This is a genomic window from Tardiphaga sp., from assembly GCF_044336785.1.
Classification (GTDB): Bacteria; Pseudomonadota; Alphaproteobacteria; order Rhizobiales; family Xanthobacteraceae; genus Tardiphaga.
This window is the reverse complement of the sequence record NZ_JBIIOT010000035.1, coordinates 1-48,478: the sequence shown is the minus strand read 5'-3', so window position 1 is coordinate 48,478 and position 48,478 is coordinate 1. Positions and strand designations below refer to the sequence as shown.

Annotated in this window: 47 protein-coding genes; 26 read left to right on the top strand and 21 right to left on the bottom strand. The window is 62.4% G+C overall.

Going from position 1 to position 48,478, the window contains the following annotated elements; all coding sequences use genetic code 11:
* The first annotated feature begins 95 nt into the window (after positions 1–95).
* From serA to ACIQ2A_RS12480, 3 genes are all read left to right on the top strand, one after another.
* A complete protein-coding gene (gene serA, locus ACIQ2A_RS12490) occupies positions 96–1,685 on the top strand; it encodes a phosphoglycerate dehydrogenase (RefSeq protein WP_398479469.1) in 1,590 nt (529 codons plus the stop codon).
* A 198-nt stretch (positions 1,686–1,883) separates the two neighbouring features.
* Positions 1,884–3,563: a methyl-accepting chemotaxis protein gene (locus ACIQ2A_RS12485; protein ID WP_398479467.1), complete on the top strand. Its 1,680-nt coding sequence runs from the start codon at positions 1,884–1,886 to the stop codon at positions 3,561–3,563.
* A 277-nt stretch (positions 3,564–3,840) separates the two neighbouring features.
* Positions 3,841–5,529 (top strand): cache domain-containing protein, encoded by a 1,689-nt coding sequence (locus tag ACIQ2A_RS12480; RefSeq protein WP_398479465.1) that lies wholly within the window; start codon positions 3,841–3,843, stop codon positions 5,527–5,529.
* Positions 5,530–5,636: 107 nt separating this feature from the next.
* Here the strand turns inward: ACIQ2A_RS12480 and ACIQ2A_RS12475 are convergent, their stop codons facing one another.
* The 5 genes from ACIQ2A_RS12475 to ACIQ2A_RS12455 all read right to left on the bottom strand — a co-directional run bounded on the left by ACIQ2A_RS12475 (position 5,637) and on the right by ACIQ2A_RS12455 (position 11,333).
* Entirely contained in the window at positions 5,637–6,992 is a 1,356-nt protein-coding gene (locus ACIQ2A_RS12475) for an esterase-like activity of phytase family protein (protein ID WP_398479463.1), read from the bottom strand.
* Positions 6,993–7,281: 289 nt separating this feature from the next.
* Positions 7,282–7,572 carry a GIY-YIG nuclease family protein gene (locus ACIQ2A_RS12470; RefSeq protein ID WP_398479475.1) on the bottom strand — a complete coding sequence of 97 codons (291 nt, stop codon included), beginning with the start codon at positions 7,570–7,572 and terminating at the stop codon, positions 7,282–7,284.
* Between the two features lie 139 nt (positions 7,573–7,711).
* Positions 7,712–8,683: a Bug family tripartite tricarboxylate transporter substrate binding protein gene (locus ACIQ2A_RS12465; RefSeq protein ID WP_398479473.1), complete on the bottom strand. Its 972-nt coding sequence runs from the start codon at positions 8,681–8,683 to the stop codon at positions 7,712–7,714.
* Between the two features lie 147 nt (positions 8,684–8,830).
* Positions 8,831–10,330: a sensor histidine kinase gene (locus tag ACIQ2A_RS12460; protein ID WP_398479461.1), complete on the bottom strand. Its 1,500-nt coding sequence runs from the start codon at positions 10,328–10,330 to the stop codon at positions 8,831–8,833.
* A gap of 94 nt (positions 10,331–10,424) precedes the next feature.
* Positions 10,425–11,333, bottom strand: a complete 909-nt coding sequence (locus ACIQ2A_RS12455; RefSeq protein WP_398479471.1) for a DMT family transporter — start codon at positions 11,331–11,333, stop codon at positions 10,425–10,427.
* Between the two features lie 366 nt (positions 11,334–11,699).
* Here ACIQ2A_RS12455 and ACIQ2A_RS12450 point away from each other — a divergent pair, with 366 nt between their 5' ends.
* From ACIQ2A_RS12450 to ACIQ2A_RS12435, 4 genes are all read left to right on the top strand, one after another.
* Entirely contained in the window at positions 11,700–13,406 is a 1,707-nt protein-coding gene (locus ACIQ2A_RS12450) for a methyl-accepting chemotaxis protein (RefSeq protein ID WP_398479459.1), read from the top strand.
* A 235-nt stretch (positions 13,407–13,641) separates the two neighbouring features.
* A complete protein-coding gene (locus ACIQ2A_RS12445) occupies positions 13,642–15,891 on the top strand; it encodes a TonB-dependent siderophore receptor (RefSeq protein ID WP_398479457.1) in 2,250 nt (749 codons plus the stop codon).
* A gap of 137 nt (positions 15,892–16,028) precedes the next feature.
* Positions 16,029–17,174 (top strand): PepSY-associated TM helix domain-containing protein, encoded by a 1,146-nt coding sequence (locus ACIQ2A_RS12440; RefSeq protein ID WP_398479455.1) that lies wholly within the window; start codon positions 16,029–16,031, stop codon positions 17,172–17,174.
* A complete protein-coding gene (locus ACIQ2A_RS12435; protein WP_398479453.1) occupies positions 17,171–17,362 on the top strand; it encodes a hypothetical protein in 192 nt (63 codons plus the stop codon). Before ACIQ2A_RS12440 ends, ACIQ2A_RS12435 begins: the two co-directional genes overlap by 4 nt.
* A gap of 10 nt (positions 17,363–17,372) precedes the next feature.
* Here ACIQ2A_RS12435 and ACIQ2A_RS12430 read toward each other — a convergent pair whose 3' ends face one another.
* From ACIQ2A_RS12430 to ACIQ2A_RS12415, 4 genes are all read right to left on the bottom strand, one after another.
* Positions 17,373–17,678, bottom strand: a complete 306-nt coding sequence (locus tag ACIQ2A_RS12430) for a DUF3551 domain-containing protein (protein WP_398479451.1) — start codon at positions 17,676–17,678, stop codon at positions 17,373–17,375.
* Between the two features lie 104 nt (positions 17,679–17,782).
* Entirely contained in the window at positions 17,783–18,256 is a 474-nt protein-coding gene (gene ybaK / locus ACIQ2A_RS12425) for a Cys-tRNA(Pro) deacylase (RefSeq protein WP_398479449.1), read from the bottom strand.
* 18 nt (positions 18,257–18,274) lie between these two features.
* Positions 18,275–18,799: a carboxymuconolactone decarboxylase family protein gene (locus tag ACIQ2A_RS12420; RefSeq protein ID WP_398479447.1), complete on the bottom strand. Its 525-nt coding sequence runs from the start codon at positions 18,797–18,799 to the stop codon at positions 18,275–18,277.
* A gap of 43 nt (positions 18,800–18,842) precedes the next feature.
* Entirely contained in the window at positions 18,843–19,505 is a 663-nt protein-coding gene (locus ACIQ2A_RS12415; protein ID WP_398479445.1) for a glutathione S-transferase family protein, read from the bottom strand.
* 96 nt (positions 19,506–19,601) lie between these two features.
* Here ACIQ2A_RS12415 and ACIQ2A_RS12410 point away from each other — a divergent pair, with 96 nt between their 5' ends.
* Positions 19,602–20,519 carry a PhzF family phenazine biosynthesis protein gene (locus tag ACIQ2A_RS12410; protein ID WP_398479443.1) on the top strand — a complete coding sequence of 306 codons (918 nt, stop codon included), beginning with the start codon at positions 19,602–19,604 and terminating at the stop codon, positions 20,517–20,519.
* A gap of 25 nt (positions 20,520–20,544) precedes the next feature.
* Here ACIQ2A_RS12410 and ACIQ2A_RS12405 read toward each other — a convergent pair whose 3' ends face one another.
* Positions 20,545–22,197 carry a CHASE2 domain-containing protein gene (locus ACIQ2A_RS12405; RefSeq protein WP_398479441.1) on the bottom strand — a complete coding sequence of 551 codons (1,653 nt, stop codon included), beginning with the start codon at positions 22,195–22,197 and terminating at the stop codon, positions 20,545–20,547.
* A 13-nt stretch (positions 22,198–22,210) separates the two neighbouring features.
* Here ACIQ2A_RS12405 and ACIQ2A_RS12400 point away from each other — a divergent pair, with 13 nt between their 5' ends.
* A complete protein-coding gene (locus tag ACIQ2A_RS12400) occupies positions 22,211–22,408 on the top strand; it encodes a hypothetical protein (RefSeq protein ID WP_398479438.1) in 198 nt (65 codons plus the stop codon).
* 23 nt (positions 22,409–22,431) lie between these two features.
* Here the strand turns inward: ACIQ2A_RS12400 and ACIQ2A_RS12395 are convergent, their stop codons facing one another.
* Complete coding sequence (locus ACIQ2A_RS12395; RefSeq protein WP_398479436.1) at positions 22,432–22,956, bottom strand: FecR domain-containing protein; 525 nt, start codon at positions 22,954–22,956, stop codon at positions 22,432–22,434.
* 428 nt (positions 22,957–23,384) lie between these two features.
* On the opposite strand from ACIQ2A_RS12395, the gene ACIQ2A_RS12390 reads away from it, so the two are divergent.
* The 3 genes from ACIQ2A_RS12390 (at position 23,385) to ACIQ2A_RS12380 (ending at position 27,355) form a co-directional block, all read left to right on the top strand.
* Positions 23,385–24,677 (top strand): adenylosuccinate synthase, encoded by a 1,293-nt coding sequence (locus ACIQ2A_RS12390; RefSeq protein ID WP_398479434.1) that lies wholly within the window; start codon positions 23,385–23,387, stop codon positions 24,675–24,677.
* Positions 24,678–24,731: 54 nt separating this feature from the next.
* Positions 24,732–26,258 (top strand): hypothetical protein, encoded by a 1,527-nt coding sequence (locus ACIQ2A_RS12385; protein ID WP_398479432.1) that lies wholly within the window; start codon positions 24,732–24,734, stop codon positions 26,256–26,258.
* Positions 26,259–26,389: 131 nt separating this feature from the next.
* Entirely contained in the window at positions 26,390–27,355 is a 966-nt protein-coding gene (locus ACIQ2A_RS12380; RefSeq protein WP_398479430.1) for a VOC family protein, read from the top strand.
* Positions 27,356–27,380: 25 nt separating this feature from the next.
* Here ACIQ2A_RS12380 and ACIQ2A_RS12375 read toward each other — a convergent pair whose 3' ends face one another.
* Complete coding sequence (locus tag ACIQ2A_RS12375; RefSeq protein WP_398479428.1) at positions 27,381–27,605, bottom strand: hypothetical protein; 225 nt, start codon at positions 27,603–27,605, stop codon at positions 27,381–27,383.
* 167 nt (positions 27,606–27,772) lie between these two features.
* Positions 27,773–28,006, bottom strand: a complete 234-nt coding sequence (locus ACIQ2A_RS12370) for a hypothetical protein (RefSeq protein WP_398479426.1) — start codon at positions 28,004–28,006, stop codon at positions 27,773–27,775.
* Positions 28,007–28,409: 403 nt separating this feature from the next.
* On the opposite strand from ACIQ2A_RS12370, the gene ACIQ2A_RS12365 reads away from it, so the two are divergent.
* Positions 28,410–29,612 (top strand): methyltransferase, encoded by a 1,203-nt coding sequence (locus ACIQ2A_RS12365; protein ID WP_398479423.1) that lies wholly within the window; start codon positions 28,410–28,412, stop codon positions 29,610–29,612.
* On the opposite strand, the gene ACIQ2A_RS12360 is transcribed toward ACIQ2A_RS12365, so the two are convergent.
* From ACIQ2A_RS12360 to ACIQ2A_RS12350, 3 genes are all read right to left on the bottom strand, one after another.
* Positions 29,609–30,310, bottom strand: coding sequence for a DUF1045 domain-containing protein (locus tag ACIQ2A_RS12360; protein WP_398479421.1), 702 nt, complete (start codon positions 30,308–30,310; stop codon positions 29,609–29,611). The genes ACIQ2A_RS12365 and ACIQ2A_RS12360 overlap by 4 nt on opposite strands.
* 78 nt (positions 30,311–30,388) lie before the next feature.
* Positions 30,389–31,573 carry an alpha-D-ribose 1-methylphosphonate 5-triphosphate diphosphatase gene (locus tag ACIQ2A_RS12355; protein WP_398479419.1) on the bottom strand — a complete coding sequence of 395 codons (1,185 nt, stop codon included), beginning with the start codon at positions 31,571–31,573 and terminating at the stop codon, positions 30,389–30,391.
* Between the two features lie 2 nt (positions 31,574–31,575).
* Complete coding sequence (locus ACIQ2A_RS12350; RefSeq protein WP_398479417.1) at positions 31,576–32,220, bottom strand: chloramphenicol acetyltransferase; 645 nt, start codon at positions 32,218–32,220, stop codon at positions 31,576–31,578.
* A 186-nt stretch (positions 32,221–32,406) separates the two neighbouring features.
* Here ACIQ2A_RS12350 and phnC point away from each other — a divergent pair, with 186 nt between their 5' ends.
* From phnC to phnE (ACIQ2A_RS12330), 4 genes are all read left to right on the top strand, one after another.
* Positions 32,407–33,222: a phosphonate ABC transporter ATP-binding protein gene (gene phnC / locus ACIQ2A_RS12345; RefSeq protein WP_398479415.1), complete on the top strand. Its 816-nt coding sequence runs from the start codon at positions 32,407–32,409 to the stop codon at positions 33,220–33,222.
* A 117-nt stretch (positions 33,223–33,339) separates the two neighbouring features.
* Positions 33,340–34,278: a phosphonate ABC transporter substrate-binding protein gene (gene phnD / locus ACIQ2A_RS12340; protein ID WP_398479413.1), complete on the top strand. Its 939-nt coding sequence runs from the start codon at positions 33,340–33,342 to the stop codon at positions 34,276–34,278.
* Positions 34,279–34,484: 206 nt separating this feature from the next.
* Positions 34,485–35,369: a phosphonate ABC transporter, permease protein PhnE gene (gene phnE, locus ACIQ2A_RS12335; protein ID WP_398479411.1), complete on the top strand. Its 885-nt coding sequence runs from the start codon at positions 34,485–34,487 to the stop codon at positions 35,367–35,369.
* Positions 35,366–36,214: a phosphonate ABC transporter, permease protein PhnE gene (gene phnE, locus ACIQ2A_RS12330; RefSeq protein ID WP_398479409.1), complete on the top strand. Its 849-nt coding sequence runs from the start codon at positions 35,366–35,368 to the stop codon at positions 36,212–36,214. The genes phnE (ACIQ2A_RS12335) and phnE (ACIQ2A_RS12330) overlap by 4 nt, the downstream gene beginning before the upstream one ends.
* A gap of 108 nt (positions 36,215–36,322) precedes the next feature.
* On the opposite strand, the gene ACIQ2A_RS12325 is transcribed toward phnE (ACIQ2A_RS12330), so the two are convergent.
* A complete protein-coding gene (locus ACIQ2A_RS12325; protein WP_398479407.1) occupies positions 36,323–36,967 on the bottom strand; it encodes a glutathione S-transferase N-terminal domain-containing protein in 645 nt (214 codons plus the stop codon).
* Between the two features lie 96 nt (positions 36,968–37,063).
* Between ACIQ2A_RS12325 and ACIQ2A_RS12320 the strand changes: the two genes are divergently transcribed.
* The 7 genes from ACIQ2A_RS12320 to ACIQ2A_RS12290 all read left to right on the top strand — a co-directional run bounded on the left by ACIQ2A_RS12320 (position 37,064) and on the right by ACIQ2A_RS12290 (position 42,178).
* Positions 37,064–37,714: a TetR/AcrR family transcriptional regulator gene (locus tag ACIQ2A_RS12320; protein WP_398479405.1), complete on the top strand. Its 651-nt coding sequence runs from the start codon at positions 37,064–37,066 to the stop codon at positions 37,712–37,714.
* Positions 37,715–37,806: 92 nt separating this feature from the next.
* A complete protein-coding gene (locus ACIQ2A_RS12315) occupies positions 37,807–38,172 on the top strand; it encodes a YciI family protein (protein ID WP_398479403.1) in 366 nt (121 codons plus the stop codon).
* Positions 38,169–39,437: an RNA polymerase sigma factor gene (locus ACIQ2A_RS12310; protein ID WP_398479401.1), complete on the top strand. Its 1,269-nt coding sequence runs from the start codon at positions 38,169–38,171 to the stop codon at positions 39,435–39,437. Before ACIQ2A_RS12315 ends, ACIQ2A_RS12310 begins: the two co-directional genes overlap by 4 nt.
* 112 nt (positions 39,438–39,549) lie before the next feature.
* Positions 39,550–39,942, top strand: a complete 393-nt coding sequence (locus ACIQ2A_RS12305; RefSeq protein WP_398479399.1) for a DoxX family protein — start codon at positions 39,550–39,552, stop codon at positions 39,940–39,942.
* Positions 39,943–39,966: 24 nt separating this feature from the next.
* The gene (locus ACIQ2A_RS12300; protein ID WP_398479397.1) at positions 39,967–40,386 is read left to right on the top strand and encodes a VOC family protein; all 420 of its coding nucleotides are present in this window, start codon (positions 39,967–39,969) and stop codon (positions 40,384–40,386) included.
* Between the two features lie 73 nt (positions 40,387–40,459).
* A complete protein-coding gene (locus ACIQ2A_RS12295; protein WP_398479395.1) occupies positions 40,460–41,659 on the top strand; it encodes a multidrug effflux MFS transporter in 1,200 nt (399 codons plus the stop codon).
* A 45-nt stretch (positions 41,660–41,704) separates the two neighbouring features.
* Positions 41,705–42,178 (top strand): DUF1772 domain-containing protein, encoded by a 474-nt coding sequence (locus ACIQ2A_RS12290; RefSeq protein WP_398479393.1) that lies wholly within the window; start codon positions 41,705–41,707, stop codon positions 42,176–42,178.
* On the opposite strand, the gene ACIQ2A_RS12285 is transcribed toward ACIQ2A_RS12290, so the two are convergent.
* Complete coding sequence (locus ACIQ2A_RS12285; RefSeq protein WP_398479391.1) at positions 42,175–42,978, bottom strand: SDR family NAD(P)-dependent oxidoreductase; 804 nt, start codon at positions 42,976–42,978, stop codon at positions 42,175–42,177. The two genes, ACIQ2A_RS12290 and ACIQ2A_RS12285, sit on opposite strands and share 4 nt — an antisense overlap.
* Before the next feature lie 157 nt (positions 42,979–43,135).
* Here ACIQ2A_RS12285 and ACIQ2A_RS12280 point away from each other — a divergent pair, with 157 nt between their 5' ends.
* Both ACIQ2A_RS12280 and ACIQ2A_RS12275 read left to right on the top strand, forming a co-directional pair.
* The gene (locus ACIQ2A_RS12280; RefSeq protein ID WP_398479389.1) at positions 43,136–43,783 is read left to right on the top strand and encodes a glutathione S-transferase family protein; all 648 of its coding nucleotides are present in this window, start codon (positions 43,136–43,138) and stop codon (positions 43,781–43,783) included.
* Positions 43,784–43,877: 94 nt separating this feature from the next.
* Entirely contained in the window at positions 43,878–44,291 is a 414-nt protein-coding gene (locus tag ACIQ2A_RS12275; RefSeq protein ID WP_398479387.1) for a YciI family protein, read from the top strand.
* Positions 44,292–44,297: 6 nt separating this feature from the next.
* On the opposite strand, the gene glgA is transcribed toward ACIQ2A_RS12275, so the two are convergent.
* The 3 genes from glgA to ACIQ2A_RS12260 form a co-directional block, all read right to left on the bottom strand.
* Complete coding sequence (gene glgA / locus ACIQ2A_RS12270) at positions 44,298–45,716, bottom strand: glycogen synthase GlgA (protein WP_398479385.1); 1,419 nt, start codon at positions 45,714–45,716, stop codon at positions 44,298–44,300.
* Positions 45,717–45,915: 199 nt separating this feature from the next.
* Positions 45,916–47,307, bottom strand: a complete 1,392-nt coding sequence (locus ACIQ2A_RS12265; RefSeq protein WP_398479383.1) for an MFS transporter — start codon at positions 47,305–47,307, stop codon at positions 45,916–45,918.
* A gap of 201 nt (positions 47,308–47,508) precedes the next feature.
* Positions 47,509–48,478, bottom strand: a 970-nt coding sequence (locus ACIQ2A_RS12260; protein WP_398479381.1) for an MATE family efflux transporter, incomplete at its 5' end; no start/stop codon positions are given.

Sequence of the window (48,478 nt, the reverse complement as noted above, 5' to 3'; positions counted from 1 at the left end):
CTCTCTCCCCAACCCTCTCCCCGTCAGAACGGGGAGAGGGAGCCTAGCTGCGTTTGCCGCACTTACATTGGCTCCCATTTTCAGGATCACATCCCATGACCGCCCCCAAAGTTCTCATCTCCGACGCTCTCTCCCCCGCTGCCGTGCAGATCTTCAAGGATCGCGGAATCGATGTCGATTTCCAGCCGAACCTCGGCAAGGACAAGGACAAGCTCGCCGAGATCATCGGCAACTATGATGGCCTCGCTATCCGCTCCGCGACCAAGGCCACGGCAAAGATCATCGAGAAGGCGACGCGCCTGAAGGTGATCGGCCGCGCCGGCATCGGCGTGGATAATGTCGAGATCCCCGCGGCCACGGCCAAGGGCATCATCGTGATGAACACGCCGTTCGGCAATTCGATCACCACTGCCGAACACGCAATTACGCTAATGCTCTCGCTCGCCCGCGAAATCCCGCAGGCCGATGCCTCCACGCAAGCCGGCAAGTGGGAGAAGAACCGCTTCATGGGCGTCGAGATCACCGGCAAGACGCTGGGCGTGATCGGCTGCGGCAACATCGGCGCCATCGCCGCCGATCGCGCGCTCGGCCTGCGCATGAAGGTCATCGCCTTCGATCCGTTCCTGTCGCCGGAGCGCGCCAAGGATATCGGCGTCGAGAAGGTCGAGCTCGACGACCTGTTCAAGCGCGCCGACTTCATCACACTGCACACGCCGCTGACCGAGAAGACCAAGAACATCATCGACGCAACGGCGATCGCGAAGATGAAGAAGGGCGTGCGCATCATCAATTGCGCGCGTGGCGGTCTCGTTGATGAGCAGGCGCTGGCTGACGCACTGAACAGCGGCCAGGTCGCCGGTGCCGCCTTCGACGTGTTCGTCGAGGAGCCCGCCACCAAGAACGTGCTGTTCGGCCATCCCAATGTGATCTGCACGCCGCATCTGGGCGCATCCACCAATGAAGCGCAGGAGAATGTCGCGCTGCAGGTGGCCGAGCAGATGTCGGACTATCTGCTGTCCGGCGCGATCTCCAATGCGATCAACTTCCCGTCGATCACTGCTGAAGAAGCGCCGAAGCTGAAGCCCTTCATCGAGCTCGCCGAGAAGCTTGGCTCGTTCGCCGGCCAGCTCACCGACAGCGACATCGCCAAGGTGACCATCACCTATGAAGGCGCGGTTGCCGAGATGAAGATCAAGGCGCTGACCTCGGCGGCGCTGTCGGGCCTGCTGCGCCCCATGCTGGGTGATATCAATGTCGTCTCGGCGCCGAGCGTGGCGAGCGCACGTGGCATGGTGGTGGACGAAGTCGTCCGTGCGGCGCAGAGCGACTATGAAAGCCTGATCAGCATCGCTGTCACCACCGACAGGCAGGAGCGCGCGGTGTCCGGCACGGTCTATGCCGATGGCAAGCCGCGTCTGGTCGATATCAAGGGCATCCGCGTGGATGCCGAGTTCGGCAAGTCGATGGTCTACATCACCAATGAAGACAAGCCGGGCTTCATCGGTGCTTTCGCCTCGCTGCTCGGCGATGCCAAGATCAATATCGCGACCTTCCATCTCGGTCGTCAGAGCCAGGGCGGCGACGCCATCGCGCTGGTCGAGGTGGATGGCGCCGTGCCGGCCGAGGTGCTGGCCAAGGTGCAGGCCTTGCCGCAGGTGAAACAGGCCAAAACCCTGGCTTTCTAAGCGCCCCAGACAAAGGCTGACGCTCAGCAAAATCCCCGCCCGAAAGGCGGGGATTTTTCGTTTCACGGAAAAATTTCCCGTTTAGATCGGTGTCGGCCTTTCGTCTCGTCCGGCGGGTGTAACGATTTGGGAACACTACCCCGGTACGTTTGACCGAGGAATCAGCGACTGAAGTCGCGCGCCTGGGGGAATGAAACCGTGAAGCTCGCCAATATCCGTATCACCTACAAGCTGGTCGTCCTGGTGGCTGTCACCATGATCGGCCTGTGCGCCTCCGGGATCTTCGCGGCCCAGATGATGAAGAGCGAGATGCTCGATGCGCGCATGTTGCAGCTGAAATCGATCGTCGAGATCGGGACGAATGTTGCCGCCAACATTCAGAAGGATGTTGCGGCCGGCAAGCTGACCAAGGAAGCGGCCGCGGCAGAGCTGGTGCGTCGCATCGAGCCGATGACCTATGACAACGGCAACTATCTCTTCATCTACACCATGGATGGCGATGTGGTTCATCTGCCTGGTTTCAAACCGGGATCGAACCGGCTGAACACGCTGGTCAATGGCGTGGCCATCACCAAGGAATTCCGCGATGGCGTCGCGGCCAAGGGCTCGCATGTCCTGACTTACGAATTCCAGAAGCCGAATGAAACGGTGCCGTCGCGCAAGATGGGCTATGCAGCCGCACTTCCAGGCTGGAACATGTTCATCGCCACCGGCGCCTATCTCGATGATCTCGACGCGCATCTGAAGCCGATCATCTGGGCGCTCGGGCTTGCGATGTTGGCCATTGCCGCAGTAGCCGGTGCCATCGCCTGGCTGATCGGCCGCAGCATCACCGCGCCGCTCGGCGAACTCGGCGCACGCATGGAGACGCTCGCGAAGGGAGAGTTGGACGCCGACATTCCGGGCGTCAGCCGCGGCGACGAAGTCGGTGCGATGGCGAAGTCGGTTCAGGTGTTCAAGGACAACGCGCTACGCATCCGCTCGCTCGAGCAGGTCGAGGCGGATGCGCAGGGACGTATCGCAGCCGAGCGTCGTGCCGCTATGGAAACACTCGCAACCGACTTCGAACGCAGCGTGACCGGCATTGTTCGTTCCGTGTCCACGGCGGCTGCCGGCATGCAGAGCACCGCGCAATCGATGACGGCGACGGCCGGCGATGCCAGCGCACGCGCCGCCACGGTCAGTGCCGCGTCCAACCGCTCGTCCGACAATGTCAGCACGGTCGCATCAGCCGCTGAAGAGCTGTCGGCCTCGGTGAGCGAAGTGCTGCGTCAGGTCGCGGCCTCCAGCGAGATTGCCAGCAAGGCCGTCAGCGATGCCGAACGCACCAATGCGACGGTGCAGATCCTCTCCAGTGGCGCCGAGAAGATCGGCGAAGTGGTGCAGCTCATTCACAGCATCGCGTCGCAGACAAATCTGCTGGCGCTCAATGCGACGATCGAAGCCGCGCGTGCCGGCGAGTCCGGCCGCGGCTTTGCAGTCGTTGCCTCCGAAGTGAAGGCGCTGGCGAGCCAGACCGCCAAGGCGACCGAGGAAATCTCGGCACAGGTCGCGGCCATGCAGGCTTCCACCAGCGAGGCCGTCGCGTCGATCGGCGCCATCACCGGCACCATCGCCCAGATGAGCCAGATCACCACCACGATCTCGGAAGCGGTGGAGCAGCAGGGCGCTGCGACCCAGGAGATCGCCCGCAACATCCAGTCGGTCTCGACAGGTGCTAGCGAGATCAGCAATCACATCGGGGGTGTCAGCAGTGCTGCCGAGGCGACCGGCTCGGCGGCATCGCAGGTGCTGTCGAATGCCAAGGAACTGGAAGGGCAATCCGGCCTGCTGCGCGCAGCGGTCGATGATTTCCTTGCCAAGGTGCGCGCCGCTTAGGAGAGGTAGCGAATCAAAGGCCCTCGGACGAGGAGGGCTTTTAAGCGTTCGCAGGCATTTCACTTTTCCCGGACAGGCTTGGCCGTGCGTCCTATCGTAGCATCGGCCGGCCATAGACGAATGGCTTACTATCAAATCGGTCGCTAAATACCTTTTTGTATATTTTAGTTGAGCAGCTGGTATCGCGCCACGGTTCGGCGGCCGCTCACTTCATGAACTAGAAACCACCCGCTGCAATGGTGACTACATATTTCAGCATCATTGCACGGGTGACTTCATGCCGCCTATCCGGCTTTCCATCGGCCTTCGTCTTTACAGCATCATCGGTCTGAGTTTCTGCGGGCTCGCAGGCCTCGCCTGGATGCAGCTCAGCACGCTCAGTGAATCGCTCAAGCAGCAGCGCCAGGGTGAACTGACCCATCTCACCGAACTCGCGCTCGGTATCGCGCAGGAAGAACATGCGTCGGTGCAGCGGGGCGGCGTCTCCGACGAAGCTGCGCGCAAAACGGCTGCAGCCCGTATCGGAAAGCTGCGCTACGGCAATGGCGATTATTTCTGGATCAATGACATGCATCCGAAAATGGTGATGCACGCCATCAAGCCGGAGTTGAATGGCTCGGACCTGTCGGCCAACAAGGATCCGAACGGCAAGCGCCTGTTCGTCGAATTCACCGATGTGGTGAGGAAGCAGAAGGCCGGCTTTGTCGATTATCTCTGGCCCAAGCCCGGCAAGGACGCGCCGCAGCCAAAGCTCTCTTATGTTGTCGGCTTCGAGCCATGGGGCTGGGTGATCGGCACCGGCGTCTATATCGACGACCTGCAGGCGCAGGTGTGGGAGAGCACGCGATCGGTGGTGATCGCAGCGCTGGCCGTGATTGCCGTGCTCGGTGTGCTGGCCTGGATGATCGGCCGCAGCATCACGCTGCCGCTCGGTCGTTTGGGAGCGCGGATGCGCGGCCTCGCCGACGGCGCACTCGATGAAGCCGTTCCGGAAATCGGGCGCCACGACGAGATCGGCGCGATGGCCGCGACGGTTCAGGTGTTCAAGGACAATGCATTGCGTATGCGCGCACTCGAAAAGGTCGAGGCCGAAGCGCAGGCGCGATCTGTGGCCGAGCGTCGTGCGGCGATGGATAGTCTCGCCGACGATTTCGAACGCAGTGTCAATGGCATCGTGCGCTCGGTTTCTGCGGCCGCCGCCGGCATGCAGGGCACGGCGCAATCCATGACCGCAAGCGCCAGCGATGCAAGTTCGCGCGCATCGACAGTGGGCGCGGCATCGGCGCGTTCGTCTGATAATGTCGGCACCGTGGCAGCTGCCGCGGAAGAGTTGTCGGCGTCGGTCAGCGAGGTTTTGCGTCAGGTCGCAGCATCGAGCGAAATCGCCAGCCGCGCTGTCGGCGATGCCGAGCGCACCAATGCCACGGTGCAGCAGCTCGCCAGCGGCGCCGAAAAGATCGGTGAGGTGGTGCAGCTCATTCACAGCATCGCGTCGCAGACCAATCTGCTCGCCCTCAATGCGACGATCGAAGCCGCGCGTGCCGGTGAATCCGGTCGCGGCTTTGCGGTCGTCGCATCGGAAGTGAAGGCATTGGCGAGCCAGACCGCCAAGGCGACGGAAGAGATCTCGGCCCAGGTTGCGGCGATGCAGGCATCGACCAGCGATGCCGTCAGCTCCATCAATGCCATCACCGGCACCATCGCGCAGATGAGCCAGATCACGACCACGATCTCATCGGCGGTGGAAGAGCAGGGCGCGGCGACGCAGGAAATCGCCCGCAACATCCAGTCGGTCGCGGCGGGGTCGAACGAAGTCAGCAAACATATCGGCGGCGTCAGCGCGGCCGCGGAAGCGACCGGGCAGGCGGCGGGCACCGTGCTCAACAATGCAAAGGAGCTGGATGGTCAGTCCGGCATCCTGCGCAAGGCGGTGGATGAGTTCCTGGCAAAGGTGCGGGCGGCTTAGTTGTCCTTCCCTCCCTCAAGCCGCGAAGCGGCGCAGGGGGGAGGGATAAGAAAAAGCCCTCCCTTGCGGGAGGGCTTTCGCGTCTCGGGAGTGTCTTTGAGATTTGCTTACTTCGCCTTCAGGAAGTCGGCAACTTCGAGCAGCACGAATTCGTTGTCGTCGGCCTTATTCGGATCGCGGCTCGACGAGAACGGCAGGTTGTTGTCGTTGCCGACGATGATATGGGTCGCATCGACCTGGTCGACATTCTCGATGGTGAAGAACGGGAAGGCCAGCACGCCATCGTTCAGCGGCTTCTTCGCCAGCTTGTTCGGGTCCTGGATCTTCAGCAGATCGATATAGCCGACCTTGCGGACGGGCTTGCCGACATTGCTGTCGTTCATCTCGATCTTGTAGACGCGCTTCAGCTTCGGCAGGTCCGGAAAGCAGTCGGTGCCGCGCTTGCCGTCGGCGCAGGCCTTGTCCTTGGTGCCTTCGCCATCGTCACGCTCGATGATCAGGCCGCTGTCAGCGGTGATCATGTTGAAGTCGCCAATGGCATTGCCATTGGTCTCGAACACATAGTGCCAGAACCGGCCCGTGAACTTCTGGGCGGCGACGTCGAATTCCAGGATGCGCGCAGCTTCCTTGCCATCGACCTTTTCCCAGTCCTTTTTCTCGGCATCCCAGATCGGGCCTTCGAGCAGGCCGTACAGGAACTTGCCGTCCTTCGACGCCGCAAAACCTTCATAGCCTTTGGAGCGCTTTAGGTTCACATTGGTGTAGCTGGCGCCCGGTGCGCCCGGCGAGGCGACCTGCCAGTGATCCGGCGAGCGAACCGGCTTGCCGTCGGCCACGGTGTCGAACACTTCGAGCACCTTGCCGGTCTTGTCGGCCTTGATGATGTAGGGGCCGAATTCTTCGCCGATCCAGAAATTGTCGCCGACGATCTGGAAGCCTTCCGTGTCGACGTCCGAGCCGGTCAGATAGCGCTTCGCGGTGTCTTCATGGACGATGCGGAACGGCACCTTCTTGTCGGGATCGTGCAGGAACACGGTTTCCTGCTTTTCGATCTTGCCGCTCTTCCAGTCGATCTTGTGACGGTTGAGATAGATCATGTAGTCGGGCGAGTTGGCGCGCGAGCCGGCGCCGTTGTCGGTCAGCACCCAGAACGAACCATCGGGCATGGTCTTGATGCCGGAATGGCCCTGCAGTGGCTGGCCCTGCATCGGGAGCATGATGCCGGTGTCGCGCTCCTTGGACTTGCCCATCACGCTGCCGAGTTTTTCGACGCGCTTGCCGGTGGTGTATTTGCCCGAGGTCTTCAGGTCGCTCGGCGCATCGGCCGGCGCTTCGATGGTCGAGTTGGCCGGCAGCACGGCATGGCCGGCGAGCTTGGCTGGGAATTCACCTTCCGACTGCGCGAAAGCGGCGGAAGACAGCAAGATGAGGGAAGCGACGGAGCAAAGGAATGTGTTGCGCATGGTTTTGTCTCTTCAAGGTGATCACGCGCGGTGTTCTGAAGAGTGGCGGTTACGATCAGGCGACGGTTCCATGAAGGCGGGATGACAGCGGTGGAAATCCCTGCGGCATCCCGTCGCCGGGGCTGCGGGTTAGGCCGGTGGGTGCTGTCTCATTGGTCGTCCCGGCGTAGGCGGGGACCCATAACCACGGTCAGCGCGACGGCGCACAACTGGTTGGGCCTGAGTTTTCTTAGAGAAGACGGAGGTTATGGGTCCCCGCCTGCGCGGGGACGACGGAATAGGGCGAGCTTCAATAGCCCTGCACCAGCAGCGGCGACAGATCACTCCATTCAGGATTATCAGCCTCGATCAGCCTGATCTTCCAGTCGCGATTCCACTTTTTCAGTTGCTTTTCTCGCGCGATCGCATCGCTGGGACGGTCGTAGCCTTCGACATAGACGAGGCGAAACACCTTGTAGGCTTGCGCGAATTTAGAGCCTTTGCCGGTCTTGTGCTGCGCAAGGCGTCTGGCAGGATTGTTCGTTACACCGATATAGAGCGTGCCGTGTCGAGCGCTGGCGAGGATGTACACGTAATACACCACGACCCCCTCCACAGTCGTCCCCGCGCAGGCGGGGACCCATAACCACGGTCAGTGCGACGGCGCTCGAACGCGCGTGCGGACATCCCTGGACAGGACGGAGGCTATGGGTCCCCGCCTGCGCGGGGACGACGCACCATTACTGCTTCTCGATTCCCGCACCTTCGATCAGCTTCTGCCACACCACCAGCTGATCTTTCAGGAACGCGTCGAACTCTTCCGGTGTGCCGGAGAAAGCTTCCATGCCACGGCCGGCGAGTTCTTTCTGGATGTCGGGGCGCTCGACGATCTTGCGGATCTCGGCATTGAGCTTGACGACGATGTCCTTCGGCAGATTGGCCGGGCCAAGATAGCCCTGCCACGAGGTGACGTCGAAACCCTTCACGCCGGCTTCGTCCATGGTCGGCAGATCGGGCATGATCTTTGAGCGGTACTTCGTCGTGACCGCCAGCGCCTTCAGCGATTTGGCGTTCACATGCGGCAGACCCGTGGGCACGTCGGTGAACATCATGCTGACGCGGCCGGCGATGACGTCGGTCATGGCCGGCGGCGAGCTCTTGTAGGGAACATGCAGCATGTCGATGCCGGCAAGCCGTGCGAAGGTCGCGCCCGAGACGATCGCCGACGAGCTGCCGCTGGCATAAGTGTATTTTCCGGGATTCTTTTTGGCGAGCGCGATCAGTTCTTCCACCGTGTTGGCGGGGATTTCCGGATTGATCACCAGCATGAAGGGCAGGTCGCCGGTGCGCGCAATCGGCGTGAAATCCTTGATGGGATCGTAATTCATCGTCTTGAGCAGATACGGATTGGCCGAATGCGTCGTGTTCGTGGTGACGAACAGCGTATAGCCATCGGCCGGCGCGCGCGCCACGAAGCTGGCGGCAATGGAGCCGTTGGCGCCGGCCTTGTTGTCGATCACGGTGGTCGTGTTCAGCGCGGTGCCGAGTTCCTTGGCAATCAGACGGGTGGTCGTGTCTGTTCCGCTGCCGGCGGCGAAGGGCAGTACCAATGTGATCGGTCGGTTCGGGTAATTGGCGGTCTGGGCCATCGCGCCGGTTGCTGCGCCGATCAGCGCAACGGTCATCGTGGTGCGCACGACGCTGCGAAACACTCGAAGTCCGGTCATTCCATTCCTCTCCTGATAGCGACCTTGGTGGCCGAGATTGTTGCGAACAACCTAGCCGAGCCGATCGATCGGAGAAAGAGAAAAGGGCGATTGTAGTTCAGCGCATATGCGCGCGTTCGGTTGCCGGACGTATCAGGCCAGCGCGCATTCGATCGTGTAGACGACACCGGTGGGGAGGAAGTCGGCAGTCGCGCTGCCACCAAGCTGGTCGCGCGCGCCGCGTTCGATCAGGCGCGAGCCAAAGCCCTTGCGGGTCGGTGCCGTCACGCGCGGGCCTCCGGATTCGACCCAGGTCATCTGCAGCTTCGGCGGCGATGACTCGGGCAACTGCTTCCAGTCGATGGTGATCTTGCCACCGTCGCTGGACAGTGCGCCGTATTTGGCGGCATTGGTCGCGATCTCGTGCAGGATCATCGACATCATCACCGCACGCGGTGGCGTCAGCGGCAGTTTGGGGCCGGAGATCGTGATGCGTGGTGTGTTCAGAACGGAATAGGGCTCAAGCACGCGGTTGACGACATCGTGCACTCCGGCACCGGCCCATTTCTCCTGGCTGAGAAGGTCATGCGCTCGCGCCAATGCGCCGAGCCGGCCGTCGAAAGTCTCGCGCTCGCTTTTGGAGGCGCTGCGGAATGTCTGGCTGGCGATTGCCTGCAGCACGGCGAGGGTGTTCTTGACGCGATGATTGAGCTCTTCGACCAGCAGGGCCTGCAGTGTCTCGCCGCGCGCGATGGCGCTTGCCATCCGCAGCGCAAAGGCGACGCCGACCAGCATCAGCAGAATGCCGATGGCAATGGTGATGGCGAGATTGTGTAGCAGCGGAAGGACCAGAGAACTCGTCGGGATGCCTGACGCAACCATCCATCCCGACATCGATGAGCGCGCGACGGCCGTGATCAGCGGCACGCCTTCGAGCGAAATGGTCTGGAACGTCGCCTCTTGTGCCTTGAACATTTCGGCGAGCAGCGTCGGCGACGCCTTCTTGCCGACAGTCTCCTGCGGATTTGGCACCCGGGCGAAATTGGTGCCCTCCGCATCGAATATCGAAACGGCCCAATCGGCATTGGGGCGCTGCTTTTCGATCATGCTCTGGAACATCGCAGTCGGAAGCATGAAGGAGATGTCGTAGACGACATGGTTATCGATCGTGACCGGGATTTCCACGGTCAGGATTTGCCGGTTGATGCCCGAGCCGACAAAGACGTTCGAGAATACAGGCTTGCCGGTGTCGAATACTTTACGCACCACGTCCATATTGTTCCGTGGCGGCAGCGCGCTCACATCGGTCGTCGTCGTCGAGAACAATTGCCTGCCGTTGCGATCGGCAATGATCATGGCGCCACCGGGCGGATATTGCGCGAGGAAGCCGTCGGCGATCCGGCGGAAGCGCTCGAAATCTCCGCTACGCAGGGAACTGGTCAGCGATACGATGTGCAGGCTGCCGGTGATGCGTTGCATCTCCGCGTCGAGGACGATGCGCAGGCTGCGTGCGGTTTCGAGCACGCGCGTTGCAGCATCTTCACGGTCCTTCTCGTAGCCGCGATAGATGACGACGCTGACGAAGATGATGAGCGGGAGCGTGGAGCCTGCCACGAGCAAAGCCAAACGAACCGGCAATGACAGTTTTCGCACGGTGGGTCCGGAGCTCTCTCTTTGGCGAAGCGGCGTCGATATACTAATGTTATTCGCGAGCCGCCGCCATCCCCCGTTTCTGCGGTCCGATGCCTCAACGACGTGAGGCGATGATCACGCCGGAGATCACGAGCACATAGCCGGTCAGGTGAAATGCTTGCGGCTGTTCGCCGAGAAAGACGATCGCCATCGCCGAGCCGAATACGGGCATCAGGTGCAAAAACGGCGCCGCCCGGTTCGGGCCGATCAATGCGATTCCCCGATTGAAGAACAGATAGGCCAGCGCAGACGGGAAGATGACTGCATAAGCGAGCGCGAGCAACGTCACACGGTCGAAAAACAGCGGTGTACCGGAATTGAGCTCCCACAGGCTGGCCGGGACGCTCATCAGCGCGCCGAAACCGGTGGTTGCTGCGATCAGCGACATTGGATGCGTCACCGGTCGTTTGATCATCAGGGCCGAATAGATGCCGAACACCAGCAGGGCGCCGAACAGCATGGCGTCGCCCTTGTTGATCTCGATGCTGGCAAGTGCCGTCAGATCTCCGCGCAGGATGATGACGAATACGCCGGTCATCGACACCACGATCCCGAGCAACTGCGCCAAGGTCAGCCGGACGCCGAACAGGATCAGCGTCCATAGCGCCACGCAGAGCGGGCCGGAGGACTGGATCAGGAGGCCGTTCAGGGCCTGCGTGTATTGCAGCCCCCAATAGGCAAGGGCCGTGTTGGCCGCAAAGCCGGTGAATGCCAGCACGAGGACCAGAGGCAGGTGCTTGCGGATGACAGGCCAGTCAGAGCGCAGCGGCACCCATGCGAATGGGAGCAGGAGGAAGAAGGCACCGATCCAGCGCACACAGGACAGCGTCACCGGAGGAACGTGACCGGCGACATAGCGGCCAAGCACGATATTGCCAGCCCAGAACAGCGAGGTCAGGCTGAGCAGGAGATAGGGCTGGTTGGCGAACCAGCTAAGGGGGGAATGCTTTGGCGTGGAGGACATCGGCCCGACGAGATCTGTCCATCCATAGGCGGGCAATTCGGCCACTGGCACAAGTGACGCGGGTGCTTGGCCACCATGCGTCGGTCTGGCTGGTTGAGGTACCTGTGTCGAAAAGGCGCGGCCCGAGGCTCTCCTGTTCGGTATCCGAAAACCGTTGGAAAGCAAGATTGATACCATTATACCAATTTCGCTGGGCGAACTTTAACCGATTTCCAACGGCCGGCACCTACGACTGGACGGTGTAGAGCCAAACCTTTTTCAGCCGCAGGACCCCGCCATCCGATCGCGATGGCAGCACTATTGAGTGCGGGACCTGCCACCATTGCAGCGCCAGCCGAGGGGTTTGCGCGCGCGAGGAGATTGCAGATGTCAGTGCCCGCTTCCCAGCCAAAAGCCAATGGTCGCGGCTTCAGTCTCGGCCCCAAGATCATCACGATGTCGGTGACCGGTATTCTCACCCTCGGCGTCTGCGTGACCTTCGTCGCGAAATACGTGCTCGAACAGGGCGCGACCAAGTCTGCGACCGAGCGTGTCGACACCAATATGCGTGTCGCATGGGATGTGCTGCGCGAAAGCGGCGACAAGTTCAGCATCGCCGACGGCAAGCTGCTCGCCGATGGCAAGCCACTGAACGGCAATTTCGCGGCCGTGGACAAGATCAAGACGCTGGTCGGCGGCACCGCCACGATCTTCATGAACGATACCCGCATCTCGACCAATGTGATGAAGGCCGACGGCACGCGTGCCATCGGCACCCAGCTCGCCAAGGGGCCGGCCTATGAGTCCGTGTTCGATCGCAAGACCGCGTTCCGCGGCGAAGTCGCGATCCTGGGCGAGCCCTATATGACCGTCTATGACCCGATCTTCGATGCCAACCGCAATGTCATCGGCATTCTCTATGTCGGCATCAAGAAGGTCGATTTCCTCGAGACCGCGCAGGAGACCCTGTGGACCATCGTCTATGCGACGATCGCGGTGATGCTGGTGTCGATCGTGCTCAGCTATTTCATTGCGCGCAGCACCATCGTACTTCCGCTGAAGGCCAGCATTGCGGCCATGAACACGCTCGCAAAGGGCGACCTCACGGTGGATGTTCCGGCGACGTCGCGCGGCGACGAAATCGGCGAGATTATCACGGCGCTTGCGGTGTTCAAGGCGAACGGCCTCGAAGTCGAGCGCATGAAGGCGGAGCAGGTGGCGATGGAAGCGCGTGCCGCCGAACAGCGCAAGGCCGACATGATGAAGCTCGCAACCGAATTCGAGGGCGCTGTTGGTCAGATCGTCGAGACCGTGTCGTCTGCCTCGACCGAACTCGAAGCCTCGGCGGGAACGCTGAGCGCCACGTCGGACCATTCGCAAGTGCGCGCGACGGCCGTTGCCGGCGCATCCGAAGAGGCCGCGACCAATGTGCAGTCCGTCGCCGCTGCGACGGAGGAGCTGTCGTCCTCTGTGCACGAGATCAGCCGCCAGGTGCAGAGTGCGGCGCGCATCGCCGGCGAAGCCGTCTCGCAGGCCGACAACACCAACAACCGCGTCAGTGAACTGGCCGCTGCGGCAGCCCGCATCGGTGACGTCGTCGAGCTGATCAATACGATTGCCGGGCAGACCAATCTGCTCGCGCTGAACGCCACCATCGAGGCAGCGCGTGCGGGTGAAGCCGGTCGCGGCTTTGCGGTCGTGGCTGCGGAAGTGAAGGCGCTTGCCGAGCAGACCGCCAAGGCGACCGGCGAAATCAGCCTGCAGGTCTCCGGTATCCAGAAGGCCACCGAAGACTCGGTGTCGGCGATCAAGGAGATCTCCACCACCATCGGCCAGATGTCGGAGATCGCCTCGGTGATTGCCGCTGCTGTCGAGGAACAGGGCGCCACGACCCAGGAGATTTCGCGCAACGTGCAGCAAGCCGCGGAAGGCACGATGCAAGTGAGCGCGAATATCACCGACGTTCAGCGCGGTGTCGAGGAAGCGGGGTCCGCATCGTCGCATGTGCTGAGCGCCGCGCAATCGCTGTCGGGCGAAAGCGCGCGTCTGAAGCGCGAGGTCGGCAATTTCCTGCGCTCGGTCCGCGCAGCTTAAGTCGATTTGTCGGGACGATACCGTCGGCCTATATGCTGGCGGTATCGTTATGTTGCTTTGAAATAGCACTCGCGACATATCCATACACAGAGTGCGGCGCTTAGGTCACAGCTCTGCCGATTGTGACAATTTTGGAATGGTTCTATTGGCGGACTCGTGCGCGCCCGAATAACCCCGATGCCTGAAATAGCAGATCCAGTGATCGCAGGAGCGGCATGGATCACGGGGGCCCATCTTGAACATCATCCATTTCTCGCGACTTGCACTGTTGTCGTCGGCCGGCGCGCTCAGCATCTTGTCTTTCGATTCGGCGCATGCGCAGTCGAATACGCAAAGCGGCGCGCAGAACCTGCCGCCCGTCGTGGTGAACCAGCCAGCCCAGCGCCGCCGCGCGGCCGCCCAGCGCGCGCCGCGCGCGGCCCGTACCGTGGTCGCGCCGCGTCCGGTCGCTCAGCCGCCACGCAGCAATGTTTTCGTGGAAAGCCCGCGCGGTCCGATTCAAGGCTATGTGGCTAATCGTTCGTCCACCGGCACCAAGACCAATACGCCGATCAACGAAACGCCGCAGTCCATCACCGTGATCGGCGCCGAGCAGATCCGCGATCAGGCGCCGCGCAAGTTCGACGACATTCTGCGCTACGCGCCCGGCGTATTTTCCGCGACTTTCGGCGCTGACAATCGCAATGACTGGTTCATCATCCGCGGCTTCAAGTCCGATGATAACAGCATGTTCCTCGACGGCATGCAGCTGTTCTATACGTCCTATGCCAGCTGGAAGCTGCAGCCCTTCAACATGGAACGCGTCGAGGTTCTGCGCGGTCCTTCGGCGATTCTTTATGGTGGCTCGAGCCCGAGCGGCATCGTCAATGCGGTCAGCAAGCTGCCGCAGGCCGAGCCGATCCGTTACATCGAGACGGGTGTCGACAATTTCGGTAACGGCTATTTCGGTTTCGACATCAACACGCCGATCAAGCTGGCGCCGGGCAATGGCGAGCTCTACACGCGCATTGTCGGCCAGTTGCAGAATGGCGGCACGCAGACCGATTTCACGCCGAACAACAACTATTTCATCGCACCGTCGCTCACCTGGAAGCCGGATGCTGACACGACGCTGACAATTCTTGGCTCGGCGTCCTACAATGAAACACGCGCAGCGCAGTTCTTGCCTTATCTCGGCACAGTCACGAATGCCCCGTTCGGTCGCATCCCGACCAGCTTCTTTGGTGGTGAGCCGAATTTCGACAAGTTCAAGCGCGAGCAGGAGATGCTCGGCTATCAGTTCGAGCGCCATTTGTCGGACAACATCACCTTCCGTCAGAATGCGCGTTATGCCCATGTCGATGTGAACTATGCGGGCATCACCGGCGGCTATCCCTATGCCAATGCCACGACCGGTGACTTCCAGCGCTATCCGTTCGTGACGCGCGGAATTGCTGACCAGGCGCAGATGGACAACCAGCTCGAATATCGCTTCACCACTGGCATTCTGAGCCACACGGCGCTGTTCGGGCTCGATTTGAAGCACTATTCGATCGGCGATACGCAGGCATTTGGTGGGACGATCACGCCGATCAATGTGCTGAATCCGGTCTATACCGGCGCCGCCCCTCTGACGGCTGCACCCTATCGCGACACCACGCTGACCCAAAGGCAGGCTGGTGTCTATCTGCAGGACCAGATCAAACTTGATCGCTTTACGCTGGTGCTCTCGGGCCGCAATGACTGGGTCGATACCAACGAGACTGCCTCGGGACTCTCGCGCGATGTCAGCAAGTTCAGTGGTCGTGCCGGCCTGATCTACAATTTCGATAATGGTCTTGCGCCTTACATCTCGTATGCCACCAGCTTCAATCCGGTCATCGGTCTCGACGGCTCTAACCAACTGCTATTGCCTGAAACCGGCCAGCAGACAGAAGTCGGCGTCAAGTTCCAGCCAGTCGGCTTCAATGGTCACTTCGGCTTCGCCTATTTCGACCTGAAGCGTCAGAACGCACTGACCACGGATCCCGCCAATATCCTGATCCCCACCCAGAGTGGTGAAGTCACTTCGCGCGGTCTGGAACTCGAGGCCGTTGCCAATCTGGCACCGGGTTTCAAGGTGGTGGGCTCGTTCACGACCTACAATCTGTTCGTCAGCAAGGACTTCAACCCTGCGCTGATCGGCAAGACCCCGACCAACACGCCGCAGCAAATGGCATCGGGCTGGGCTGACTACACATTCCAGGATGGCGTCCTGCGTGGTTTCGGTTTTGGTGGTGGCGTGCGCTATGTCGGCGGTTCTTTCGCGGACCAGGCCAATACGCTGGTGGTGCCGTCGCGCGTGCTGGCCGATCTGTCGGTGCATTACGACTGGCAGAACTGGCGCTTTGCGGTCAACGCCAACAACGTTACGGACGAAATCTATGTGGCGAGCTGTGCTGCGGAAAATTCCTGCTTCTACGGTGATCGCCGCCGTGTCGTCGGCAGCATCGGCTACAAGTGGTAAGCTGACCTGACATTGGCGGCGGGACGCTCTGCTTACGGCTCTTCCCGCCGCTGTCGCGTTTCTGGTCAATCTGGTTTATGTCGTCTCCGGTCGTCGGAGGCGACATTTGCATTTTCTGCGCTTGAGGGAGCGATCCGTTGAAAGCACGAACGGCCCGCGTCTGGTCGGTGATCCACACTTTGACCAGTCTGATCTCAACCGTCTTTCTGCTGCTGCTCTGTCTCACGGGGCTGCCGTTGATCTTCCATCATGAGATCGACGATGTGCTCGGTTATTCGCCACAGCCGGATGTGCGCCCGGCCGGCGCGGCGAAGCTCAGCCTCGACGACATCGGCCGCGCTGCGCTGGCCGATCATCCCGGCAATGTCATGCTCTATATGGGCTGGGACAAGGACGAGCCGTGGATGGTTTCGACCTTCACCAACAAGACGGTGACGTCGGATCCGCAGACAACGGTGGTCAAGGCCCTCGATGCTTATACGGCCAAGCCCGTGGGCCTGCTCGGCACCGGCCCCATGCTCGTGATGCTGCGGCTGCATACCGATATGTATCTCGGCCTGCCCGGCAAATGGTTCATGGGGCTGATGGGCTTCGTGTTCATGGTCGCCATTGTGTCAGGCGTGGTGCTGTATTGGCCATTCACCCGGCGGCTGAATTTCGCAGCGATCCGGAAGCAGAAGTCGCGGCGGGTCTGGTGGCTCGACTGGCACAACCTGCTGGGTGTCGTCACCGTCGTCTGGGCATTGGTCGTGGGTGGCACCGGCGTTCTCAATGCCTATGCCGAATTGCTGCTCGGCGTCTGGCAACGTAACGAACTCACCGCCGTTGCCGCGCCCTATGCCGGGCAGCCGACGCCGACGAAGCTGGCGTCTCTGGATGCCGTGGTCCGCAACGCCATGACGGCGACGCCGGGCATGGAGCCGGCCTTCATTGCATTTCCGGGAACGCCCTTCACGTCGACGCATCACTTCGCAGTGTTCCTGCGCGGCGACACGCCGCTGACGTCGCGGCTGGTGAAGCCGGTGCTGCTCGATGGCGAGACCGGAACAGTGTCCAGCACCAGCGACCTGCCACTTTATCTGAAAGCGGTGCTGGTCTCGCAACCGCTGCATTTCGGTGATTATGGCGGCATGCCGCTGAAGATCATCTGGGCGCTGCTGACCGTGTTCACGATGATCGTGCTTGGGAGCGGACTCTATCTCTACATCGCGCGCCGTCGGAAGCAGCGACGGCCGGCGCGTGTTGCTCCAAATGCAGCAGCCATCGCACAGGCCTCGTCATGAGCGAGCCGGTGTCCTCGCAGCGCCCGCCATGGCTGCGCGTATTCGGTGCGCCGATCGTGATCGGCGTGCTCTCGCTGGTGGGGCTCCTGTCGGCGCTGCTCGCCGGCGATCTCGGCCGCTATTTCTCGTGGTTCGGCGTCGGCCTGCCGATCGCCATCGCCGCATGGGCTTATTGGCGAAAGGGCTGAGCCGCGCTATTTACCAGCGCGGAGCCCAGCCGTTATTGTTCCAGTCATTCTGCTGTTCGCGATACTGGCGCCCCTTGCGGCGCGACTCGCGCTGCTCTCCGAACGCGATGAACGGGTTACGCATGCAGTCGCCGCGCTGGCCGCTGACGGTGGCCATGCATTGCGGGTAGGACGTGAAAGCGCAGTCCGGATTGAATCCGGTGGCCGAGGTGCGCGAGCACCATGGATAGTCGCGGGCTTCGGCGGAGGTCACGCCAATGCTGCTGAGGCCGCCTGCGGCGACGAGAAATGCGGTAGCGGCGAGGATTGCGCGCATGTCGATGCTCCCTTCGAGGTTCGACGACAACAATGCGAAGTCTATATCGGTGTTCCCGGACCACCCAGCGGTTCATTGCCGCGATGCCAGCAGTGTGATGCGCTTCAATCCGTCAATGTGGCGGTCATCGCATCCAGTGCGGTCCGTGCTACGTCCGGAGCGATCTCGATCTGCAGTCCGCGCTGGCCGCCATTCAGATAGACCGTGGTCTCGGCCAGTGCGGCCTGTTCGATCGCCGTGGGCACACGCTTCTTCTGCCCGAACGGGCTGATGCCGCCCACATGGTATCCCGTGATGCGCTCGGCGTCGGCCGGCTTCATCATCTTCGCTGACCTGCCGCGAAAAGCCGCGGCAAGCTTCTTCATGCTCACTTCCTTGTCCGACGGCACCACCACGCAAACCGGCTTGCCGTCGACATCCGCCATCAGCGTCTTGAGCATGCGTTGTGGCGCGATGCCGAGCGCTTCCGCCGCCTGCAGCCCGATGCTCTCGGCATCGGGATCGTAGTCATAGGTATGCAGCGTGAAGGTGGCACCCAGCTTGGCGAGTGTCTGGGTGGCGCGGGTGGACTTGGACATCGGAAGCTCGTTGAAAGATCACACGACCTCGGTGACCGGCTGCATGTCGATAGCAAAGGTTTCGAGAAATTTCGAGGTCATGATGTAGAAGCCGACAGACAGCTGCAACTCCACCAGCGCGCCGGGTGTGAGCCTGGCTGCAATCGCCTGGAAGGTCGCGTCGGAGGGCCGGTGCAGTTTCACGATCTCGTCCGTGAAGGCGAGCGCTGCGCGCTGAGTATCGTCGAAGCAGGTTGCGCTTTCCCAGTCGTCGAGGGCTGCATTCTGCTCGTCGCTGACGCCGACATAACCGCCGATCCGCTTGTGTGCGGCCACTTCGTACGGAGCTTCGCAAAGGATGCCCGTGCGCGTGATCGCAAGTTCGCGGATCACGGGATCGAGCTCGCCTTTGTTACGGATCGCGCCGCCAAGCCGGCAATATTGTTCAAGATAGCTCGGCGAATGCGCCATCATGCGGAAGATGTTGGCATTGCGGTTCTTGCCGAGCAGTTCGCGCGTGCGTTCGCTGGCGGTTGCGGGATCGCTGTAGTCGATGCGGGCCATACTGGTTCCTCGGGTCTGTTTCTTGTTCTGCGTGAGCGGCGGATCAGTCGCGCGATCCGTCTTTCGCGTAATTCATCATCCGCTGACCGGGCAACAGCTCGTAGGCCGGTTTATAGCCCGGCAACTTCGCCATGCGGTCCAGCCATGCGCGGATGGCCGGATGGCTTACCGCGAAGTCGAAGCCGTGTTCGTCAGCAGGAAAATGCAGATAGGCCATCATCGAGATGTCGGCGACGCTCGGTTTGGCGCCGATCGCGAAGGCATTGCTTTGCAGATGGGTGTCGAGAATGCCGAGAAAATCGCCGAGCCGCCTGCGAAAATAGGTCTGCACATGCGGGTCGACAGTCGGCATGAACGCGCGCTGGAAGCGATAGGTCGCCATATAGCCGGTGAGCTTGTGGTTGTCCCAGAACAGCCAGCGCAGGATCTCGAATCGTTCCGCATCGCTGTCGCCGTCGAACTGGCCGAATTGTTGCGCGAGCTGCAGCAGGATCGGCGCCGTCTGCGTCAGCTTCTCGCCGTCCACTTCGAGTACCGGAATCTCGCCCATCGGATTGACCGCGGCGCGCCATTCCTTGCTCCGAGTCACGCCGCCGTTGAAGTCCGTCCATACCGGTTCGAACGATTGCCCACACAGCGTGAGCATCAGCGCGAGTTTGAAACTGTTTCCGGATTCCGGAAAATAGTGCAGGCGGTAGGTTGGCATCGCGCGTGTCCTTCCAGTGTTGGTATTTTCGCCTATGATCGCAGGTTCAGGCGCTGATTGCCAATCGCAGCTTTGCCGCCACGAAGAAGGTGTGCCATGTCCGAATATGTGACCGTCGATGTTTTCACCGATAAGCCATTCGGCGGCAATCCGCTCGCAGTGTTTCCGGATGCACGGGGGATTGCCGAGGCTGACCTCCAGAAGATTGCGCGCGAATTCAATTATTCCGAAACGACGTTCGTCTTTCCGCCTGACGACCCCGCTCACACCGCACGCGTCCGCATCTTCACGCCGACGGATGAAATCCCGTTTGCGGGGCACCCGAATGTCGGCACGGCTTTTGTGCTGGGAGGTCGCGGCGAGATCTTCGGCAAGCCGGTTGGCGCGCAGATGATTTTTGAGGAGAAGGCCGGCCTCGTTCATCTCGATCTCATGCGGGAGGATGGCCGCACGGTCGGCGCGGGCTTTGTCGCGCCGCAAGCGCTGACAATCGGCAAGGTGGTTGCATTGGATGCCATGGCGGGATGTCTGTCGCTTCAGCCCAGCGCCATTGTCGTCGATGCGCATGAGCCATGCATCGTATCGGTCGGCCTGCCATTTGCGGTCGCCGAACTGGCCGGTCTCGACGCGCTGGCTTCGGCAAGCCCCGATATGGCGGCATTCACGCTGGCTGGGCGTGCCTATTGGCACCGCGACGATCGCTTCGCCACCTTCGCTTATGTCCGGACGGGCAAGGGCATCGAGCATTTGCGTGCCCGGATGTTTGCGCCGCTCAGCAATATCCCGGAAGATCCCGCGACAGGGAGTGCCTGTGCGGCACTTGCGGCCTATCTCTGCAGCCTCGACACGCGGACTGACATGACAGCAAACATTGTCATCGAGCAGGGGATCGAGATGGGGCGGCCGAGCAGGATCGAGATCGACGTCGAGAAGCGCGGCGGAGAGGTGGAGCGTGTCCGTATCGCAGGTCGCTGTGTTCCTCTCATGCAGGGACGTCTTGCGATTGCTGCTTAGCAAGACGCGCAGACGTGCATCCGGTCTAGGAGCGGTCCGTCTGTCCAGGTTCGCTTTGCCAGAACCATACGTTGACGCCTGTGCGCCGACCGCGGATTTTGACCAGAGTAGGCCCGGATAGTATGCCCGTGTTCCGGATGCACGAATGATCGCCGGCCTTGCAGAGCAGGCTGTCGGTCATGGCAACGTGGGCGCCACGGCTCGCGGCGACTTCCATCAGGCGGCTCGCGATATTCACGGTATCGCCGGTTGCGGTGATGTGCTGGTAGCTGTCGCCGCCGAGCCGCGAGGCGACGATCTCACCAAAATGCGCACCAATCTTGAATCCGGTCTTGGCGGATATCGACGCGGGCAGCGTCTCGAGCCATCGCTCGGCGCCACGCGTCAGATCGATGCAGCATTGCACGGCGCGTGCAGCGTCGTCATCGGCTGGCTGTGGTAATCCGAACAGGATCATCGCCCCGTCGCCCATGAAGTTGATGACGAGACCGCCATGGGCGACCGTCACGTCATCGACCAATGCGTGAAACGATTTGAGCATCTCGCGCATCATGTGCGGATCGGTGGTCTCGCTCAGGGTCGTGAAGCTCGACAGATCGATGAAGATGACCGCGGCGTCCTGATGACGTGGATGCAGCAGAAAATCCGGATAGGCCAGGATCCAGTCGCGCAGGCGTGGCGCGTGGAACTGGCGCATCAATGCGCTACGGGCATCCAGATCGGCCGCGTGTTTTCGGCCGATCCAGATCTGCAGGGCGCCGAAGGCAATCGTCGGTGGTCCGGCGGCAACCAGCGGCAAGGCGGCACTCATCCAGATGCCATGGGCATAGGCGATGGTATTCAGTATCGCCCATAGCGACATGACCGCAACAATGGCCAGCAGTCCGGCGGCATTGCGCCGCCATGCCAGCAATGCGACGCACAACACGGCAAGGGCGATGGCAAAGCCGGCGTCGAACAGGCGGATGGTCGCGTTGCGGATCAGCGTGTCTTTTGCCAGCAGATGCGTGATCGCCGTCGATAGCACTTCGACACCTGGCATAGCCGGGTCGAATGGCGTCGAAAAAGTGTCTCCACCGCCCGTCACGGTGACACCGAGTACGACAACGCGGCCTTCGATGCCGGACGGCGTGATATCCCCTGCCAATACACGTGACGCGCCGATGGTCCGGATGGTGCCGCGCGGACCGTAATAGGACATCGGCAGCAGGTGGCCGACATCGGTCGGCACGCCTCGGCCGGCTAACCTGAACGTGTTGTTGTCGATGACCAGTTCATCATCGGACGCCGCGCTGGCCACGCGCAACGGCATCGACAGCATGATCCGGTCGGCGGAGTGGATCAGCATGGGCATCGCGCGCGGCGCGCCGCTGCTATCGGTGTTGAGGTTGACGATGCCGACCTCGGCCTGATCGGCAAACTGCTTTCGCGGCATCAGAAAATCCGACGCAATCGGGAGTTCGGCGAATGGACCGCCGTCCTTGCTTCCAACCGCCTGCCGGGTTTCGTTGAACGTCGCAGCCGCAGCGATCACAGACTTGGTCGTGCCGAGTGCCCTCGCTAGCGCTTCATCGTCCTGTGCCGGTCCGGCATCGATGAGCAACACATCGAGGGCGAGTACTTTCGGTTTGTATCTGGCAATCTCCTCGACAAGTCGCGCCAGCGTCGCGCGGGGCAACGGATAATGCCCCTTGCTCGCGCACGACCTGATCGTCGATGGCAATGATGGTGACGAGATCCGGCGGTGCCTTGGGGCCGCGGATCTGCGTGCGAAGGTCGGTGAAGGTGGCCTCGATGCGATCAATGAAGCCGATGTCAGTCGAACCGTGCCCGAGCGTGAGCGCTGCAGCCCAGAGGCCGGCCACAACGACCGTCACCGGGGTCCATAGCCCGTGGCCTTTGATCATCAGCGTCAACGTCCGAGACGAGCCATCAGCGCGGCCACGCGCGCATCTGGCCACCGGCGAACCACGAGCGGCGTAGCCGTGGTGTCGACATCGACGCCGTCTCCGGGGCTGAGGGTGACGCTGCCCGGTCGCGCAGGCCGGCGGACGCCGACGCGCCCGGCCTGGACGAAGACGGAGGTCTTGTTGCCCTCGGCATCTACGGCCCATTCTGTCCCCCGCACGGCGGCAATCGCCTGCGGGGTCAGCACTTCGAAGCGACGTCCGCCCTTTTGTTTGGGTACGTTGACCAGCACCGCCTTGCTTTGCAGATCGACGGCATCGACGCGGCCATTGCGGTCACGGTCCAGCAAGGTGAACTGCGCGCCACTTTCCACCACGATGGTGATGCCGCCATTGCAGGTCAGGGTCTGAGTCAGGGCAGGTGACGGTGATGCGGTGCAGCCGAAATTAGCCGGTTGCGCCAAAGCCTCCCCGAGGCACGCAATGACGGCTGCGAGGGTCACAATGGATGCCCGGGTGAAAACGTTCATGGGATGGCTCCTGAAAGATGATGCGTGTACGTGCATCGATGGCTTTCTCTCAACGTGCGCGAGAGTTTGACGGCGGTAGCCATATAGGGTGTGTGTTTTGCAGTGCGATAGAGCGCATAGGCCAGATCAAATCAGCTCACGCTTAAGTGAGAATGCGACCCATTCGCAATCCTGCCGGGCGTCGCCAGAATGTCGCCGTATTCTCTGAAATTTTCAGGGGATATCAAAGGTTTGCCGACGCTTGACGTGAGCGTTTTTCCGGCCCTTGCGCTTGTCTTCACCGCCTTCTTCCTTTATTCCCGGTTTGCATCGCAGACAGCGTCTTCTGGCGCGTTTGGGCGGATGCCTGGGCGTGGTCCGGTAAACGGCAGACCGTTTTCCGCAGCGATCACGCTTTGACGCGTGTTTTTTCAGAGGACTAGCGCCAAATGGCCAATGTTGTCGTCGTCGGCGCCCAGTGGGGCGACGAGGGTAAGGGCAAGATCGTTGATTGGTTGTCGGATCAGGCGGACGTGGTTGCCCGCTATCAAGGCGGCCACAATGCCGGCCATACGCTGGTCATCGATGGCAAGACCTACAAGCTAGCGCTGCTGCCGTCGGGCGTCGTCCGTGGCGGCAAGCTGTCGGTGATCGGCAATGGCGTGGTGTTCGACCCGCAGGCCTTCGTCGATGAAGTCGCCAAGCTCAAGGGGCAGGGCGTCGATGTCGGCCCGCACAATCTGCGCGTTGCCGAGAACGTCACGCTGATCCTGCCGCTGCACCGCGAACTCGATGCGCTGCGCGAGAATGCCAGCAAGGCGACTGCCATCGGCACCACCCAGCGCGGCATCGGCCCGGCCTATGAAGACAAGGTTGGCCGCCGTGCCATCCGTCTGATGGATCTCGCCGATCTGCAGACCCTGCCGCACAAGGTCGAGCGCCTGTTGACGCATCACAATGCGCTGCGCCGCGGCCTCGGCCTCGAGGAATTCAAGGCGGCCGATGTGGTCAAGGACCTGGCCTCCTTCGCGCCGGCGCTGCTGCCCTATGCCGAAACCGTGTGGCAGCTGCTCGACAACAAGCGCCGCGAAGGCAAGCGCATCCTGTTCGAGGGCGCACAGGGCGCGCTGCTCGATGTCGATCACGGCACCTATCCCTATGTGACGTCGTCGAACACCGTCGCCGCCCAGGCTGCGACCGGCACCGGCATCGGTCCAGGTGCGGTCGGCTATGTGCTCGGCATCTGCAAGGCCTACACGACCCGCGTCGGCGCCGGTCCGTTCCCGACCGAGCTCGACAACGAGATCGGCGAAGAGATCGGTCGTCGCGGCAAGGAATTCGGTGTCAACACCGGCCGCAAGCGCCGTTGTGGCTGGTTCGATGCGGTGCTGGTGCGCCAGACCGTCCGCACCTGCGGCATCAACGGCCTGGCCATGACCAAGCTCGATATTCTCGACGGCTTCGACACCATTCAGGTCTGCGTCGGCTACAAGCTGGACGGCAAGGAAATCGACCATCTGCCGGCGGGCGAGGGTGCCCAGCAGCGGATCGAGCCGATCTATGAGACGATCGAAGGCTGGAAAGAGCCCACCGCCAATGCGCGCTCCTGGGCTGATCTCCCGGCCCAGGCGATCAAATATGTCCGCCGCGTCGAGGAACTGGTCGGTTGCCCGATCGCTTTGCTCTCCACAAGTCCAGAGCGCGACGACACGATCCTGGTACAAAATCCGTTTGAGGCTTAACGAACTATTACCGGTTGGCTTTCAAATTGAGGGACCCCGCGAAACTGAGTCGAGATGGCTGACTACTATCCCCTGATTGCCCGTGCCATCGCCGGCCTGGACCCCAGTGCCCCCGGTGAGCAGCGCCGTGCCCTCTATGAACGTGCCCGCACGGCGCTGATCGCGCAATTGCGCAGCGTCGAGCCGCCGCTCTCGGAATCCGAGATCACCCGCGAGCGCCTGTCGCTCGAGGAAGCCGTTCGCAAGGTCGAATCTGAAGCGGCACAGCGCGCTCGCGAAGCCTCGCGGACCACGGATGCCAATCGGTCGCGGGCCGGCGATGCGTTCCGCACGGCCAGCCAGCGCCCCGGTTCGCCGCCGATCGAGCCGTCGCCGCGTGGCCGTCAGCCGATCACGCCGACACCGCCGCGTGCCCCGGACGAGGCGCGGCCGCCACGAACGCTGCGTGTCGATCCGCCGCCGATTCCGCGTGAGCAGGGGACCAGCCGTCCCGTGCCGCCGCGCCGTCCGGACCAGCCGGCTGCACCGCAAGCCCGCGACGATCGTGGCGATGCCGCGATGCGCGGTTTCCGCGACGTCACCGCCGATGTCGATGATCTCGGCCGCGCCGCGGCGCAGGCTAATCGTGCGGCACGTAAAACCTATGCCAATGTGCCGTCGCCGACGCCGGAATTCGACCGGCTCGAGCCGAGCATGGAAGATCGCGGTTCTGTCTTTGGTTATGACGAGCATATCGACCAGCAGGACACGGCCGAGCCCGTAGCTCCGCCCGCGCGCGGCAAGGATGCCAAGAAGCAGAAGGCACCAAAGCCGAAACGCGTCAGTGGTGGTTTCCCGTTCAAGACGCTTCTCATCCTTGGTCTTGTCCTGATCCTTATCGGCGGCGCGTTCGTGGCCGGTCCGCAGATCATGACCTTCGTGCGCGGTCTCGGCGGCAGCAGCAGCACGCCGGCGCCGACCAGCGAGAACAAGGACGGGGCGCTGGCGCCGCGGCCGAAGATCACCGATCGCGTCGGCCAGCCATCCGATCAGGTTGCGCCGGTGGCGCAGCGCGTGGTGCTCTACGACGAGGATCCGTCGGAGCCGAAGGGCAAGCAGTTCGTCGGCACGGTGGTGTGGCGCACCGAGCAGATCAAGGGCAGCGGCGGTCGCCCCGGCGATGTCGCCGTACGCGCCGACATCGACATTCCCGAGCGCAAGTTCAAGATGACCATGTCGTTCCGCCGCAACAACGATTCCACGCTGCCGGCGAGCCACACGGCGGAGCTGACTTTTGTTCTGCCGCAGGACTTCAATGGTGGCGGCGTTGCCAATGTGCCGGGCATCCTGATGAAGTCCAATGAGCAGGCGCGCGGCACCCCGCTGGCCGGTCTCGCGGTGAAGGTCACCGATGGCTTCTTCCTGGTCGGCCTCAGCAATGTGGAAAGCGACAAGGTCCGCAACCTGCAGCTCCTGAAGGAGCGTTCCTGGTTCGACATTCCGCTGGTCTACACGAACCAGCGTCGTGCCATCATCGCCATCGAGAAGGGCTCGCCTGGCGAGCGTGCCTTCAACGATGCGTTTGCGGCCTGGGGCGAATAGCCCCGGCCATCGTCGCCGACGCTCAATGATGCGCCGGGGAACGATGACAAAAATCCCCACGCCAACGTGACTTGACCCGGTTCCCCTGCATTTCTATCGACGACTATCCGTTCGACGCAGGAACAACCGCCATGACCACGCGCCGTCAGGTGCTGAAACTCGCCGCCTTCGCCGCCAGCAACGCAGCGTTGCTTGGCGCGGTACGAGCCGAAGGAGGCGTGGTGGGCCCCGTCGCCGCGCCGCTTCCTTTTGCGCAGCAGACACCGATGCGGGTTGGCGCCGCGGCGTTGCGGGTGCGCGATCTCGCCGCGATGCGCCGCTTCTACACGGATCTCCTGAAGCTCACGACCATCAGCGAAAGTGCCAGTGAAGTCGTTCTCGGCGTCGATGGCGTAGCTTTGCTGCATCTGATCCACCGGCCCACGGCGCCACTCGCCGGGCCGAGCGGGGCCGGGCTCTATCACACGGCCTTCCTGATGCCGAGCCGGGCCGATTTCGCGCGTTGGCTGGTGCATGCCGCGCTGATGCGCGTGCCATTCACCGGCTTTGCCGATCATCACGTCAGCGAAGCCTCCTATCTCGACGATCCCGAAGGCAATGGCATCGAGGTCTATTCCGATCGGCCGACCTCTGCGTGGTTGTGGGTGGGCGATAGCGTGAGCATGGGCTCGGACCAGCTCGACATCGACGATATCGTGAAGCTGACGGATACCACGCGCGATCAATATGATGTCGCGCCCAAGGCGCTGCGCATCGGCCACATGCATCTGCGTGTCGGTGATGTCGCGCGGGCGCGTGCCTTCTATGAAGGGATCATTGGAATGGAGCGCACGCGCGAACGCGCAGGCGCAGCCTTTCTATCGTCAGGACGCTATCACCATCATCTCGGGATCAATGTCTGGCAAAGCCAGGGCGCGCATACGCGAAACGTCGCTGAGACCGGACTTGCCTGGTTCTCGCTCGCGGTTGCCGACGACACTTTGCTGGCCGATTGCAAACAGCGTCTGACAAAAGCGGGCATGACGAGCGAAGCCATATCGGCCGGGTTCGCCGTTGCCGATCCATGGGGCACGCAGGTTCGCTTGTTAAAAGCGTAGCCGAGCCGTCTCGACCGAGTGACCCCTATGCGTGTGGGCGGTCGAAATAGCGTGGCGCGTCGCGCCAGCCTTTGGCGGCGGCGTGCACAGCTTTCGCACGATAATCCAGTTCGAGATCCGCCAGCATGCTGCGCATGTCGAGGTCGCTCTCTTGTTGCGCCAACCGGCTGCAATCTTCCGCGCGGTCGCGTAGATAATTTTCAGACATGATCATCGTCGCCTCCATCATGTCCCCAAGAAAAGCCACCACGTAAAAAAGACCCCAAGTCGTTGGCTTGAGGTTAAAGGTCGCGGCTTAATTTGGCGAAGACGTGGCGGCGATGCCGCGAAGCTGTGGCGGTAGCCTTTTATGCGTTGCAAACACGCTGAAATCGCAAGCAGTTACCTTCCGTGGCCGTTCGCGGGCCAGGTTTTAGGCTACGGCGCGCCTGCAGCGCCGGCCTGGACGGCATGATTCACCAGAGCGCCGGTGTCGGTGATTCCATCGGCGGCGTGGCGGACGATGATCTGCGCCATCATGGCCTTGGTCGCCGGGGTGCGGTGCTGCACGGCAATCTGCTCCACGGCGATGTCCAGCACCTGGCGCAGCACGGCAATACGCTGCGCGTCGAACGGCGGCGTCTGCGATTGTGTCGTCGGGTTGGTCGTCATGATGCACTCCATGATCGAGGTGTGCGGACTGTGTAGTGGCGGTTTAGGGCGCCTCTGAGTCAGCGTGATGAAAGGTGGATGACACGCTCTGACATTGTGTTGATGGTCGCGATTGAACGTATCGATGTTTTGTGAGGCGGGCGCCACTGGAATATCTCGAAACGTAAAATGCGATGCATTCCTGTGGCTGGGATGTCCGCACATGCATGCGTCTACGATGCGTGTCATGCGCATGCATGGGTCGAACGAATGACGGATCAGGTTCAGGCAAGGCTGCGTGTCGGTTTGCGCTGCGCCATGTGGCATCGGAGCGTCTTTCCACGCAGTTGCAGCATGTCTAGATGAAGACGGTGTTCGATTCGAGGCGCGTTGGCCGTCTCTGACAATTTCGAGACGGCGTCCGATGGCAGAACTTCCCGACAATGGTGCAGCCGATGCACAGACATGGCTGAGCCGCGCCGCAGCAGCCGGCGATGTCGCAACGGCAGAGCGCGCTTATCTGCAAGCACTCGCGCATGATGCCAATCTCATCGATGCCCGCTTCGGGCTGGGCGTGACCTATTTCAGGTCGGCGCGATATGGCGATGCTGCCAGAGAACTGCAAACGGTCGTCTCGGCAGGGGCTGCGGATGCCGCAATCGGCCTGTTGCTTGGCAAGTCGCTTTATCTGGTCGGTCAATTTTCAGAGAGTGTCGAAGCCTTCGGGCTTGCTTCGCGGTCCATGCCGCTGCAGGGCGATAGCTTGCGCTGCTACGCACGCGCACGAACCTACGCCATGATGATCGCCGGCAAGACCGGGGACGCGCTGGCCGACTATCCGGCCCACGCTGGCGTGGAAGCCGAGCCGATCGATGTCGTGATCCGCGATGGTTTCGGGCTGTTGAGCGCCTATGGCCATCGTGCTGCTGCCATATATCTCGGAGAGCTGCTGATCGCAGCGAAGCCCGGTGACGCGGTCCAGCGCCATCTCAATGATGCGGTCGCCGGTCGCGCCGTCGATCACGTGCCGCCCGCCTATGTGGCGGCGCATTTCGACGCATTTGCCGAAGGCTTTGACGACAAGCTGGTGAATGTGTTGGGCTATCGCGTGCCGGAGCGCATGGCCGCTTTGGTGCAGCGCCATTGCGCTTCATTCGATCATGCACTCGATCTCGGTTGCGGCACCGGTCTTGCCGGCGCCCATCTCAGGCCGCTCGCTGGCAAGCTCAGCGGCGTCGATCTCTCCGCGCGAATGCTCGAACAGGCTGAGCGTCGCCGCATCTACGACACGCTTACCCATGCCGAAGCGCTGGCGCATCTCGGAGCTTATCCGGTTGAGTTCGATCTCGTCTTCGCGGCGGATACGTTGATCTATTTCGGCAAGCTCGATGCCATCATGTCCGCTGTGGCGCAGGCGCTGTCATCCGGCGGCATCTTTGCGGCGAGCGTCGAGAGCACATCCAACGGTTTCGCGCTGCTGCCATCCGGTCGCTTCGCCCATGCGGATGATTATGTCGCCCGCTGTGCCTATCCGCATTTCGAACTGCTGGAACGCGAGGCTGTCGATATCCGCCTCGAAGCCAACGCGCCTGCCAAAGGCGCGCTCTATGTCTGGCAACGGCGCTAGTCTTGCGTCAGCGCCACGTGGCTGATGATACGAAAGCGCGTGTCTTTGCCATCCTGTCTGAACAGCGCCACGCTGTCGATCTTCAACTCATCGATCCCGAGCTCGGCAAAGCGGTGCTGCAGCAATGCCAGCACGGCTGCGCCGCGTTCTTCCGTCAGCCGGCCGGTCAGGGTCATGTGGAAGCGGAAATCCTCGAACACATGAGGGTAACCCCAATCGTCGAGATGCTCGGTCTGGCGTGGTGTCAGTCCGTCCGGCTTGCGGCGGGCGCGATCTTCCGCGGTCATCGGGGCGCGAAACGGCTCGAAATGACGGACGCAGGCTTCAGCAAGTAAATCCAGATCGTCGTCCGTCTCGTCCGGCACAATGGCGGTGAAGCCGCTGATGGTGCGAACGACCGGGGCGATGATCGGAATCTCACGCGGCTCTTCCGCGAATTCGACGAGGGCCGCGAGCAGGTCCTCTTCGCTCTGGTCGCCCGCGAGCGAGAAGGGGGCCTTCAACGTGCCGTGAAAACCGTATTTCCGGGGATCGGCCGTGATGCCGGCCCAATCCGGAAAATCGGCGACGACGGTCTTGGGATGATCGATGTCATGGCCGCTATAGGCATCGTAGCCCAGTGTCTCGGCGCCGAACCGCGTCAGCGCGCGGTCGGCGTCGGGTGCGAAATAGATCGCATATCTCGGATATTCGCTCATGGTCCCAGCATAAAGCATGATCCCGGAAAGTGGATACCGGTTTCCGGATAAGGTCATGCGCGTGAGGAAAACCTCGCCTCAGGCGGCAGCAACCGCCTTTTGTCGCAGGGGCGTCGCAGGTCGTAGCCGCTGCGCATCTGCGAGATGCACCAGTTTGCCATTGGCGATCACCGCGACAATGCGCGGCCGCAGCGCCACGCTGTCGTCGATCAGCAGGATGTCGGCGCGGCGGCCGGTCGCGATGTCACCGCGATCGGTGAGGCCTGCGGCCTGCGCGGGCGCACTGGAAACCAGCGACCACGCCTGCGGCAGCGCAAGAATGCCGTCATGCACGAGGCGGAACGCTGCGAGCAATTGCGCGGGATAATAGTAGTCCGACGCCAGCACCGAGCACAGGCCCTTGGCGATCATGTCGGAGGCCTTGGTCCAGCCGGTATGGCTGCCGCCGCGCACCACATTCGGGGCGCCATAAATGATGAAGTCGCCGGCTTCGGCGGACGCGATGGCGGTTTCCTCGTTGATGGGGAATTCCGCAATGCGGACACCGAGATCGCGGAAGCCGGCGCGCATCGCCGGGCTGTTGTCGTCATGGGACAGCGTCGCGATGCCAGCGGCATTGGCCGCTTCAGCAAGCCGCGCGATCGATGCCGGCACCTGATCTGCACGCGAGAGCACGCGAGTCACCAATTCGTCGAAGGCTTGGCTGCTGAGGCCGGTGCGCTCCACCATCTTGGCGCGCTTCGCCGGCTTGGTGATCCCGGTCAGGTCCATATGGTCGTTGAAGGCGAGCAGATCGATGCGGCGATCCTTGATCCAGCCGATGATCTCATCTTCGGCATCGAGATTGAATGTCTCCTGCCGCAGATGAAAGCGCGTGTCGGCCGCGAGATGCGGACGCAGCGTTTCGATCGCCGACAGCAGGCCGCGGGCATTCTCGGCACCACGCAGGCCGGGTTCCCAGGACCAGGTGGTACCGTGAAAGACCGTGGTGATGCCATTGGTGATTGCCTGCTTGTCGCTGTCGATCAGCGCCACATCGACAGGGAAATCGACGCCGGGGCGTGGCATCAATTGTCGTTCGAAGGCGTCGCCATGGATATCGACAATGCCCGGCATGACAAGAAGACCGCGCGCATCGAGGCCCAGCGCGCCCTGCGCGGTGCCAGCAATATCCGCGATGCTGCTGCCCGAGATGGTGAGTGAGGTTTCGCCGATCTCCTGGCCGAGCAGGGTGCGTCCACCTTCGATATAGATTTCTGTCATATTTAGCCCATCTGCTGCGGCGGTTTGACGCCCTTATATTTGCTCAAGAAGTCTTCCACCGACAAGCTGCGGAAATCCGGCAGCGCCTGTCGCAATGTGTCGTGATCCCAGTCCCACCAGGCGAGGTCCATCAGGCCCTGTTCAACGGCTTCGGAAAAGCGGCGACGGATCGGTCGAGCCGGATTGCCGCCGACGATCGTATAGGCCGGGACGTCCTTGGTGACGATGGCGCCGGCCGCGATCACCGCGCCGGTGCCCACATGCCGACCGGGCAGCACGACGGCGCCATGGCCGATCCAGACATCGTGGCCGAGGGTGCAGTGGTGTTCGCGGCGCCATGCGAAGAAATCGGCATCGTCGGCCTCACCCGGAAAATAGGCGCTGGCGCGATAGGTGAAATGCGATTGCGACGCGCGCTGCATCGGGTGATTGCCGGGATTGATCCGGGTCAGGGATGCGATCGAGCAGAATTTTCCGATGCTCGCATAGGCGATCTGGGCCTCGTGCTCGACATAGGAGTAGTCGCCCATCGACACTTCATGCAGCACGGTGCGGGCGCCGACTTCATTGTAGCGGCCGAATGTTGCGTCCTTCAACTTCGCGCTCGGCTCGATCGCGGGATCGAGCGACAACATCTTTCCAACCATGACACATCCATGACCTGTAGCGGGCGCGCACGTCATCAGACCGTTTCGTGACAGTGACGTGACGCGTGAATGAAATTGCATCTGCGTGCGGTGCAGGGCTGCGGGTTGGGCATTGTGACAGTCGCGTCACATCGCTGTCATCCGCCAGCGATAGGCGTGCATGGTTTGTTAACGCTGGAGTTACACATGCTTGCAGTCGAAGGCCTGACGTGCCGTTTCGGTGCCAAGGCGGCGGTCGATAATGCCAATTTCGAGATCGCGCCGGGCTCCTTTGTCGGCGTGATCGGGCGTTCCGGTGCGGGCAAGTCGACTTTGCTGCGCATGGTCAACCGCCTGGCAGAACCGACATCCGGCCGGATCATGTTCGACGGTTTGGATGTGACCGCGCTGAAGGGCCGCGAATTGCGCCAATGGCGTGCGCGCTCGGCGATGATCTTCCAGCAGTTCAATCTCGTCGGCCGTCTCGATGTTCTCATCAATGTGCTGATGGGCCGCCTCGCCGACATGCCGCAGTGGCGTTCACTGACGCAGATGTGGCCGGAGCAGGATCGCGCGCTGGCGATGTCGGCGCTCGAACAGTTCGACATGGCGCAATATGCCTCGCAGCGCGCTGATCAGCTCTCCGGTGGTCAGCAGCAGCGCGTCGCCATCGCCCGCGCGCTCGTTCAGCAGCCGGACCTCATTCTCGCCGACGAGCCGATCGCCTCGCTCGACCCGCGCAACACCCGCATCGTCATGGATGCGCTGCTGCGCATCAACAAGCATTTCGGCATCACCGTGATGTGCAACCTGCATTCGCTCGATCTGGCCCGCACCTATTGCGATCGCCTGATCGGCATGTCCGCCGGTCGTGTCGTGTTCGATGGCGCGCCTGCCCAGCTCACCGAACATATCGCCCGTGAACTCTACGATCTCGAAGCCGATGAGGTGATGGGATCGGCACCGGTGCATGTGCCGACTGGTGCGCGCGTGCCCGAATACGGGGCGGCTGCCGTCGCCTGAATGAATTGCCGCGAGGATGTCAGCCTGACTGTCAGGCGAGAGATGTCATCGCGGCGATAGACGTTTCGTCTACCCATAAGAAACTCCGTCACCTCTCCAGATCGCGCAGGGATTGCCATGATCAATCGTCGCTCCATCGTGCTCGGCGCCGCCGTGCTCGCTTTCGCCGCCGGCTCCGCCTCGGCACAGGACTACAAGGCCAAATATCCGGAACTCACTTTTGCGATCATCCCGGCCGAGAATGCCTCGGGCGTGACCGAGCGCTGGGGGCCGTTCATCACCTATCTCTCGAAAGAGCTGGGCGTGAAGGTCAATCTGCGTATCGCAAATGACTATGCCGCGGTGATCGAAGGCCAGCGCTCGGGCAATATCCAGATCGCCAGCTATGGTTCGGCCTCGTTCGCACGCGCTCGTCTCACCGGTGTGAAGACCGACGCCTTCGCCAACGACATCAATATCGATGGCTCCACCGGCTACTACTCGGTGTTCTTCGTCAAGGCGACGAGCCCCTACAAGTCGATCGATCAGCTGAAGGGCAAGAATCTCGGCCTCGTTGATCCGAATTCGACCTCGGGCAACAATGTGCCGCGCTTTGAGCTGGACAAGATGGGCATCACCGATGCCGACACCTATTTCAGCAAGGTCGTCTTCACCGGCAGCCACGAAAACGCGCTGCTGGCACTGTCGCAGGGCACCGTCGATGTCGCTGCCAATCAGTGGACAAACGATGCCGACTCCACCCTGCAGCAGATGCTCCACAAGGGCATGCTGAAGAATGCCGACGGCACGCCGATGAAGAAGGACGACTTCCGCATCGTCCACAAGTCGGCCCCGATCATCAACGGCCCCTATGCCTATAGCTCGGACCTGCCGGAAGATTTGAAGGTCGCGATCCGCAAGGCGTTCGAGGAAGCCCCGACCAAGGACAAAGCTGCCTTTGATAAGCTGTCCGACGGTCAGAAGAAGGGCTTCCATGCTGCGACCACCAAGGATTGGGATGCGACCATCGACCTGATCAAGTTTGTGGACGCCCTGCGCAAGAAGAAGGCGTCGTAAGGCCCAACTTCCGACAGGAGCCGGATCGGGTATGATCCGGCTCCTTTTTTATAGTCCACTCCATGTCGTACCCGCGAAGGCGGGGACCCATACACGCTGTGGATCTAGTCGGATCTCGATGATGGCGGCTTTGTCGCTTCTATGAAATCGACCGTGATGATGGATCCCCGCCGTCGCGGGGACGACGAGTTGAAAGCCCACACCAGATGTCCGCCGCCGTTTCTATTCTGCCGAGCCAGCAGCTTGCCGCGCTGAACGACGCCTATCGCAAGGCAGTGTCGCGTCGCCGGCTGCGCACGCTGCTGTCGGTCGTGGCCTGCGCTGTCGTGCTGTTCGTCGCGGCCATCGGCGCAGAAGTGAACGTTTCCACCTTCGTCGCCAAGATCGGAAATTTCTTCAGCTATTTCGATCGCATCTTCACGCTCGATAGCGGCGTGCGGGTGTGGAGGGACGTCGGTGAATGGTTCTGGGGCTGGGACAAGTGGCTGAAGCTGCTCGGCGAGACCGTGCTGATCAGCTACGTCGGCACGATCGTCGGCGCCTTGCTTGCATTCGGCCTGAACTTCCTCGCCGCCGAGAACACCGCGCCGTTGCGCTGGCTGCGTTTCGTCGTCAAGCGCTTCATGGAATTCTGCCGCACGGTGCCGGACATCGTGTTCGCGCTGATCTTCGTCATCGCCTTCGGCCTGGGCCCGATGGCCGGCGTGCTGGCGATCGCCATCCACTGTGTCGGCGCGCTCGGCAAGCTTTATGGCGAGATCGTCGAGAATATCGACATGAAGCCGGTGGAAGGCATCCGCTCCACCGGTGCCAGCTGGATCGACTGCATGCGCTTCGCGGTGCTGCCGCAGGTCTCGGCGGGCTTTGCCAGCTACACGCTGCTGCGCTTCGAGATCAATGTGCGCGGCGCCTCGGTGATGGGCTTTGTCGGCGCCGGCGGCATCGGGCAGGAGCTCGTGGTCGCCGTGCGTAAATTCTATTACTCGGATGTCAGTGCCATCCTGCTGATGATCATCGTCACCGTCTTCGTAATCGATATCGGCACCGGCTGGCTGCGTGGCCGCCTGTTCGGCAAGGAGACGCGGTCGTGAACCAGCAGCCTGATGTCAATACCAGCGAGCTGCGCGGCCGCTATCCCGACGTGTTCAATCGCCCGCTGAAATCGCGCGCAGCGGCACCGACGGTCATCATGGCTGCTTTGGCGCTATTGATCTTCGGTCTTGTCGAACTCGATTTCTCGCCGGCGCGCATGCTGAACGGCATCCAGCAGCTCGGCTGGATCACCATGATGATGATCCCGCCCGATCCTGGCGCCTCGCTGCCCGCCTATCTGCAGGCGATGGGTGAGACGCTGTCGATCGCGGTGCTCGGCACCACACTCGCTGCCTTGCTCGCTTTGCCGGTCAGTCTCCTCGCTGCCCGCAATGTCATTCCATCCGCCTGGCTGCGTTTCCCGGTGCGGCGTTCCCTCGATACGATCCGTGGCGTCGATACGCTGATCTGGGCGCTGGTGTGGATCAATGTCGTCGGCCTCGGCCCCTTCGCCGGCGTGCTCGCCATCGCGGTGTCGGATTTCGGCGCCTTCGGCAAACTGTTCTCGGAGGCGATCGAGGGCGCGGACACGAAGCAGGTCGAGGGTATCCGCGCCTCCGGCGGCAGCCCGCTGCATGAGATCCATTTCGGCCTGATGCCGCAGGTGCTGCCGGTGATTGCCGGGCAGGTGTTGTACTTCATCGAGTCCAACACGCGCTCGGCCACCATCATCGGCATCGTCGGCGCTGGTGGCATCGGCCTGCAACTGGCCGAGCAGATCCGTGTGCTGGAATGGCAGAAGGTGTCATTCCTGATCCTGATGATTCTGGTGGCGGTGGCGGCCATCGACTGGATCTCCAGCCGCCTCCGTTTCGCGATCATCGGGCGACGGGCTGTGGCGTAACTCCGTCATTGCGAGCGCAGCGAAGCAATCCATAGCCAAGAACCGGATTGCGTCGTCGCTACGCTAAGAAGCCGAAGGCTTTTCTTGACCTCGCAATGACGGCCGAGGTTAGGCGGCCACTCGGTGCCTTGCCTGTTCGGCCTTGAACAGCTCAAACTCCTCGCCGACAGCGCGCATCACGCTGGGCCGCTCACGCATCTTCGCATGATACGCCTTGATCGCCGGCCAGTGGCCCAGATCCAGCTGCGGGATCACCAGGGTCCAGTTCAGCACCGTGCTGAGATAGGCATCGGCGACGCTGAAGCGATCGAGCAGGAAGTCGCGCCCTGCGAGATGCTTGTCGAGATAATCGAGCTTCGAACATCCGTTCTCCAGCGCATAGGCTTTCGCCTCCGGCGGCGCTTTCTGCGAAAGCAGCGGCTGGAAGAGCGACTTGTGCAGCTCGGTCCCGATGAAGCACAGCCATTGCTGCAGCCGGGTGCGTTCGATGCCGGTGCCGGCTGCGATCGGCGAGTCCGGAAAGCGCTCGGCCACATGCTGGAGGATCGCCGCGTTTTCGGTAAGGATCAGGCCATCGTCGGTGCGCAGCGTCGGCACGAGCCCGAGGGGATTGACCACGCGGAAGTCGGATCCATCCTGCAACAGGGTCTTGCTGGGCGGATCGACCTCGAAAAAACGAGCCTCGGCACCGGCTTCGTAAAGCGCGATGCGGGTAGCCATCGAGCAGGCCATCGGCGAGAAATACAGGTCCATGGGTGCCTCCTTCGTTGCAGCGAGCGAAGTGTCGCTGTCGGTTGATTTTCATACCGTCTCGCACAATAATAAGACGGTCAAGGAATAAATTGCGAAATGGTACAAAAAAAGAAGCCGACCTCCGACGTGGCGGGCGAAAAGGGGGAGGGCAAGCGCCGCGGCCGTCCGCGCGCCTATGAGCCCGACGTGGCCATCGGCCAGGCGCTCGACCTGTTCCGCCGCACCGGCTATGCCGCAACCTCGCTGGACGATCTCAGCGCCGCCACCGGCATGAACCGGCCGAGCCTCTATGGCGCTTTCGGCGACAAGCGCGCGCTCTACATCAAGAGCTACCAGCGCTATCGCGATGACTACACCGCGAAAGTGATCGCGCTGTTCCAGGCCGATATCGACATCCGCGAGCGCTTGCGCCGCTTCTATGCGGCCGCGCTCGATATCTACACCACAGGCGCCGATGACCCGCGCGGATGCTTCGCGGTGATGACGGTGGCGTCCGACGCGATCGCCGATCCGGAGATCCGCGCCTTGATGCTTTCAAGCTTCCAGGAACTCGACGACGCCTTTGCCTGGTGCTTCCGCACCGCGGTCGCGCGCGGCGAACTACCCGAGACCGCCAATGTCGATGTGCTGGCAAAGATGGCCTCCGCCTTGCTGAATCTGTCGTCGATCCGCGCCCGCGCCGGCGTGCCGCGGGCCGAACTCGAAGCCTTTGTCGGCAGCGCCGTCGAACACCTCTGCCGTGTATGATGCGGGAACCCGCCTGCGCGTCACGCCACAATAATTTCAGCTAAGCTGTCGGCATCGCCTTGCGCTGCGCGTCTTCCAATTAAGGAGCACCCATGCTGTACGCCATTCTCTGCTATCACGATGAGGCCGTTGTCGGCGGCTGGTCCAAGGACGAGGACGACAGTGTCATGGCCAAGCTCGCCGTCGTGCATGGCAAGCTGGCCGAGCAGGGCCGGCTCGGCCCGGTGGCCCGTCTGTTGCCGACCACGGCTGCCACCACGCTGCGCAAGGACGATCCGCCGGTGGTGCTGGACGGCCCCTTTGCCGAGACCAAGGAGCAACTGCTCGGCTTCTATGTGGTGGAAGCCGAGAACCTCGATGGCGCATTGGAAATCGCGCAGGACCTGGGCCGCGCCAATCCCGGCGGCGCCTATGAGATCCGCCCGATCGGCGTCTTCCACGGGACCTTTGCGCCATGACCGATGTCGCCTGGATCGATGCGGCCCTGACCTCGGCGCGTCCCCAGGCGCTCGGCGCGCTGTTGCGCTATTTCCGCGATCTCGACACGGCGGAGGAGGCGTATCAGAACGCCTGCCTGCGCGCGCTCAAGACCTGGCCACAGAACGGCCCGCCGCGCGATGCGGCGGCGTGGCTGATCATGGTCGGTCGCAACACTGCCATCGACGACCTCCGCCGCGGCAAGCGGCAGCAGCCGCTCCCGGACGACGATCACGCGATCTCCGATCTCGACGATGCGGAGAGCGAACTTGCCGACCGGCTCGACGGTTCGCACTATCGCGACGACATCCTGCGGCTGCTGTTCATCTGCTGCCATCCGCAATTGCCGGCGACGCAGCAGATCGCGCTGGCGCTGCGCATCGTCTCTGGCCTCACGGTCAAGCAGATCGCGCGCGCCTTTCTCGTCAGTGATGCCGCGATGGAGCAGCGCATTACGCGCGCCAAATCTGCCATCGCCAAAAACAAGGTGCCATTCGAAGCGCCGGGCGCGCCGGAGCGCAGCGAGCGCCTCGCCGCTGTGGCGGCGATGATCTATCTGGTCTTCAACGAAGGCTATTCCGCAGGCGGCGATAGCGCAGACCAGCGCGCGCCCTTCTGCGAGGAAGCGATCCGTCTCGCGCGCCTGCTGCTCAAGCTGTTTCCAGCCGAGCCGGAGATCATGGGCCTCGCCGCGTTGATGCTGCTGCAATATGCGCGCGTAGCTGCCCGCTTCGATGCTGATGGCACGGCGGTCTTGCTTGAAGATCAGGATCGTGCGCTGTGGAACGGCAAGATGATCGCCGAAGGCCTGGCGCTGATCGACAAGGCCATGCGCCATCGCCGCACCGGCGCCTATCAGATCCAGGCGGCTATTGCTGCGCTGCATGCGCGTGCTGCCAAGCCGGAGGATACGGATTGGGCGCAGATTGAATTGCTCTATGGCTCGCTGGAAATCCTGCAGCCGTCGCCTGTGATCACGCTCAATCGCTCGGTCGCCGTGTCGAAGGTGCGTGGTCCGCAGGCCGCGCTGGACATGATCGCGCCGTTGGCATCGAAGCTCGCGAATTACTTCTACTTTTTCGGCGCGCAGGGCGCCTATCTGAACCAGCTCGGCCGTCATGATGACGCGCGCGAGAGCTTTAACCGGGCGATTGCGCTCGCGAACACGCCCGCCGAAGCCGATCATATCCGCCGGCATATCGATCGATTGGAGGAAGACAGCAAGGTCAAGGCAGCCGGCAAATAACCCGCTCCCGCGCAGGTGAACCAACACCATCTACAGGAAAAAAGATTTCGCTGGATGTCGGGGCGCGTCGATCCCGTCCGTCCTTGGCAAGACATCGACATCAGGAAGTGCCATGCCCGTCTCTCCCGTTGCCCAGTGGTCTGGCCGCATTCTCAGCGGTGTCGTCATTCTCTTCCTCCTGATGGATGGCGGCATCAAGCTGGTACCGATCAAGGAGGTCACCGAAACCCTGCAGCAGCTCGGCTATGGCGGCTCGGTCGGGCAGGCGCGGCTGCTCGGCGTCATCACTCTCGCTTGCGCGGTGCTGTATGCGTTTCCGCGTACCTCGGTGCTCGGCGCGATCCTGCTGACCGGATTGCTCGGTGGCGCCATGGCCACGCATTTGCGGGTGGACAGTCCGCTGTGCACGCATCTGTTGTTCGGCCTCTATATCGGTCTGATGGCGTGGGGCGGGCTCTATCTGCGCGATCCCGCCCTGCGGGCGCTGATGCCGATCCGGAACTAGACACTCAACCCAAGGAGACGATCCATGCAGATCAATCCCTATCTCCACTATGACGGCAATTGCGAAGAAGCCTTCAAGTTCTATGAGGCGGCGATCGGTGCGAAAATCGACGTCATCATGCATGTCGAGGGCTCGCCCGCTGCCGAACACATGCCGCCTTCGATGGCGAAGAAGGTCCTGCATGCGCAGCTGTCTATCGACGGCGAGGTGATCATGGCCTCCGATTGTCCGCCGGATTACTTCGAGAAGATGCAGGGCTTTTCTGTCTGCCTGCAAGCCCAGACCCCGGCTGAGGGGGAAAAGTGGTTCAACGCGCTGTCTGATGGCGGTGTCGCCAAGATGCCGTTCGCTGCCACGTTCTGGTCAAAGGGCTTTGGCATGTGCATCGACAAGTTCGGCGTGCCATGGATGATCAACACCGCGCAGGACTGTCCCGACCAGTGACTCTGTGCCGGCGTCTTCCCGCGACGAGCGGGGAGACACCGCGCCCGTGTTTCCGAACTGAAAAGTAGCTGTCATGTCTCCGTTCGCCCGCAACGCCATTGTGCTCGGCCTGCTCTGTGCCGTCGGCCCGTTCGCCATCGATATGTATCTGCCGGCGCTGCCGGATATCGAAAGCGATCTCCGCGCCACGACATCGGCGACGCAACTGACGCTGACCAGCTATTTCATCGCTTTCGGCCTGTGCCAGATCGCCTATGGTCCGTTGTCCGATGTCTATGGCCGCAAGGCGCCGCTTTATGCGGGACTGGTTCTGTTCGTTGTCGGCTCGGTCGGCTGCGCGCTGTCGCCGGGTGTGGAATGGCTGATCGCCGCGCGCTTCGTGCAGGGGCTCGGTGCTGCCGCCATGGGCGTGATCCCCCGCGCCATCATCCGCGATCTGCACACGGGTGTCGAAGCGACCAGGCTGATGTCGCTCGTGATGCTGGTATTCTCGGTCTCGCCGATCCTCGCGCCGCTTGGCGGAAGCGCGCTGATCGTGCCGTTCGGCTGGCGTGCAGTATTCGTGGCCGTCACGGTCGCGGCACTGATCGCGACGGTCCTGTTGGCGACGATGCTGCCCGAAACCCGGCCTGTACATGAACGCATCAAGGGAGATGTCCGCAGCGTGCTCGGCCATTTCGGCACGCTGTTTCGTGACTGGCACTTTCTCGGGCTCACCTTTATCGGCGGCCTCGGCATGTCCAGCTTCTTCACCTTCCTGTCGATGTCGTCCTTCGTCTACATCAAGACTTATGGCATGACCCTCGCGGAATACAGCGTCGCCTTCTCGATCAATGCAGTCGGCTTCATTGGCATGTCGCAACTGGCCAGCCGGCTCGGCGGACGTTTTGGCATGGCGCGTGTGGTGATGGGCGCCGTCGCTGCCTACGCGTTCTTCGCCGTATTGCTGCTGGCGCTGACGCTGGCCGGCTTCACCAGCCTGTGGGTGCTGATGCCGCTCTTGTTCACGTCCTTCGCCTTTCTCGGCCTGGTGATCCCGTCGACCATGGTACTGTCGCTGGAGGAGCACGGTCCGATCGCCGGTAGCGCCAGCGCGCTCGGTGGCACGTTGCAGATGCTGACCGGCGGTGCCGTGATTGCGATCGCCGGCCTGTTCTTCAATGGCACGTCGCAGCCGATGGTGATCACGATCGCCCTTACCGCGGTGGCCGCACTGGTCATCACCATGGCGACGCTGCGTCCGCGCGAGCTTTCGCCGCAGCTCGCCGAGTAGGCGACACTGCTAGGCTGGACCGATCGGGGACGAGGGATGACGCGCATGACATTCGGCCTGACCTTTGCCGCAGCGATCGGATCGGGCCTGATGGCTGGATTGTTCTTCGTTTTCTCGGTGACGGTCATGAGCGCACTCGGCAAGCTGCCGGCCCCCACCGGCATCGCCGCGATGCAGTCGATCAATGCCATGATCCTCAGCCCGCTATTCCTTGCGGCCTTCATGGGCACCGCGCTGATCTGCGTCGTGCTGGCGATCGTCGCGATGCTGAATTGGTCCGGTCCCGCATCGGGCTGGCTGGTGACCGGCGCGCTGCTCTATGTCGCCGGCACGTTTCTCGTCACCATTATCTTCAATGTACCGATGAACGACGCATTAGCGGCGGCGACTCCCGACAGCAGCGAGGCTGCCGGCCTGTGGGCGCGCTATCTCTCGGTCTGGACCGGCTGGAACCATGTGCGCACGGTCACGTCGACCGCCGCACTTGGGACCTTTATTCTGGCACTGCGCCAGCTTTAGCCGTTGATGCCTTCACGCCGCAGCGTGGGCAGGCCGATGCCGGTGGCGTCGAAGCCGCCATCCACGGCCAGCATCTGGCCGGTAATGTAGCTGGCGCGCTCGCTGCACAGAAAGAAGATGGCATCGGCCAGCTCATCCTCGCCGCCGTAGCGGTTCAGGGGAATGGCATCGTGATAGTCGGCGCGGATCGCCGGCGTATGCACGGCTTTGGCCATGGCCGTCTCCACCGGACCCGGCGCCACCGCATTGACGCGGATGCCGAGCAGCGCGAGTTCGACGGCGCATTGCTTGGTGAAGTGAATGATGCCGGCCTTGCTGGTGCCATAGGCCACGCGAAGCGTCGATGCGCGCAGCGCCGAGATCGACGCGATATTGACGATGGCGCCGCCGCCATGTTCGCGCATCAAGGGGGCACCCGCCTTGGTGCAGAGGAACGGGCCGGTGAGATTGACCGCCATGATGCGTTCCCATTCATCCAGCGTCGTTTCCAGCACCGGCTTGAAATTCGCGATCCCGGCATTGTTCACCAGCGCATCGAGCCGGCCGAACCGGGCCTGCGTGTCCGCAAAGGCCTTGGCAACGGCTTTCTCGTCGGAAACGTCGGCATGCAGTGCGAGCGTATGCTCGGGATCGTTCAGCGCCGTCACTGCGGCGGCGAGCAACTCACCCTCGATGTCCAGCAGCGCGACGTGATAGCCCTCGCCGAGAAACCGCTTCGCCACCGCAAGCCCGATTCCGCGCGCTGCGCCGGTGACCAGTGCGACCTTGCGGGTGTTTTGCGTGCCGTCCGTCTTGACCATTGTCCGTCCCGATCCGTTTCGTCATGTTTGCCGGCGTGTTTAGGAGAGTAACGGGAGCGCGACAACCCGGATTTTTGTCGGGATGAGGCCGCGATCTTTGTCGGTAAGCGGAAGTCTCGTTCGTCCTGAATAAAACCACCGGATCGGGAGACTGCCCTTGTCGCTCACCCTTCATTACCACCCACTGTCGTCCTATTGCTGGAAGGCGCTGATCGCGCTGTACGAGAACGACACGCCGTTCACGCCGCACATGGTCAATCTCGGCGATCCCGATCAACGCGCGGCGTTGCTCGGGTTGTGGCCGATCGGCAAGTTTCCGGTTCTGCAGGACGATGCCCGCAGCGAGGTTGTGCCGGAGTCATCCATCGTCATCGAATATCTCGATCGTCATTATCCCGGCGTCACGCGCTTCATTCCGGATGGCGATCTCGGCCTGAAGACCCGGTTGCGCGACCGCTTTTTCGATCTGCACCTCCATGCGCACATGCAGACGATTATCGGCGACAGGCTTCGGCCGGCAGGAGCGAAAGACCCGCATGGCGTGACCGAAGCGGAGAGCAAGCTGCGCATCGCCCTGGATATGATCGAAAGCGGTATGGCTGATCACCAGTGGGCCATGGGCGACGCTTTCACGCTCGCCGACTGTGCGGCTTTTCCGCCGCTGTTCTACAGCAACAAGGTGCTGCCGTTCGCAAAGACGCATCCCGGCGCATCCGCCTATCTCGGCCGCTTGCAGGCACGGCCGTCGGTGGCGCGTGTATTGAAGGAGGCAGAGCCTTATCTCCACATGTTCCCGCAGGAATGATGCGGCCATGACCCCCGACATAATTTCAATGGCGCTGTCGGGCAGTCACATCCTCAATCGTCATTTGGACAGTCAACGCTGAAGGGGAAGAACCATGCGTTTCATGGTGATCGTAAAGGCCAACAAGGACACCGAAGCCGGCGTGATGCCGTCGATGGAATTGCTCACGGCGATGGGCAATTTCAACGAGGAGATGGTCAAGGCTGGCGTGATGCAGGCGGGCGAAGGCGTGCATCCCACCAGCAAGGGCACGCGCATTCGTTTTGGCGGGGGCGAGCCTGCGGTGACGCACGGTCCGTTCCCATTGTCGGGCGACCTCCTCGCCGGCTTCTGGCTGATCGAGACGAAGACGCGTGACGAGGCCGTCGCCTGGATGAAGCGGGCGCCGTTCGAGAGCGGCGCCGAGATCGAGATCCGCCAGATTTTCGCGCCGGAGGATTTTGGCGACGCGTTCACGCCCGAACTGCGCGAGCAGGAAGAGCTGATGCGTCAACAACTCGAAAAGTAGTCGTCCTCAGGCGGCGAGCGACATTTTCCGATAGAGCGACGAATAGCTCGCCGCCGAAATATTCCACGAGAACGATTTGGCCATCGCGCTGCGGCGCATGGAGTTCAGCCGGTCCTGCGATCCGAAGGTCGCGAAGGCGCGCAGGATGCCGCCGAGGAAAGACTCGGTGGATGGCTTGTTGAACAGGAAGCCGGTCTCGCCATCGATGATGGTCTCGGCGAGGCCGCCGGTCTGGTGGCCGATCGGCAGCGAGCCGAAGCGCTGCGCATACATCTGGCTGAGCCCACACGGCTCGAAGCGCGACGGCATCAGCGTGAAATCGCTGCCGGCAAAGATACGACGCGCTTCGCGGTCGTTGAAGCCGATAGCCACGCCGATGGCGTCGGGACGGCGGCGATGGGCTTCCATCAGCGCGTTCTCGATGGCCGGCTCGCCGGTCCCCGTCACCACGATCTGTCCGCCCGCAGACACGATGGCATCGGCGGCGGCAAGCACGAGATCGACGCCCTTCTGATGGACGAGGCGGGCCACCAAGCCAAAAATGGGCCCGCGAGAGAGTGCGAGCCCGAATTGCTGACGGACACCGTCGGCATTGGCGCGTTTGGCTTCCCAGTCTCCGGCGCCGAACGGACGCATCAGCTCCGAGCAGAAGCGCGGATCCCAGCTCTCGTCGATGCCGTTGAGAATGCCGGTGAGTTGCGCCGCGTTGGAGCGTTTCCGCAGGAGGCCTTCGAGCCCGCAGCCGAGTTCCGGCGTGGTGATCTCGCGGGCATAGGTCTCGCTCACCGTGGTGAGATGCGTCGAGTAGTTCAGGCCGCCCTTGAGGAAGGACAGCTTGTCGTAGAATTCCAGCCCGTCGATGTGGAACGAGTCCTCCGGCGCGCCGATCCGGCGCAGCGCGGTTTTCGGAAACAGGCCCTGATAGGCCAGATTGTGGATGGTCAGGATGGTTGGGACCGGAACTTTGTTCCAGGCGAGATAGGCCGGCACCAGCGCGCCGGGCCAGTCATTGGCATGAACGAGATCGGCGCTCCAGTTCGGATCGAGCTGCCCGGCAGCCAGCAGAGCGGCGGCAGAGGCGAAGCGCGCAAAACGGATATCGTTGTCCGGCCAGTCGCGGGCGCTTTCGTCGCCGTAAGGGTTGCCCGGGCGTTCATAGAGCTGCGGGCTGAGCAGGACATAGATCGGCATGCCGTCCCGGGTTGATGCGAGGCCGAGCGTGCAGGCGGGCATCTCAGCCAGCGCCGGGCATTCGCCGACGATCTGGATCGGCCCGCATTGGGAGATCACGTCGCGATAGCCGGGAAGGATGACGCGGACATCGCTCCAGTTGCGGAGTGCACGGGGAAGGGCAGCAGAAACGGCGGCAAGTCCGCCGACGCGGACATAGTCGTCGATCTCAGGCGTGACGAACAGAACCCTCAACGAAGCCCCTCGTGCCCCAGGCGACGTAAGTAAGTGGAAACTGATCCGATGCCTTTGGGTGCATCATACCTAATGGTTTTGGAACTCAGTTTTATTACTTGCGACGCAAATCAACTCTCTCTGCACTGCAGTATATCACATCACTTAATGTGGCATTGCAAAAGGGAAATGTGACGCGCGCGATTTGTCGCTCATATTTTTACGCATCGTTAGGCTGCTGCACCACCAGCCGCAGGAAACTCATCACGCAGCCGATCGCCGCGAAGCCGGCGCCAAGCGCCAGTGCCCAGGTCGCGCCGGCATGGCCGAACAGGCCGAAGCAGAAGGCGGCGAGCGCCGCGCCGGTACTCTGGCCCGTCAGCCGGGCGGTGGCGACGATGCCGCTGGCGCCGCCGCTGCGGCCTGCGGGGGCGCTGGACATGATGGCCTTCATGTTCGGTGCCTGGAAGAAGCCGAAGCCGGCACCGCAGATCACCATCCGCCAGACGATATTGGGGATGCTCGGCTCCGTCGGCAGGGTTGCCAGCAGCACCATGCCGATGCCGAGCAAAGCGAGCCCGATGCCGCCGAGCAGGCCGGCGGGATAGTGATCGGACAGCCGGCCGGCGATCGGCGCCATGATGCCGACCACCAGCGGCCAGGGCGTCAGGAAAAAGCCGGTCTCGACCGCCGAGCGATGCAGGACTTCCTCGAAATAGAAGGGCAGCGACACGAAAGCGAGGCCCTGGACCGAGAAGGAGCAGACGGCGGTTGCAGCTGACAATGCGAAGAGCGGCCGCCGGAACAGGTCGATGGGCAGCATCGGCGCAGGGTGCCCAGCCTGCCGGCGCAGCAGCAGCCAGCCGAACAGCAGGCCGGCGATGAGTTCGGCGACAACGATGGGCACGGAGGTGTGATGCGCAGCGCTGTCGATGCCGGTGATCAGCAGGCCGAGGCAGGCGATCGCCAGTGCCGATCCGACATAGTCGAAACTGTGCGTGGCGCGCGAGGTCTTCGGCAAGGTCTTCAGGCTGATGGCGAGCGCCGCGAGGCCGAAGGGCAGGTTGATCGCAAACAGCCATTCCCAGCTGGCCACCGAGAGGATCGCGGACGCGATGGTCGGTCCGAGGGTAAAGGAGGTCGCTACGATGAGCGCATTATGCCCGAGCCCGCGGCCGAAATGGTGGGGCGGATAGACGGTGCGCACCAGCGCCGCATTGACGCTCATGGCCCCGGCGGCACCAAGCCCTTGCAGCACGCGTGCGATCAGCAGCGTCTCCAGTGACCAGGCCAGCGCGCAGGCGACCGAGGCGATGGTGAACAGGATCAGTCCGAACAGATAGATGCGCTGATGACCGATGATTTCGCCCAGCGCCCCGAACGGCAGCAAGGTGGCGACCATGGCGATCTGGTAGACATTGACCACCCAGATGACGTCGGCCGGGGTGGCCTTGAGCTGCGCGGCGATGGTGGGGAGCGCGACATTGGCGATGGCGGTGTCGAGCGAGGCCATGGCCAGTGCGGTAAAGATCGCGACGCGCGCCCAGCGCTGCTGCTGCGGCGTCAGGCCGTCCGTCGGCTGAGGAGCCTGTGCCGCGATACCGTCTGCCATCTCTGGGAATTCCTGGATGCGGCCGCCATGGTGGCCGATCCCGGCTATCTAGGCCAGTTTGTCGCAGCCCTGCAGGCGTACAACTGCATGAGGCATATGCGTGCTGTGCCGTAGGGCGGATGAGGCGAAGCCGTAATCCGCCGGCCGATTTGATTGTTGAAACTCCGCGGCGGATTACGCTTCGCTCATCCGCCCTACAGCCTAACTCGCCTTCTTGAACCACGTCCCCGTCGCCACGGCGGTGGCAATGATGCTGCCATAAACGACCAGAGCAAAGGCGAGACAGGCGAACAGCCAGGTCAACGACCCGGTCAGCCGCAGCGCCAGCCAGCCGCCGCCGATCGAGATCAGAAGCCGCAATACGCCGGCGAGCAGCGGGAACAGCATCTTGCCCGCGCCCTGGGAGGCGAAATACAGCGATAGGCCGAGGCCGAAGAAACCGTAGGCGGGGCCGACGATGCGCAGATAGGTGCTGCCGGTTTCGATCATCTGCGGATCCGAGCCGAACAGGCCGAGCCAGGCAGCGGGCCAGATCGCGGCTATGAGCCCGACCGACTCGGTGATGGCAAACACCATGGCGCCGCCGATCAGCGCCGCGCGCAACGCGCGGTCTTCCTGTCCGGCACCGATATTGGTGCCGACGAGCGCGACCAGTGGTCCGCCGAAGCCGAAGGCCAGCGGCACCATCAAGAATTCCAGCCGCACGCCGGTGCCGAACCCGGCCACCGCATCGCCGCCGGCAAAGCCGCCGACCAGCGCGGTGGTGAGCAGCACCGTCAGGCTCGTCTGCAGCGAGATCACCGCGGCAATGGCGCCGACGCGCAGGATGTCAGCAGACAGATCCCAGCGCAGCCGCGCCCATTTGAAATGCACGATGCAGCGGCCTGACAGGATGTAGCCGCCGAGCACTGCGCCCACCGTGAAGGTCGAGAGCACCACCGCCCAGCCGCCGCCGGCAATGCCGAGGGCCGGGATCGGTCCCCAGCCGAAGATCAGCAGCGGCGACAGCGGGATCAGGATCACCACGCCGATACAGATCGACAGCGACGGCACCAGCATGTTGCCGGTGCCGCGGATGATGCTGGCAAAGCCGTTCATCAGCCAGACCAGCACGCTGCCGCCGAACACGACATTGGAATATTGCATGGCGGCATCCAGCGCGCCGCCGCTG

Excerpts from the sequence above, each read along its gene's own strand:
- ACIQ2A_RS12295 (WP_398479395.1), top strand. The coding sequence starts at position 40,460 with ATGTCTCCGTTCGCCCGCAACGCCATTGTGCTCGGCCTGCTCTGTGCC.
- phnE (WP_398479411.1), top strand. The coding sequence starts at position 34,485 with ATGTCCGCCGCCGTTTCTATTCTGCCGAGCCAGCAGCTTGCCGCGCTG.
- ACIQ2A_RS12370 (WP_398479426.1), bottom strand. The coding sequence starts at position 28,006 with ATGACGACCAACCCGACGACACAATCGCAGACGCCGCCGTTCGACGCG.
- ACIQ2A_RS12430 (WP_398479451.1), bottom strand. The coding sequence starts at position 17,678 with ATGCGCGCAATCCTCGCCGCTACCGCATTTCTCGTCGCCGCAGGCGGC.
- ACIQ2A_RS12435 (WP_398479453.1), top strand. The coding sequence starts at position 17,171 with ATGAGCGAGCCGGTGTCCTCGCAGCGCCCGCCATGGCTGCGCGTATTC.
- ACIQ2A_RS12315 (WP_398479403.1), top strand. The coding sequence starts at position 37,807 with ATGCTGTACGCCATTCTCTGCTATCACGATGAGGCCGTTGTCGGCGGC.
- ACIQ2A_RS12285 (WP_398479391.1), bottom strand. The coding sequence starts at position 42,978 with ATGGTCAAGACGGACGGCACGCAAAACACCCGCAAGGTCGCACTGGTC.
- ybaK (WP_398479449.1), bottom strand. The coding sequence starts at position 18,256 with ATGTCCAAGTCCACCCGCGCCACCCAGACACTCGCCAAGCTGGGTGCC.
- ACIQ2A_RS12365 (WP_398479423.1), top strand. The coding sequence starts at position 28,410 with ATGGCAGAACTTCCCGACAATGGTGCAGCCGATGCACAGACATGGCTG.
- ACIQ2A_RS12325 (WP_398479407.1), bottom strand. The coding sequence starts at position 36,967 with ATGGACCTGTATTTCTCGCCGATGGCCTGCTCGATGGCTACCCGCATC.
- ACIQ2A_RS12450 (WP_398479459.1), top strand. The coding sequence starts at position 11,700 with ATGTCAGTGCCCGCTTCCCAGCCAAAAGCCAATGGTCGCGGCTTCAGT.
- serA (WP_398479469.1), top strand. The coding sequence starts at position 96 with ATGACCGCCCCCAAAGTTCTCATCTCCGACGCTCTCTCCCCCGCTGCC.
- ACIQ2A_RS12480 (WP_398479465.1), top strand. The coding sequence starts at position 3,841 with ATGCCGCCTATCCGGCTTTCCATCGGCCTTCGTCTTTACAGCATCATC.
- ACIQ2A_RS12455 (WP_398479471.1), bottom strand. The coding sequence starts at position 11,333 with ATGTCCTCCACGCCAAAGCATTCCCCCCTTAGCTGGTTCGCCAACCAG.
- ACIQ2A_RS12265 (WP_398479383.1), bottom strand. The coding sequence starts at position 47,307 with ATGGCAGACGGTATCGCGGCACAGGCTCCTCAGCCGACGGACGGCCTG.
- phnD (WP_398479413.1), top strand. The coding sequence starts at position 33,340 with ATGATCAATCGTCGCTCCATCGTGCTCGGCGCCGCCGTGCTCGCTTTC.
- ACIQ2A_RS12410 (WP_398479443.1), top strand. The coding sequence starts at position 19,602 with ATGTCCGAATATGTGACCGTCGATGTTTTCACCGATAAGCCATTCGGC.
- ACIQ2A_RS12395 (WP_398479436.1), bottom strand. The coding sequence starts at position 22,956 with ATGAACGTTTTCACCCGGGCATCCATTGTGACCCTCGCAGCCGTCATT.
- ACIQ2A_RS12390 (WP_398479434.1), top strand. The coding sequence starts at position 23,385 with ATGGCCAATGTTGTCGTCGTCGGCGCCCAGTGGGGCGACGAGGGTAAG.
- ACIQ2A_RS12360 (WP_398479421.1), bottom strand. The coding sequence starts at position 30,310 with ATGAGCGAATATCCGAGATATGCGATCTATTTCGCACCCGACGCCGAC.
- ACIQ2A_RS12385 (WP_398479432.1), top strand. The coding sequence starts at position 24,732 with ATGGCTGACTACTATCCCCTGATTGCCCGTGCCATCGCCGGCCTGGAC.
- ACIQ2A_RS12320 (WP_398479405.1), top strand. The coding sequence starts at position 37,064 with ATGGTACAAAAAAAGAAGCCGACCTCCGACGTGGCGGGCGAAAAGGGG.
- ACIQ2A_RS12380 (WP_398479430.1), top strand. The coding sequence starts at position 26,390 with ATGACCACGCGCCGTCAGGTGCTGAAACTCGCCGCCTTCGCCGCCAGC.
- phnC (WP_398479415.1), top strand. The coding sequence starts at position 32,407 with ATGCTTGCAGTCGAAGGCCTGACGTGCCGTTTCGGTGCCAAGGCGGCG.
- ACIQ2A_RS12310 (WP_398479401.1), top strand. The coding sequence starts at position 38,169 with ATGACCGATGTCGCCTGGATCGATGCGGCCCTGACCTCGGCGCGTCCC.
- ACIQ2A_RS12290 (WP_398479393.1), top strand. The coding sequence starts at position 41,705 with ATGACATTCGGCCTGACCTTTGCCGCAGCGATCGGATCGGGCCTGATG.
- ACIQ2A_RS12420 (WP_398479447.1), bottom strand. The coding sequence starts at position 18,799 with ATGGCCCGCATCGACTACAGCGATCCCGCAACCGCCAGCGAACGCACG.
- ACIQ2A_RS12350 (WP_398479417.1), bottom strand. The coding sequence starts at position 32,220 with ATGGTTGGAAAGATGTTGTCGCTCGATCCCGCGATCGAGCCGAGCGCG.
- ACIQ2A_RS12275 (WP_398479387.1), top strand. The coding sequence starts at position 43,878 with ATGCGTTTCATGGTGATCGTAAAGGCCAACAAGGACACCGAAGCCGGC.
- ACIQ2A_RS12300 (WP_398479397.1), top strand. The coding sequence starts at position 39,967 with ATGCAGATCAATCCCTATCTCCACTATGACGGCAATTGCGAAGAAGCC.
- ACIQ2A_RS12415 (WP_398479445.1), bottom strand. The coding sequence starts at position 19,505 with ATGCCAACCTACCGCCTGCACTATTTTCCGGAATCCGGAAACAGTTTC.
- ACIQ2A_RS12305 (WP_398479399.1), top strand. The coding sequence starts at position 39,550 with ATGCCCGTCTCTCCCGTTGCCCAGTGGTCTGGCCGCATTCTCAGCGGT.
- ACIQ2A_RS12355 (WP_398479419.1), bottom strand. The coding sequence starts at position 31,573 with ATGACAGAAATCTATATCGAAGGTGGACGCACCCTGCTCGGCCAGGAG.
- ACIQ2A_RS12475 (WP_398479463.1), bottom strand. The coding sequence starts at position 6,992 with ATGCGCAACACATTCCTTTGCTCCGTCGCTTCCCTCATCTTGCTGTCT.